This window comes from Gluconobacter roseus NBRC 3990, assembly GCF_006538885.1.
GTDB lineage: Bacteria > Pseudomonadota > Alphaproteobacteria > Acetobacterales > Acetobacteraceae > Gluconobacter > Gluconobacter roseus.
Map to the genome: position 1 here is coordinate 1 of NZ_BJLY01000005.1, position 54,703 is coordinate 54,703.

Genomic DNA, 54,703 nt, shown 5'->3' on the forward strand with positions numbered 1-54,703 from the left:
ATAGCCATCATAACTCAATCACAATCGACTGCTGACGCAGATGGTCCCGCGTCATTTCAGTCGTTTACGCGCGTCTCGATCCTCGAAAGAGGGCCGGGCGATTGCGCGTGTCTTCATAGAGAATGCGGACTGATCTGGCCTTGTGGGATGTGACCGGGCCGCACGAACTTTCGTACTGGATTGGCGGTATCCGACTTGTCCGGAGAATTTATAACAGGATGGGTACGGACATTTAAGAAACGGGCTATTGTCAGCGCACAGCGAGCCATTCGGGCAGGGGAGAAAGGCTGGCGCATGTCAGTCGTCCGCCTGTCAGGGCTGTGGGGGCGCCGGTAATGGTCGGGGCGGAGAGCGGTAGTTTTCGCAGGGTGCGTACGGCCAGAAATCCGAAACATTCCGCTTCAAGATCATCGCCATTCCAGCCCAGTTTTTCAACGGAAAGGACCGGGGCAGGCAGGGCGTATTTCAGCTGTTCCATGAGTACCGGGTTGCGTCGGCCACCTCCACACACATACCAGGCCGCGGGCTGGCATGGCAGTGGTGTCCGCCGGATGGCTTCGACCGTGAATGCGACTAGCGTGGCTGCTCCGTCCTCTGGTGAGAGTGTCTTTACGGCGTTCATGGCGCGGTGAAAGGTCAGGCGGTCCAGTGACTTTGGCGCCGGGCGGGAAAAATAGGGATCTGCGAGCAGAGGCTCTAGAATGTCTGTGTGGACCATGCCCGAACGTGCCAGCGCGCCGTCAATATCGCAGGCGGTCCCTGTATGAAGAAATGCCCAGTCATCCAGAAGGGCGTTGCCGGGGCCGGTATCACAGGCATGAATGTCTCCGCCCGCATCCACCAGGGTCACATTTGCAACGCCTCCGATATTCAGGATGGCAACGGACCCCTCATGCCCGTGAAGCAGTGCGGCATGATACCAGGGGGCCAAAGGGGCTCCTTCTCCGCCGGCGGCGACGTCCGCGCTACGAAAATCATGGATGACCGGAAGGCCGGTTTCGCGGGACAGCAGGGCAGCGTCACCGATCTGCCAGGTCAGCTGTCGTTCCGGTGCGTGCAGGATGGTCTGTCCATGAAACCCGATCAGATCGATCGTGTCCGTCTGGCGCCGCAGGAGTTCGACGGCTTCGATGTGGCGCAGGGTGATGTCCCGCTCGATAGCGCGCAATTCCGGATCATCCGGGCTTGTCGTTGCTGCACGGGAGAGAAGGTCGCGGGCACGGTTCCGCAGTTCCGGAGAATATTCCAGGCTCAGTCCGGGGCCATGCGAGACGATTTTCTCGCCATCCGTGCGGACAAGGGCTGCGTCCACGCCATCCAGCGAGGTGCCACTCATCAGCCCTATGGCAGTCAGGCATCGCATCAGTCGTGCTCCTCGGATGTCTGCAGCTCCACGACGAAATCATAGAGATCGGCGCGGTAGCAGGAAAATGTGACCTCGAGGACGCGTCCGTCCGGAAGGAAAGAACGCCGCTCGATCTCGAGAATGGCCGTGGGGTGGCTGATATGGAGCAGTTCGGCTTCGTGCAGCGTGGCCATTCGCGCCCGGATCCGCTGAAGCGCCCGCACCGGCAGCAGTCCGTGGGCTTTCAGGGCCGCGTAAAACGATTCCCTGACCAGTTCCGGCGATGCCAGATCCCGACGTGAGATGACGGCTGTCTCGATGGCCATTGGCTCACCGTCGGCGGTCCGGATCCGCTTCAGGCGCAGGACCGGGGCTGCCGGAGCAATGCCCAGCGCCATGGCTTCATCCGGGCTGGCGCCTGCCGCGCGTTTGTCCAGCCAGATTGACGACGGTTCATAGCCACGGGCGCGCATGTCGTCGGAAAATCCCATCAGGACCGAGAGCGGCTGCTGGATCCTGCGGGATACGAATGTTCCTGCACCGGGGCGTTGTGTTAACAACCCGGCCGTCACCAGCTGTTCAAGGGATTTGCGAACGGTCACACGCGATACGCCTGTCAGCTCGGCCAGTTCGCGCTCTGGCGGGACGGTGTCGCCACCGCGGAGCGTTCCGCTGTTGATCAGTTCGCGCAGGCGTTCAGCCAGTTGCAGGTACAGGGGTTTGCGATCCGTCTGGTCGGGCTTCAGGGCAGCAAAAATGTCTTCCGTGTGCTTCACGTCCATAAAAGCCTTAGCCCCGATCTGTCTGCGCTGCCATGACGGCGCGCAGGTCGCCTGCGTGTTGCGCCAGTGCGGTTTCTGCCTCTTCCGCCGTCAGGCCGGCACGGATGAGAATGGCGCGCTTGACGTTCTGATGGCTGGCCTGCAGTGCGGCCTCGATTTCTTCAGAGGTTCCACCGGCCAGATCATGCACCATGCGGGCTGCCCGCTTTTCAAGCTTGGCGTTAACGACACGCATATCCACCATCTGTCCGCGATAGCCGTGTCCGAGTTGGATCATCAACGTCGTGGACAGCATGTTCAGGACGGCTTTCTGGGCTGTTCCGGCCTTGAGCCGCGTGGAGCCTGCAATGACTTCGGGGCCTGTCACGATGGCTATTCCCAGTTCTGCTTCCCTGAGCAGACGGCCATCTTTATTGCAGCTGATTCCGACGGTCAGTGCGCCGGTGTTACGCGCGGCTGCGATGGCAGCGCAGGTATAGGGGGTTGCGCCACTGGCTGCGATGCCGAACACGACATCGTCTGGACCGGGATTGTGGGACAGGATTTCCGTGCATGCGGTCTCTTCGCGGTCTTCGGCACCTTCCACGGCTTCAAACAGGGCTGTTGTGCCGCCTGGCAGCATCAGGACAAGGCGTTCGGAGGGCCAGCCGAAGGTTGGGGTGAGTTCCACGCCGTCCTGAAGGCCCACGCGGCCTGATGTGCCGGCACCGACATAGAACAGCCTTCCGCCTGCGCGTAGGCGCGGCAGTGCGGCCGTGATGACGTCATTCATCTGGGGGATTGCTGCGCGGGCGACGGCTGTGGCCGTCATCTGAGCTTCAGCCAGAGCGTCCAGCACCGAGATTGCCAGCCACAGGTCGATGTCACCGTAACGCGGGTCCTGCTGTTCGGTCCCTGTCGGTGCTGTCGAAGATGTCTGGATCGTGTTCGTGGCGGTCATTGGCCTCAGTTCTTTCGGGTGTCGTGAGCCGACTGGAATTCCTGTCGGGCCGACCCGGTGAAAAGCATGGAAAAGCGGGCGGTCATCAGCATTCCGGCTATGCCGAGGGGGACGAGCCAGGGAAAAGCCACATGATAGCCTGTGTATTGCAGGAACTTCATGGTTGCTGCCATGCCCGCCAGTGACGTCAGGAAACCCGCCAGGGCATCGCGTGCACGGGCGGCGGGATAGAGCATGCCGAAGAGAAAGACTCCGAGGGTTGGGCCATAGGACCATCCTGCGATCGTCAGGCCCAGAATAACTGCGGACTGCTCTCCCTGGGTGAACCAGAGTGCAACCAGAACCAGCGCGATACTCCACAGCAATGTCATGAGACGGGGGGCAAACAGGGGGCTTTCCCTGAACCCGAAGAAGCGCCCCCACTGTTTCAGGAAACGTTCCGGGAGGGGGCCGAAATCTGTCAGGGATGCACCGGCCATGGCGTTGAGGGTGGAGGACAGGGAACCCATCGTGGCGCTCAGGACGCCTGCGAGCAACAGGCCGCCAAGTCCGGCTGGCAGGCCTGAGACGATGTAGTTTGGAAACAGCTCGTCGGGTGAGTGCAGTCCAAGAGCGGTCAGGGAGGTGCCTTGATGCGTTATCCAGAGCTGCACGCCGACGAGGGACAGCAGGCCGAACAGGAACGCCACGACGAATGCGCTTCCCACAAGGGCGTACCGGGCATCACGAAGATTTCTGGCCGCCAGCAGTCGCTGCACCATGAGCTGGTCCGAACCATGGGAGGCGACCGAAAGGATAGCGCCCCCGACCAGTGCCGCGAGAGGTGTAAAGGGATCGGAGAGCAGTGTTCTGACATGCAGGGTGTGGAACGGTGACATCTTTCCGGCAGTCCAGGCCAAGGTCCACCCATCGGATGGAAGGTCGTGCATCAGCAGGAAGGCGCAGGCGGCGGCACCGAAAAGATAAATGCAGAGCTGTATGGTGTCAGACCAGACAACGGCTTTCAGGCCGCCCAGAACCGTATAAGCCAGCGTAAAAGCGATAATGAGGGTCAGGACGAGCAAATGGTTCAGGAAAATTCCATTGTGTTCCAGCATCCATGTCAGAGGCAGTAACCCCGCGGACAGGCGAACGCCTTCGGCCAGAAGCCGTGTGACAAGGAAGGCGCCGGATGCCGCGCATTGTAGTCCCGGGCCGAAACGCTCGCCCAGATATTGGTAGGCGCTTCTGATCTGGCCCTGTGCGTAAAGTGGCAGAAACCAGATGGCCACGATCAGCCGGCCTATCAGATATCCTCCGGCCAGGCCGAGAAACACCATGCCTGATGTATAGCCAATGCCCGGGATGCTGATGAATGTCAGGGTCGAGGTTTCTGTTGCCACGAGTGAAAGGCAGATCGCCCACCAGGGAAGGTCATGTGAGGCAGAAAGAAAATCGCCGGGCGTTTTTCCGCGCCGCGACACCATGATCGCCACGAGGGGAAGCAACAGGAAATATGCGCAGATTACGGCTATGTCGGTAAAGCGCATGAAGCATGTCCCCTTGTTCGTTTCGATATAGGAGAGTTATGATACCAGATCAATACCAGGTTCATGGCGTTTCCTGAGAAAGAGCTGGCTCATCACGGTTAGCCTGAAATTCGAGGCGCACAAGGTCTTCAGGCTTTTCGATTTTGCGATTCGGCTTCGAAATGGGTTGAATGAGGTTTGATTCCGGTATTAGATTGGCATTAATGGTGGTGCCTTTCCGTACATCACATGAACGGCTGGCCTTCCTTCGGGCGTGGTCTACGTGATGGCCGGATGTTCGTGTCTGAATTCAATTATTCTCTGTGTCAGGAGTTATGATGTCGCATCTTGAAGGCCGGCTTGTTCTGCGTGACCGCATTGTTTCCGGTCGGGTCAGTTTCGACAGTCATATACGTGATATTGCGCCGCTGTCCGAAACCACGGACCGTTACATTCTGCCGGGTTTCATTGACGGACATGTTCATGGGGGTGGGGGAGCCGACACGATGGATGGTGTGGCGGCCATCGAAACGCTGTCACGCTTTCATCTTGCTCATGGTACGACAACGATCCTGCCCACCACGATTACCGCACCCTGGCCGGAGGTCATGGATGCCTTGCGTGCCGTGGCGGAAGTTTGTGACCGAGGTGTGCAGGCTGGGCCGCGCATTCATGGTGCGCATCTGGAAGGGCCGTTTGTCAGCCCGCACAAGCTTGGTGCGCAGCCGCCATTCAATATCGAACCGACCACCGATCGTGTGGCGGAAGCCATTGCGACGGGATGTGTGCGTGTCGTGACGATTGCGCCGGAGCTGGAACACGCGCCGACGGCCATGAAAGCTTTTGCATATGCGGGTGTCAGGGTCAGTCTTGGACATACCACGACGGATTACGATGGAGCCGAACGGGCGATCTGTCTTGTCTGTGCTGCCGGGGGCACCATAGGCGCGACCCATCTGTTCAATGCCATGTTGCCCATCGAGGGTCGGCGTCCGGGGCCTGTTACGGCACTGATGTGTAGTGATGTGGCTTATGGCGAGATGATCTTCGACACCCATCATGTCCATCCTGCCAGCTTCCGGCTGGCGGAGCGCATGATGGGCAACCGGCTGCTGTTCGTGACGGATGCCATGCGCGGCACCGGTGAAGCGGATGGACCCAGTCAGCTGGGCGGGCAGGATGTGGTGATCCGTGATGGCGTGGTCCGTCTGCCTGACGGTACGCTTGCGGGAAGTGTGCTCACGCTGGATCAGGCGTTGCGCAATGCCGTGCAGGCCGGGATGTCCCTGCCGAAGGCTGCGCGTCTGGTCAGTACGAATGCAGCCGCCTATCTCGGCCTGCATGACCGAGGTGCCATTGCGCCGGATATGCTGGCAGATTTTACGGTTTTGGACGACAGCCTTCAGGTCATTGAAGTCTGGGTCAATGGCGAACGCCGGGCATGAATGTCCGGACTGGAATGATAAAGCCCATGAACATCATCGTCACCGATCATCCTGATCAGGCCTTCCAGCGTACGGCCGGGATCATTGCGGATGAGATCCGCAGCTCTTCGACGCCGGTTCTGGGGCTTGCGACGGGTCGGACGATGGAAAGCATCTATCGTCTTCTGGTGCAGCAGTATGAAGCGGGAATGCTGGATTTCTCCGGTGCCACGTCTTTCAATCTGGACGAATATGTCGGGCTTTCTGCGGCAGATCCGAACTCATACAGCCATTATATGCGGGAGCATCTGTTCGCGCATGTGAATATGCCTGATGGGAAGGCGCATGTTCCTGATGGCGTCGCGGCGGATCTGGATGCGGAATGTGCGCGTTACGAAGCGATTATCAGGGCTTCGGGCGGGATCGGCCTGCAGCTTCTGGGTATTGGGGAGACCGGTCATATCGGTTTTAACGAACCGCCCTCCGCTTTCGATAGCCGGACGCGGGTGGTGCATCTGGATGAAGTTACGCGTCGGCAGAACAGCGGCATGTTCGGTAACGATCCGGAGCGGGTTCCGGAACGCGCCCTGACAATGGGCGTCGGAACGATCCTTGAAGCCCGGCATCTTCTGCTGGTGGCTGTCGGGGATGGGAAGGCGGCCATCATCAATGACGCCCTGAATGGTCCGATCAGTGAAGACGTAAGCGCCACGGCCATCCGGTTTCATGACAATGTCACCGTCATTCTGGACAGGGCCGCTGCCAGCATCTGGGCGCAGAACAGGTCCTGATCTCTATCGGTCGCTTTGTGTGGAGAGGGCCTCGGTGAGTTCGAATGCGTTCCGTGTGGCGGCGCCGAAGGTTGTATTGTCGTAGATGGTCCAGACTTCAGCGCCCTGATCCCTAAGAGTGGCCACGGTTTCTGCCTGTTCTGCGATGGCTTCTTTTTCGTAGGGGGATTCGTAGATGCGTGGCGAGCCATGAAGCCGGAAATATGCCAGACCCTGCCATCCTCCAGGATGAGCTACGGCAGGGACGGGTTTGGCTGGATCGGCTGCGACCCGTGAGACCTGTTGCCTCTGCAGCATCTGATCGATCTCGGGGTTGAACCAGCTGGCATGTCTGGGTTCAAGCACGACCGGTCCCGCAAGAAGGCGTTTCAGTTCCTCGAGAAAGGCTTCAGCGGTCTCGCCGGGGTAAGCGAAACCCGGTGGAAGCTGGACCAGGACAGGGCCGCGTTTATTGCCCAGGCCACTCGTTTCATCGACGAATTTTTCGACAAGGTCCTGGCAGTCGATCAGGCGGCGTTCATGCGTGATTGCCTTGGTCAGTTTGACGGAAAAGCGGAATGAGGGCGGGACACTTGCTGCCCAGCGTTCATAGGTCGTGCGGCGATGTGGCCTGTAGAAACTGCTGTTGATCTCGACGCAGGACAGGCGTGTTCCGTAGCGCTCCAGATGTGTGCCGTCCGGGGGAAACTGCCCGGCCATTGCAGAAGGAATTGACCAGCCGGCAACGCCGATGCGGAGGGACATGAGCGGTTTCCTTGGATCCGGGCCATGGTGATGGAGCACTGTACGCCCTTGGTCTGTGAGAGAAAAGGAGTGCTGCTGTCTCTCACTGTGATGGGATCTGCTCTTGCCTGCTGGTGTGTTCCCGGTGTCGGGAAGGCTAAGAACAACTTACGGTAGGATAGAAAAAAACATACATTCCGTTATCGTTCCGAAGTTCGTTAGATTTTTCCGCAAGGTGATCGGCTGAGTGCGGGAGGTCACCGGGAAATATTCAGAACGCTCTGATGTCCGGGTTGAGCAACGGGCATGTGGTGGACGAACGGGAAGAAGATCAGCCGATGAAGACAGTCTCCATTCCTCTGGGTGTCATGCTGCTCACATGTGCTGCGAGCCAGCTTGTCTGTATGCAGGCCTATGCGGCTGACGCGGCATCGGATCGCAGGACTGCTCCGGCTTCCAAGGCGCCGGGTAGGCATATTTCTTCCGGCAAGAAGGTGACTTCGCTCCCCAAGGAAGACGAAACCGTCATCGTGACCGGAACGCGTGATCCGCATCAGACCGTCCGCAAGAGTGCCAGCCCGATCCAGGTTGTCACTTCTGCCGAAATTTCCCGCACGGGCCAGTCCGATCTCCGTGATGCCCTGACGCAGCTCACGCCGTCCCTGACGCGTGCTCCGCTTCTGATCGGCAATGCCAACATGGTGGATGTTCTGCGTCTGCGGGGGCTGTCTCCCAATCACACCCTGATCCTCGTCGATGGAAAACGCCGTCACGCGACTTCGGTGCTGTCCAATAATTCCGGGCCGCAGCAGGGATCGAACGGTGTTGATATCGACATGATCCCGATCTCTGCGATCGATCATGTGGAAATCCTTCAGGACGGCGCCGCTGCCCTCTACGGCTCCGATGCCGTCGCAGGCGTCATCAACATCATTCTCAAACATCGCAAGTCCGGCATCACGATGCAGGCTACCAATGGCGGACGTTACGCTGGGGACGGTTTCCAGTCCGGAGAGTCCATCAACGCGGGCTTCGATCTGATGGGACGCGGCTTTTTCGATCTGAGCGCGGAATACAAATACCAGGATCATACCATCCGCAATTCGGCCGACAGCCGGAACGGCAAGTATGACTTCAAGGACGAGGGCGATCCGCGTCAGCAGCGCGGCACCATCTCCTACAACATGCAGTATGACTTCCTGCCCGATCTGTCCCTGTATTCGTTCTCGACTTACGGCCATCGCTATGGCGAGAGCTATCAGGATGCGCGTGTCGCGTCTTCGGACTGGCCCATGTATCCCAACGGGTTCAGCCCGAAGGAAAGCGTTTCGGAAGACGATTACAGCGTCACTCTCGGTCTGAAGGGTGAGAAGTTCGGCTGGAACTGGGATCTCAGCACGACTTATGGCAGCGACCATACGTCGATGGATCTCTTCAACACCGTCAATCCATCGCTCTATGCGGCAACGGGGGCTTCTCCGACGAGCTTCCATGAAATGGCGTTCACCAATACCCAGTGGACGAATGATTTCGGCATCCATCGCAGCTTCCACACGCCGATCTTCGCAGGCCCGATCAATCTCGCAATGGGCGCGCAGTACCGCTATGACGAGTTTGACATCATGTCCGGTGACGCCAACTCGTATTACGGCACCGGCCCACAGGGTCTGCACGGTCTGAGCCCGCAGAACGCCAGTGAAAGCAACCGTGATGTCACGGCCGGTTATGTCGAACTCTCCATGCGGCCGCTGAAGAACTGGCAGGTCGATTTCGCCGGGCGCTACGAATATTACACGGATGCCGGGGACACGAAGACCGGCAAGGTCTCCACGCGCTACGATTTCAATAAGTATTTCGCCCTGCGCGGGACGATTTCGAACGGCTTCAGTGCACCGTCCCTGCTTCAGGAACACTGGTCCAACCTGTCCGTCGCGCCGACCTACGCAACGGGTTATCTGCCGGTCAATTCCGCCGGCGCTCGCCTGATCGGGGCCAAGCCGCTCCATCCGGAACACACGATGAGCTACAGCGCGGGCTTCACGCTGGACCCGCTGCCGCGCCTGCATATCAGTGTCGATGCGTATCAGATCACCATCAAGAACCGCATCCTGGCGGCAGGCGTCTATAACGGTGCGAATGCGATCGAAGCCCTCCGTCTCGACGGCTTCACCGTGCCGTCCACGCTTCAGTCCAACGCCGTCACCGCCTCCTATTACGCCAACGCGGCCGACACGCGGACGCGGGGCCTGGACGTGACCGCCCGATACGAAACCCGCTTCCGCGACTGGGGCAAGATCGACTGGGACGTGGCCCTGAACCTCAACGAGACGGATCTGACCCATACGGGCAAGGACGGGAACGGCAACAGTCTGCTGAACTCCCAGCAGGCCGCTTACATCACGAGCTATACGCCCAAGAACAAGCTGATCTTTGGCGGCACCTGGCAGTACAAGAAGCTCGGCGTGTCGGTCCATGAAGTCCGCTACGGCCACGCGACCTCGTCCCTGACCTATTATGAAGGCCCGCTGGCCTATTCGAATACCGACTTCATGCGCTACGTGAACAAGGCCCGTTTCGAGACCAATCTGGCCGTGTCCTATCAGGTCCTGCCGCAGCTTGGGCTGACGCTCGGCGGGAACAATGTCGGCAACGCGAAGCAGCGCCGCATTCCCAAGGAGTTCCGCTACCTTGGTGCGTTCCAGTATGACTATCAGATTGAACAGCTCGGCTATAACGGTGGATACTACTACCTGCAGGCCAATCTGAACTTCTAGGAAACGCGCTTCATGAGGGTGCCAGATACGGGAGAAAGCTCCTGACAGGGAAGGGTATCCGTCATCGTTCCGGAATGCTGCGCCTGATCGGTCCTCTGGTTGGGGCTAACGGTCTGGCGTGGCTTCTGGCGTTTCTGCTGTTCCACGGAAATGCGCTTCTTCTGGGCGCTGCGGCCCTTTCATATGGACTGGGTCTGCGTCACGCTCTGGATGCGGACCATATTGCCGTCATTGACAACGTCACCCGCGCTGCCCTGCGCGAGAACCGGCAGGCCCGCGCGGCAGGACTGTTCTTCTCGATGGGTCACTCCACGATCGTCTGTCTGGCCACACTCGTGATCGTTCTCGCCGGACAGCATTACCGCACGCAGATTGATGCGTTTGCGGTGCAGGGTGGCCTGTTTGGAACGTGGATCTCCGTCCTGTTCCTGCTCGTCATCGCCACCCTCAACGCCACGACCCTGCATGATCTGTGGCGCAGACGGCGCGGCGCAGAAACCACTCACCCTGAAATGCCACCCCGGGGCCTCGCCCGGCTGCTCATCCCGGTCCTGCGTCAGGTCTCGGTCAGCTGGCATCTCTATCCGGTCGGGTTTCTCTTCGGCCTGGGCTTCGATACCGCTTCGGAAATCAGCCTTCTGGGCATCTCCATCGTCCAGAACCAGCACGGCCTGCCGATCTGGCAGATCATGATGTTCCCGCTGCTCTTCACCGCCGGAATGGCCCTGCTGGACACGGCCGACAGCATCCTGATGCACGGCCTCTACCAAAGGGCAGGGCGCAGGATGAACTGGAATCTGGCCCTGACCACCATCTCCGTTATGCTGGCGCTCGTGATTGCAGGGATCGAACTGGTGAACCTTCTTGCGGACCATCTGCCGGGACTGGAAACGCTCACATCTCTCGCCAGCCTGCTGTCCGATCATTTTGAGCTGATCGGCGCCGCCGTCTTCTGCGCGTCCGTCCTCGGATGGTTCCTGCTGCGTTCCGGCCGGGAGGAGCCTGCATGAGCACGGCAGTTCTGCAACGCGCCAGAGGCTGGTTCGGTCTGACGGCAAAACTCCGTGACGGGCAGACCGTCCGTGGCGATCTGGAGCAGGGCGGGTGCTGCCGTCTATTGTTCCCACGCGTGGATGGCGCGTCGCTGGAAGCCGTCACCGTCAATATTTCCGGTGGCATCGCGGGCGGAGACCGGATTGAAGGCCGCATCGCCTGCGCTCCGGACACGGAACTGCTGGTCACATCGCAGGCCGCAGAACGCATCTACCGCGCCCGCGCCAGCGATATCCCGCCCGAAATCCTCACCTCCTGTCACATCGCGGCCGGAGCCCGGCTGGACTGGCTGCCTCACGGCACAATCTTTTTCGATGGCAGCCAGCTCCGGCGGCACATGACGGTCGAGATGGAGGCATCATCCAGCTTCCTTTTCCTTGAAAGCCGGATGTTCGGCCGCACCGGCTCGGGCGAAATCCTGCAAACACTGGCCCTGCGGGACCGGCTGACAGTCCGGCGGGACGGGCGTCTGATTCTGGAAGACCTCGTACGGCTGGAGAGCGACGACATGTCCGCTCTGATGGCCCGCAAAGCCGTGAGTTCGGACCAGTTCGCAGTCGTCACGTTGGTATTGGTTTCGCCCGTCGCAGAAGTGCGTCTTGAGGCGGTGCGCGACGTGCTGGACGCCATCGCGCCGCATGAGTTTGCAGCATCGGCGTGGAATGGCATGCTGGTCATCCGCGGGGTGGCATCGGGCTGCTGGTCGCTGGAAAAGCCGATCAGACAGATCCTGCCGGTCCTGCGGGACGGGCGCCCCATGCCGGCCACATGGCGGTCATGACACAGAGTTCGGAACGGAGCAGGACATGAAACTTACCCCCCGTGAAAAGGACAAGCTGCTGGTGGCGATGGCGGCAAACGTCGCACGCCGCCGGCTGGAACGCGGTGTCGTGCTCAATTATCCGGAAGCCGTGGCCCTCATCACTGATCACGTCGTCGAAGGCGCGCGGGACGGCAAAAGCGTGGCCGAACTCATGGCCAGTGGCGGCCGTGTTCTGACGCGCGACCAGGTCATGCAGGGCGTGGCCGAAATGATTCATGACGTGCAGGTGGAAGCGACTTTCCCCGATGGCACAAAGCTGGTGACCGTTCATGACCCGATACGCTGAATCCCTCGCCGCCGGGGCCATTCCCGGCGAAATCCTGCCCGCCGAAGGCGAGATCGCGCTTAACGAAGGCCAGCCGCGCCGGACGCTTCTGGTGACGAATACCGGTGACCGGCCGGTGCAGGTCGGCAGCCACTATCATTTTGCCGAGGTAAATCCGGCCCTGAAATTCGATCGTGCGCAGGCCAGAGGCTGGCGTCTCGATGTGGCGTCAGGCGGGGCCATCCGTTTTGAACCCGGGCAGGATCGCGAAGTCACGCTCGTGCCTCTGCGTGGCCTGCGGCGCGTCGTGGGCTTCCGGGGCGATGTCATGGGGAGTGTGGATCAGTGATGCGTCTTTCCAGACATGACTATGCCGGACAGTTCGGCCCCACGGTCGGCGATCGCCTGCGCCTCGCCGATACAGCCCTTCTGGTCGAAATCGAGCGCGACTACACGACCTATGGCGAGGAAGTCCGCTTCGGCGGCGGCAAGACCATCCGTGACGGCATGGGCCAGTCGCAGGTCACGCGGGCCGAAGGAGCGGCAGATACCGTCATCACCAATGCGGTAATCATCGATCACTGGGGGATCGTGAAGGCCGATGTTGCGCTCCGGGACGGGCGGATCGCGGCCATCGGCAAGGCAGGCAATCCCGACATCCAGCCGGGCGTGGACATCATCATCGGCCCGGGCACGGAAATCATCGCGGGGGAGGGCAAGATCCTGACCGCCGGCGGGATCGACAGCCACATCCATTTCATCTGCCCGCAGCAGATCGAGGAAGCGCTGGCATCGGGTATCACGACCATGCTTGGCGGCGGCACCGGCCCCGCCACCGGCACGGCCGCCACGACCTGCACACCCGGCCCCTGGCATCTGGCGCGGATGCTCCAGGCGGCGGAAGCCTTCCCGGTCAATCTGGCGTTCGCGGGCAAGGGCAATGCCTCCCGCCCGGACGGACTGGAGGAAATGGTACGCGCCGGGGCCTGCTGCCTCAAACTGCATGAAGACTGGGGCTCAACCCCCGCCGCCATCGACTGCTGCCTGAGCGTTGCAGACCGCATGGACGTGCAGGTCATGATCCATACCGATACGCTGAACGAAAGCGGCTTCGTCGAGGATACGATCGCCGCCTTTCAGGGCCGCACGATCCACGCCTTCCACACGGAAGGCGCGGGCGGGGGCCATGCGCCGGACATCATTCGCGTGGCAGGCCTGCCCAACGTCCTGCCATCCTCGACCAACCCCACGCGCCCGTTCACCGTCAACACGCTGGACGAACATCTGGACATGCTGATGGTCTGCCATCACCTGGACCAGCGCGTGCCGGAAGACATCGCCTTCGCCGAAAGCCGCATCCGCCGCGAGACGATCGCCGCCGAGGACATTTTCCATGATATGGGCGTGCTTTCGATGATGTCGTCGGACAGTCAGGCCATGGGCCGTGTCGGCGAAGTCCCGCTGCGCACATGGCAGACGGCCCATAAAATGAAAATCCAGCGCGGCTCTCTGGCCGGGGATGGGGCTGCGGATAATGCCCGGGTAAAGCGCTATATCGCCAAATACACCATCAATCCCGCCATCTCACATGGTCTGTCCCATGAAGTCGGATCGGTCAAGGTCGGCAAGCTGGCGGATCTGGTCCTGTGGGACCCCGCTTTCTTTGGCGTCAAACCCGATCTGGTCATCAAGGGCGGCGCCATCGTCTATGCGATGATGGGCGATCCCAACGCCTCGATCCCCACGCCACAGCCCGTGCATGGCCGCATGATGTTTGGCGGCTATGGCGGCGCGCTGACCCATACCAGCCTGACCTTCGTGTCACAGGCCGCGCTGGAAGACGATATCGGCAAAAAGCTGGGTCTGCGTCGGCCGCTCTCGGCCGTTTCGAACGTGCGTGGCGGGATCGGCAAGCGCAGCATGATCCATAACGACGCCATGCCCCATATCGAAGTCGATCCTGAAACCTATGAAGTGCGGGCTGATGGCGTGCTCCTGACCTGCGAGCCCGCCGATGTCCTGCCCATGGCCCAGAGGTATTTCCTGTTCTGATGACCCAAATCCTGGATATCCTTCCCGTCGGAAGCTGGCCCGAAGCCGAGGCCAGCGGTACCTTCGCCGCCGATTATGAAGGGCGGCACCGTCGCCGGATGATGCTCACCCTGCAAAACGGTGAGAAAATCCGGCTGGAGCTGGAACATGCCCGCCTGCTTCAGGCCGGGGAAGGGCTGCGTCTGGAGGACGGGCGCATCATCCGCGTGGAAGCCCTGCCCGAAGAGCTGATGGAAGTCACCGCCCACAGCCTCCTGCAACTGCTTCAGCTCGCCTGGCATCTGGGCAACCGGCACCTGCCCGCCGCCATTTCGGAACACGCCATTCTCGTGCGCCGTGATCACGTCATTGCCGACATGATCCATGGTCTGGGCGGGCATGTGCGCATGGTGGAAGCGCCGTTCGACCCGGAAAGCGGAGCCTATGCCTCCCGTGCGGGCAACCACGAGCCGCACCACCACGGCGACGTGCACCATCACCACACGCATGACTGAAACCCCGCTCCCGGAAGCAGGAGCCGCCTTCCTGCGCCTCCTGTCTTGGGTGTCGCCCGCCTTTCCAACAGGCGGATATGCCTACAGCCACGGTCTGGAATGGGCGGTGGAAAGCGGGGACGTCATGGATGTCGCAACGCTTTGCGACTGGATCGGCTGCCTGCTGGAGCACGGCGCGCCGGGCAGCGACCTGATTATCCTTCAGGAAGCCTGGAGCGCCGCGCACGACATGCCCCGTCTGCGCGACCTGGCGGAATTTGCCTGCGCCTGCGCCTCATCGCGGGAGCGGTACGACGAAACAGTCTATCAGGGCGAAGCCTTCCTCAAGGCCGCGTCCGTCTGGCCCGTCACGCCTGATCCGTCCGAACTGCGCGGCACACGCTGGCCTCTTCCGGTCACGCAGGGGCTGGTGTTCCGTCGCGGCGGTCTGGCGCTGGAACAGGCGCTGCTCTCGGGTGGATACGCCACCATCGCAGCCCTCGTCTCCGCAGCCGTGCGCCTCGTGCCACTGGGACAGACGGACGGCCTGCACGCGCTGGCCAAGCTGGAACCACGTCTCTCACGCGCCGTGAGTGTTACGGAACACCGGACGCTGGACGATGTCGGGGGCGCGTGCTTCCGCTCGGACCTCGCGGCCATGCATCACGAAACCCAGACAACGAGGTTGTTCAGAACATGACAAAAGCAAAGCACGGCCCGCTGCGAGTCGGCATCGGCGGACCGGTGGGGACGGGCAAGACAGCCCTGATGGATGCGCTGTGCCGGACGTTCCGCGACGAGTACAACATCGCCGCCATCACGAACGACATCTACACGCGCGAAGACGCCGAGTTCCTGACCCGCGCGGGGTCCCTCCCGCCGGAACGGATCAAGGGGATCGAAACGGGCGGCTGCCCCCACACGGCCATCCGCGAAGACGCCAGCATCAATCTGGCGGGCATCGCGGAACTGACGGAGCGCTTCGAGGGGCTGGATCTGGTTCTCGTGGAGAGCGGCGGCGACAATCTGGCCGCGACCTTCAGTCCCGAACTGGCCGACCTGACGATCTATGTGATCGACGTCTCGGCCGGCGACAAGATCCCCCGCAAGGGTGGTCCGGGCATTACCCGAAGCGACCTGCTGGTCATCAACAAGATCGATCTTGCGCCTTATGTCGGTGCCGATCTGGGCGTGATGGACCGCGACAGCAAAAAGATGCGCGGCACACGGCCCTTCGTTTTCGCCAATATCCGCGCGGGTGAGGGCGTCCCCGCCATTGCCCGCTTCATCATCGAACAGGGCGGGCTCTAAGAACCTGTTCCGGCTGCCCCTGCGAGAAGGGCAGCCGGAGTGGCGTTTCAGGCTTTGTCAGCGCCCTTGGAGCGCTGAAGCATCCCGAACAGATCGCGCGGATCATCCGGATCGGCGAGCATGTCCAGCTTCTCGTACAGGCCGGTTGCGTCCAGCTTGTTGCGCACATAGCGCAGGGCCGAGAAGTCCTCGATCGCAAAGCCCACGGAATCAAACAGCGTGATCTGGCTGTCACTGGCGCGGCCCTTCGCTTCGCCGTTGATGACCTGCCACAGCTCCGTCACCGGATAGTCTTCGGGAAGCTGCTGGATCTCGCCTTCGATGCGCGTCTGCGGCGGATATTCCGCAAAGATGGAGGACCGCAGCAGGATGTCGCGCTGAAGCTCCGTCTTGCCCGGGCAGTCCCCGCCCACTGCGTTGATGTGAATCCCCGCGCCAACCATGTTGTCGGACAGGATCGTCGCGCACTGCTTGTCAGCTGTGACGGTCGTGATGATGTCCGCCCCGTCCACGGCCTCTTCACTGCTGTCGCAGATCGTGATGTCGAAGCCCTGTCCGCTTAGATTGCGGGCGCATTTCTCCGAAGCCGTCCGGTCCAGATCATACAGGCGCAGGGCGCGGATCCCGACGATCTCGCGGAACGCCATCGCCTGGAACTCGGACTGCGCACCGTTGCCGATGATCGCCATCGTCTTCGAATTTGCCGGTGCCAGATATTTCGCGGCCATGGCCGACGTCGCCGCCGTGCGAAGAGCCGTCAGCAGCGTCATTTCGGACAGAAGCGTCGGATAACCCGAAGCGACATCCGCCAGCATGCCGAACGCCGTAACCGTCTGGAGGCCTTCCTTCGTGTTCTTGGGATGGCCGTTGACGTATTTGAACCCATACAGGCTGCTGTCGCTCGTCGGCATCAGTTCGATGACGCCTTCAGCCGAATGCGCGGCCACCCGCGGCGTCTTGTCGAATTCCGGCCAGCGCTTGAAATCGGCCTCAAGATACTCCGCAAGCTCGCGCAGGAAGGTCTCGATCCCGATGGTGTGGACCAGCGCCATCATGTTCTCGACCGAGACGAACGGCACGAAGGCGAGATGGGACGGGGCGGGGGCGAAGGAAGTCATCTCAGTAGGTCCTTGTCTTGCGTTCGAGAACACGGCGGCCAAAGAGGCTGGCGGCCAGATCGGTCATGAGCAGGGCGGTCTTGGCGCGGACGTCGAGGAACGGGTTGAGTTCCGCCAGATCCAGCGACGTCACGAGCCCGCTGTCATGCAGCATCTCCATGATGAGATGCGCCTCACGGAAGGTCGCACCGCCATTGACGGTGGTGCCGACCGCCGGTGCGATGTCCGGGTCGAGGAAATCCACGTCCAGGCTGACATGCAGGCGGCCATTGGCAGCGCGGACGCGGTCCAGAAAGCTGGTCAGCGGGCCGACAATGCCCTGCTCGTCAATGGCGCGCATGTCGAAGACGGTGATGCCGATTTCCGCGACATGGCGCTTCTCGGCCTGATCGACGGATCGGATGCCCATCATGCACATGTTGCGTGGATCGACGGGCGCGGCAGGCGGCGGAAAGCCCTCGAAGCCGGACTGGCCCGTGAAATAGGCGACAGGTGTGCCGTGCAGATTGCCGCTGGTGGTCGTGTGCAGTGTGTGCAGGTCAGTATGGGCATCCAGCCACAGGACAAACTGGGGCTGCCCCAGATCCTGCGTGTGGCGAGCGATGCCGGAGACCGTGCCGGCGGACATGGAGTGATCGCCACCCAGGAAAATCGGGAAATCGCAGGCTTTCGCCATCTCGTAAGCCCGCTCACCGACGCTTTTCGTCCAGGCGATGATCGCGTCCAGATTGCGTACGGCAGGGTTGGAGTGGCTCACATCCGGCATCGCGGCGGGCACGGCGTCTCCCACATCCTCAACCTGCCATCCGAGCTCCTGCAGGATTTCGGGCAGTCCCGCGATGCGAAAGGCCGTCGGGCCCATGATGCAGCCTCTTTCGGAGGTTCCGCTCTGGGTGGGGACTCCCAGAATCTGGCACGTCTTCATCTCAACTCCTTTCCGATACTCTGCGCCGGGGCTTCAGCCCTGACGCGAAAAATGGCTGACAAACCTGTCGAAGCGCTCATCCATACCGCCTTTGAACAGGTCCTGCGGGGTACCCTGGACGCGGACGGTTCCTTTTTCCAGAAACACGACCCGGCTTGAGACATCCCGCGCGAACGCCATTTCATGCGTGACAATCAGCATGGTCCTGCCCTCGGCCGCCAGATCCTGCATGACTTTGAGCACTTCCCCGACCAGTTCCGGGTCCAGCGCGGAGGTCGGCTCGTCGAACAGCAGGACGCGCGGGCGCATGACGATGGCGCGGGCAATCGCGACCCGCTGCTGCTGCCCGCCGGAGAGCTGGGACGGATAGTAATCCGCCCGGTTCAGCAGACCGACACGGTCCAGAGCCTTTTCGGCTTCCTCACGCACCTCGTGGCGGTTGCGTCCCTGAACATGGACCGGGCCTTCCATGACGTTCTGTAACACCGTCCGGTGGCTCCACAGGCAGAAATTCTGGAACACCATGCCGACCTGCGAGCGCAGGCGGTTGACCTGCCGCGCATCCGCAATCTGCCGCTCTGCGCCTTTCATGCGGAAACGGACATCCTCGCCCAGCACGTTGAGCGTGCCGCCCGAAGGAACTTCCAGAAGGTTCAGACAGCGCAGGAATGTGGATTTTCCCGAGCCGGAAGCGCCCAGGATCGAAATCACCTCGCCTTCATGTGCGTCCAGATCAACGCCGCGCAGGACGTGCAGGGCACCATAGCGTTTCGTCAGGCCGGTGGCGCTGATGACGGGGGAGGCGGACAGGGCCCCTGTGGCGGACTGGATCGGTTCCATGGAAACTCCGGAAAAGACGGGGGCGTCTGGGTCAGACCCGGCGACAGGGTGTGAGGCGGCGTTCAAGGAGATGGACCCCCGTGGCAATCACGAAGGTCAGGGCAAGATAGATCAGACCCGCAACCGTGAAGATTTCTTCCGAACGATAGGTCTTCGAGACCAGCCTGTAAGCCAGACCCGTAACATCCATCAGCGTGATCACACTGGCGAGCGACGTCGCCTTCAGCAGCAGGATGGCCTCGTTGCCGTAATTGGCCAGCCCGTATTGCAGAGCCTGCGGCCAGATGATCCGCCGGCGCAGCAGCAGCCCGGACATGCCCATCGCGCGCGCCGCCTCGATCTCCCGCGGGGGAACCGCCGCGACGGCGCCACGGATGATTTCCGCACCATAGGCCGAGGTATTGAGCGAGAGCGCAAGAATGGCGCACCAGTAGGCCTGCTGCAAAAACGGCCAGGCAAAGGACGCGCGCAGAAAATCGATCTGCCCGAAGCCGTAATAGACGATGAAAATCTGTACCAGCAGCGGCGTGCCCTGAAAGAGCATCACATAAAGCGCAGCCAGCCAGCGCGCCGGAGCAAACCGGCTCCCGGCTAGGGCAGCGATCCCGACCGCCAGCGCAAACCCCGCGCAGAGCGACGTCGCTGCCAGCCGGAGGGTCAACGGCACGCCTGTGAGAAGCGTCTTCGCCGTTGCGAAAAGAAAAGGCCAGTCCATTCTATCGCCCCCAGCAGCGTGCAAGACGTTTCTCGACAGTCCGGATGCCCAGCGCCGTGATCTGCCCCATGACAAGATAAAGCAGCGCGGCCACACCGTAGAATAGCAGCGGCTGCCGTGTCGCGCCGGACGCGATCGTGGACTGCCGCAGAAGCTCGACAAGCCCGATGATGGACAAAAGCGCCGTTTCCTTCAGCACGGACTGCCAGATATTGCCCAGCGCAGGCAGCGCAAACCGCAGGGTCTGCGGCGCTATGACCCGCCACAGCAGGACAAAGCTGGACATGCCGCAGGCCTTGCCCGCTTCGATCTGCCCGCGTTCGAGGCGCAGATAAGCACTGCGATAGGCCTCGGTCTGATAGGCCCCCGAAACCAGCCCGATGGCCACGACACCGATGATGAACGACGGAAGGGAGAAGAACCCCGGAAACCCCGCCAGATGCATCAGTCGCGTCAGGGCGAGAGAGCCCCCGAAATAGAAAAGATAGACGACGAGGATCTCCGGAATCCCGCGGAAAACCGTCGTGTAAAAAGTGCCAATTCCCCGCAGGCTCCGGGACGATGCCAGCTTGAGCGCCGCCCCTGCCGCTCCAAGCAGGCTGCCCAGCGCAAAGCTGCACACCGCCGCCACGAGCGTCAGCCCGGCCGCCAGCAGCAGGAGCTTCCCCCAGCCTTCCGGACCAAACCCGATGAGCGTGAAGGCCGGTGTGCTCACGCGGCGTCTCCCGCGTTAAAGCGCCTGCCGCTGAACGGCGCGAGCAACGGATCGACCGTCCCGCTGACCAGAGAGCGCCCCACAACATCGCCCACCGCCGGCGAAAGCTGGAACCCATGCCCGCAGAACCCGAAGACATGCCACAGATCCGGCGTGCCGTCGCCCGGACCGATCACGGGAATTCCGTCCGGCGTCGCGCCTTCAAGCCCTGTCCATGTCCGCAGGACCGGCACATGCGCCAGGGCCGGAAACGCCTCAAGCGTGGCGGCCGCGCCCTCGGGCATCCGGTCCATGACGGTAAAGGATGTGTCATGATCCGCGCAGGGCTTTCCAAGAATGCCCCCGCCGATCACCAGCGATCCGACAGCGCTCTGCTTGAAGGACAGCGGACGGTCGATCCCGATGACCACGGGTTCAAGGAATGGCTGCGTCCGCGCCGTGACTATCATGGAAGGGGCCACGACCTTCAGCGGTAGCGTCTGCCCCGCCATGGCCGCCACCTCCGCCCCCCAAGCGCCAGCACAGTTGACCAGCACGCCCGCCTCATACTGCCCCGACGATGCCGTAATCGACCATCCGCCGCCCGGCAAACGCTCCAGCCCCAGAACACGGCAGTTCTCGACGATCTTTGCGCCCGCCGCCATAGCGGCCTGCCTGAAAGCCCGCGTCGACGCGGCCGGATTGGCATGTCCGTCCCCACGCGAAACAAGCCCGCCCAGAGCCTGATCCGTCAGACCGGGCAGCATCTTCCGGACTTCCGTGGCGGAGAGAAGCTCTTCCGCCCCCAGTCCCCGCCGTTCCATCTCCTGCACGCGGCCAAGCGTCCAGGACATCTCCGCCTCATCGAGGGCCACCGCGATCTGCCCGACGCCGAGCCGAACCTCACAGCTTTCCGCAGCCTTCGCACCGATAAGCCGGTCGAGATGGCGCCAGTGCTCCATCGCCAGTTCGGACAGCGGATATTCCCGCCAGTCCCGCATCAGCGTCCGCAGGCCCCCGGCATTGACGCTCGAGGCATGGCGTCCGGCGACATTCTTGTCGAGCAGCGTGACATTCCAGCCCGCACGCGCCAGGAACAGGGCGATCGAACAGCCCTGAAGTCCGGCACCGATAATCAGAGCGGTTTCATTCTGCCGGGGCATCGACCGTATCCTCTGATGCATTTTCGGGCTTGTCTTCAAGTGTCAGCCGGATGGTGGCGCGGGGGTCAAGACCTGACAGCGCCGCCACCGCCCCGAGCGGGATCGGCCGGATCGGCGGCCGTCCCCGGAATGTCGGCGGGCAATCCGCAGCACGCGTCTCATCCTGAAGCAGCCGTGCCGCCGTCACCATGCAGCTCCGGCCCTGACACGGCCCCATGCCGCAGCGTGTTTCGCCGCGCAGCGCATCCATGTTCCGAAAGCCCGAGCGGATCTTCGCCCGCAGATCCCCGGCCGTCAGCTCCTCGCAGCGGCAGACGATCGTGTCATCATCCGGCAGTGCCTGTGCCAGACCGGGCGGAAACGCCGCATCCAGAAAAGGACGCACGGACAGCGCCTTGCCAACCGCCCGCAGAGCCTCTGCTGACGGCCCCGCACCGTGATCCAGCGCCGCCAGAATGGCCTGCGCGGCCACTCTGCCATGTGCCATGGCGGCATCCGCGCCCCCGATCTTCCGGGCATCACCCGTAATACGCAGCACGCACGGCTCTGCGGACATTTCCGGCGGAAGGGTAGAGGCGCCCAGCCCATCCGGCGTCGTCGCCGGACGCCAGCTCGCATTGGGCCCGTCCCATTGCAGACGCAGCCCGGCCGCATTGGGGATATCGATGGCGGGCACGATCCCGTCATGGACGATCAGCAGATCACAGGGCAGCGTCCGCCGTTTTCCACCGACCGTAAAGCTCACACTCTCAACGCTCTGCGCTCCATGCGCGGCCAGGTTCTCAAGCCCCGTCACGGATTTCACACCCGCCAGCTTCAGACGTCCCAGCCAGCCAAGCCCCTTTACAAGCGGTATAAGCCCGTCCGGACGCAGATGCCGTGCAGCCCGCACATTATCGGAAAGCCGGTCGGTCCGGCCCACCAGCGCCGGTTTGACGCCAAGCTGGTGCAACTGGTTGGCCAGCAGCAGCAGCAGCGGACCCGTCCCCGCAAGAACGATATTGCCTCTTGGCTTCAGGTGCCCGGCCTTGAGCAGCGTCTGCACCGCACCCGCCGTCATGACGCCGGGCAGCGTCCAGCCCGGGAACGGCACGGGCCGCTCCATCGCCCCATGCGCGAGCAGAACCTGCCGCCCCCGCACATATCCGGCGTTCATGCCCTGCAGCCAGCCCACGGTTCCATCAGGCCGGACTTCCCACACGGTGGTCTGCGGCCGGTAATCAATACTGGAACAGGCCTTGAAACGTTGGATCAGATCCGCACCTGCCCGATAGGCAGGCCCCAGCGCGGCCAGAAGGCTCTGGCCTGCGAGGCTCGTGTCGCACAGATTGGCTTCAAGGTTCCGGAAAATCTGGCCGCCGGGCGTGGGCTGCATATCCAGTACGATGACGGAGCGGCCTGCCTCCGCCAGCTCGACCGCAGCGGTCATTCCGGCAGGGCCGCAGCCTATGATGATGACGTCGGCATCAGGAAGAGGGGCGTTGATGGTCATGGGGCTGACGGCTCCAGGGCGGGAGGCGCACCGGCTTGTCGGCGCACTTTCATGCCGTCGCGCACGGGTGTCAGGCAGGCCTGTCGGTTGCCGATGCCGTCGATTTCGACGAGGCATTCGAAGCAGTGGCCGATCATGCAGTAGGGCAGACGGGGTGCGCCGGAGACCGGCATCAGGCGGTTATAGGATACCCCGGCGCGCAGCAGGCAGACCGCGACGGTATCGCCGGCGCTGGCTGTAATCGGCTGGCCGTCCAGAAACAGGGTCACCGCATCGGTGATGGGGGCGAGGGCTGAAAACATCTTGGATCCCGGTTGAGGGGAGGGGCTGTGCCCGGCTGCTTCAGACGCGGATGCAGTGGACAGGGAGAAGCAGGTGGCAGGATCATTCATGGATCGAGATGTCCGTGCCGAACCATTTTTCTGACAGGGCCTGATTGGTGCCGTCACGATTGACGGATGTCAGGGCTGCGTCAAAGGCATTGCGCAGCGCATCATCATCCGGGCGGAACGCGATATTGGTCGTGTTCGACCCCAGCACCCCGCCCGAGAATGTCGGGCCGGTCATGACGAGCGCCCCTTTGGGGGCCGCCTCCATCATGGTCCCGAAGGTGGTGACATTGGCGATGGCAATATCGATGCGCCCGGCAATCAGCTCCAGTCCAAGCTGGTCGAGGGAAGGGTATTCCATGATTTTCAGGCCCTGAAGATAGGCATCGGCAAACCCCGCCGCCGTCGAGCCCGTTTGCACCCCGATGACCTTCCCGGCCAGGGCAGTCTTCAGCTCGGCAAGGGCCGCCTGCGCTTCCTGTGGCCCGCGCGTCAGATCAAAGGGCACACCCGTATGGGCCAGACGGGTCAGGGAGCCTGTGCCGGATGTCAGGAAGCCGTTCGGGGCGCGTGTATAGGGGTGTGAGAACGAGACGACCTTGCTGCGTTCTTCCGTGACGCCCATGGAGGCGATGATGGCGTCGTACTGTCCTACGCGAAGCCCAGGAATTAGGCCGTTCCAGTCCTGTGTGACGACCTTGCAGGTTGCGTGCATCCGCTGGCAGAGAACCTTCACGAGATCCATTTCATAGCCGGCATAGGACCCGTCCGGTTTCGCAAAGGCCCAGGGCGGATAGGTGCCTTCCGTGCCAATCGTGATGTGGCGGGGAAGATCGTCTGCGGTGGCAAGGGGCGGAGAGGCCAGAAGCAGGAACGGAAGGAGCAGACATGTCGCACGAACAGACATCCATGGAGTTCCCGCTGAGACGTTTGCAAAAAAGGCTCACTCACCGCTTTATGGGGTTGAATGCGATATCGGAATATATTTCTTCTTGGCAGAAAGCATAAGCTGAGCTTACGCTTGAGGAATGCAGCCTCATCGTATTCCGTCCCTGAACTGGCTTCGCGTCTTCGATGCCGCGGCACGGCATCAGAGTTTTGCGTCTGCTGGACGCGAGCTGAACATGTCCGCCGCCGCTGTCAGCCAGCAGATCCTTGCGCTGGAGACCTATCTCAAGAAGCCCCTTTTCCTGCGCAGTGCCAACAAGGTCAGGCTGACTCAGGAAGGCAATGAGTTTCTTCCTACCGTTCAGGTTTCCCTCCGGGCCATCGAGGCGAAATCTGCTGCATTGTTTCCCAGACGGGATGTAGAGCGCGTCTCTCTTGTCGCCAGCCAGTTGATGGCAATGAGTTGGCTGCCGCGGCGCCTGTGCGAGTTTGAAAAAAACCATCCTTCCGTGCGGGTGGACGTCATTATTGAAGACTCCCAGAGGCACCGGGAGCCGGATCTTGCCATCCGTTTTGATTATGCCATGTCGACACGGGAGCATCCGGGGTGGCTGATGGGGATCAGCCATGTTGTTGTGGGTCAGCCGCAGGATGTGGAGCGGATCACTTCGGCAAATGATGTCGTCGGTTTCAAGCTGCTTGACGTCAGGTCCCATGCGGTCGGGTGGAACACGTTGCTGGCCCGCTATCCCGGTCTTTCCGACGAGCCTTCCCTGATGGTGGAATCGGTGGACATGACCCCGCTGGCGCTCATGATGGTCAAGGAAAGTTCGGCTCTGGCTCTTGTTCCTTGGCCTGCGTCCCAGAATCTGGTGGAAGCGCTGGGGCTGAGTGTCTGCACTGTTCTTCCCGCCATTTCAGGATTGGGAAATTACTATATCGAGCAGTTTTCCGGTCATGGCGTGAGGCCGGTCATCAGAACGCTGTTCGAAGCGCTGCGTCAGTCCAGCCGGGATTCCTGACAAACGGGCATAGGACGATCCCGTGTAACAGTGGCCGCTTGTGCTGATGATCCGTGTCATTCAACAAGGCGGAATGACTGATTTTTCTGCCGGATCCCGTGCGTATCTCATACGTATTCTGGCGTCTCCTGTATGGGGAGCTTCTGCTCTTCTGGTTGCGTCGCTCACGGGGCTTGTTCTGGCGAATTCACCATGGGCGTCAGCTTATGCTGGTCTGACGACATTTCCTTTGCGGCTTTCCTGGCTTGGAGCGGACGGTCCGGGGACAGTTGGTGCATGGGTGTCGAACGGGCTGATGAGCCTGTTCTTTTTGGTAGTTATTCTTGAGATCAGGAAAGAGATTGTCTCCGGGCATCTCTCGTCACTTCGCCGTATCGCCCTTCCGCTCATCGGGGCGCTGGGTGGGATGATCGTGCCTGCCCTGACATATTTGCTGGTAACATACGGGCATCCGGAAGCGGTTCGGGGCTGGGCTGTTCCGGTTGCAACGGATGCTGCGTTCACGCTGCCGATCATTCTTGCCCTTGGCAGGCATGTGTCTCCGGGAGCCCGAGTCTGGTTGATGGCACTGGCTATTTTCGATGATGTTCTGGGGATTGTGGTGATTGCCCTGTTCTACGGGCACGCCCTGTATTGGCCGGCGATGGGGGCCGTCATGATCCTTACAGGAGCGCTGATCGGGGCGAACAGGGCCGGGATCGTGAGCCTGTGGAGTTATGGGAGCGGGGGCGTTCTGCTGTGGATTGCGCTGCTGTATTCCGGTCTGCATCCGACACTTGCCGGGGTTGTGACCGGGCTGTGTCTGCCTGCGGATGTGTCTGGACGAAATGTGGGAGACGCATCTCCGCTTGAGCGGGTGGCGGCTGGGCTGGGGCCTTTTGTGACCTGGGGTGTTCTGCCGCTGTTTGGGTTCATGAATGTGGGCGTGTCGCTGACGGGTTTCCGTCAGGAAATGATGCTGAAGGCTGTTCCGCTGGGGATCATGGCAGGGCTTGTGATCGGCAAGCCGCTGGGCGTTTTTGGTGCGACATGTATCGCGACAAAGCTGAAAATTGCCGATTTGCCGGTCGCAACATCCATGAGGATGGTTTTTGGTCTGTCGCTGCTTTGCGGGATCGGATTTACGATCAGTCTGTTTATTGCCGGGCTGGCTTTTTCTGCGCCGGACCTCGCATCTTCCGCCAGGCTGGGCATCTTTGCCAGCTCTGTCTTTTCTGCGCTGATTGGCTGGCTGTGGCTGCGGTTTTCCATGAACTATGCGTCATTCGGGTCCACGACAGGGTGAGTTGAGGCAACACTTGTCGGCTTCGGCGGTTGATCATGGCAGAGGTGCTGACCCCTGAAAGCGCCAGAACTCTTTTGGAGTACTGTTTCATGCCTGATCATATTCTTCCGCAATCACAGGATCACCAGCCCGGCCTAGAAGGACTGATGAAGCCCAAGGCTATTCATATCCGGCCTGATTATCGCGGAAGCGGTAAGCTTGTGGGAAAGAAGGCCCTGATCAGTGGGGGCGATAGCGGGATCGGGCGTGCTGCGGCTATCCATTTCGCCCGTGAAGGTGCGGATGTGGCGATCCTCTATCTGGAAGAGCATGAGGATGCACAGGAGACCGTTCGTCTTATTGAGAAGGAAGGGCGCAAGGGGCTGGCTATTGCCGGTGACGTCTCTTCCAGTCAGGTTTGCAATGATGCCGTAGCACGCACGGTGGATGAGCTGGGCGGTCTCGATATTCTCGTCAACAATGCTGGTGTGCAGATCGTCGAGGAAGACATCGAAGCCATCTCTGATGAGGAATGGCAGAGCCACATGGACACCAATATCAACGGCTATTTCTATCTTGTCCGGGCGGCACTGACGCATCTGAAGAAAGGCAGCGCCATCGTCAATACGTCTTCCATCAATGCATTTGCGGGGAACAAGGCGCTTCTGGCCTATTCCACGACCAAGGCGGCAGAGATGGGCATGACGCGCGCACTGGCGCTTCAGCTGGTGTCAAAGGGCATCCGGGTGAATGCCGTGGCGCCGGGGCCGGTCTGGACACCGCTTCAGCCGGCGAGCTGGGGTGTGGTTGATCCGCAGTCCGTAGCCGATCTGGGCAAGGATACGCCGATGGGACGCTGTGGTGATCCGGCCGAGCTGGGTCCGGCCTATGTTTATCTGGCGAGCGAGGATGCGTCCTTCGTGACGGGACAGACGCTGCATGTGAATGGCGGCATGATTATCAACGGCTGAGGATGTTTTTTTGCGCCTCTTCCGGACGGTTCACCGGAAGAGGCGTATAGATCAGTTTCCGGGTGTAATGGGCAGGCTGCGGTGGCGCTGGCCTGTGGCATGGAAGATGGCATTGGCGATGGCGGCGGCTGTTCCGCACATCCCAATTTCGCCTACGCCCTTGACCCCGAGCGGGCTGACTTCCCGGTCTTTTTCCTCGACGAAGAGGACGTCCATGTCCGGAATGTCGGCATGGGCCGGGATGTGATACTCAGCGAAATTGTGGTTCATGAAGCGGCCGACGCGTTCGTCCATCAGGGACTCTTCGTGAAGTGCCATGCCTGTGGCCATCACCATGGCGCCCCGGACCTGACTGGCTGCGGTCTTGGGGTTCATGATGCGACCAGCTGCGACAGCATTGACCAGCCGTGTCACGCGGACGATGCCGAGTTCTTCATCCACGCGGACCTCGCAGAAGACCGCGCTGTGGGTGAAGCGGGCTTTTCTCATCTGGCTGATGGTGCCGCGCAGGCCTGGCTTTGCGGTTTCTTCGACTTCAAGCCTGTCCTGACCTGTCAGGGACAGGGCTTCGGAGAGGGACAGTCTGAGATTTTCGTCTGCGTCCTTATCCTGAAGAAATCCGTCCTGTAGCACTGTGGTATTGTTCGACAGTCCTGCCGTCAGCCAGGCGGAAATGTTTCCGCTTTTGCCCAATGTCTTGAACAGCTTTTCGCGCAGGCTTTGGCAGGCGAGCCAGACGGCGGCGCCTGCGGAGGCGGCTGTCCATGAGCCGCCTTCCGTCGGGCATTCGGGAAGGGTTGAATCGCCCAGTTCGATATCGATCATTTCGATGGGGATGCCGAAGGCTTCCGAGGCGGTCTGGGCCAGAATTGTGTAGGTTCCGGTCCCGATGTCCGAGGCGGCGGTTGCGATATGCAGGCGTCCGTCTGCTATCAGGGTGGCGCGGGCTGAGGTGGGGGAGAACATTGCGTCCCAGATGCCTGTCGCCATGCCCCAGCCGATCAGCTCTTTGCCGTCACGCATGCTTTTCGGGGCAATCGGGCGGTTGTACCAGCCGAAACGTTCTGCGCCCTCATGCATGGCCTCTTTCAGCGCCTTGCTGGTCAAGGGCATGTCATGCATGGCGTCAATGTCGGAATAGTTGTGCAGGCGAAAGGCCAGCGGGTCCATGTTGCAGGCATAGGCCATTTCATCGACGGCCATTTCAAAGAGATTGACGCCCGTGGCGGCACCGGGAGCACGCATGTCGCTGGAAGTATAGGTGTCACGCGGGGCGACTTTGTAATCGGCCGTGGCGTTAGGGCATTTGTAGTTGATCAGGCCCCAGATCACGAGATTTTCCATGTTGTGCTCAAAGCGCGACGTGTCCGTTACGCCATCGACGATCATGGACTGCAACGTGCCGTCCGGCTGGGCGCCGAGGGCGATGTTCATGACGGCTTCCGGACGGAAAACATGGGTGAACATCTGCTGGCGTGTCAGAGTGATCCGGACCGAGCGCTTGAGCATTTTTGCGCCCAGTGCTGCGAGAAAGACGTTGTGCTGGGCACGCAGGCCGGAGCCGAACGCCCCGCCGACATAGGGATTGCGTACGCGGACCTGATCTTTTGAAAGGGACAGGGCGCTTGTCAGATAGGCCTGTACAGCCTGCGGACCCTGTGTCTTGTCCCAGACCGTGAAGGTTCCGTCATCCTCGGCGATGACGGTGGTTGCGTGCATCTCCATAGGGTTGTGATGCTCGGGGGCCAAATGATAGCGCCCTTCGATTTTGATCGGGCTGAGGGCATAGGCCTCGGCGGCGTTTCCGCGTGATTTGGGCGGCACGTAATTGCTGCGGGTTTTGCTTGGCATGTATTTCTGGTGCAGGGATGCTTCGAAATCCGCGTTATGCGGCCAGCGTTCGTAATCCACTTCAAGAAGCATGGCGGCTTCACGGGCGGCTTCGAATGTCTCTGCAAGGACGACGGCAACGGGTTGGCCGTTGAAGCTGATTTCCGCGTCATGGAGTGGTCTGTAGGGAGAGCCGGGAACGCCCAGACCATCCATGTAGGATTTTTCAAAAAGCGCGCTGTGGGGGCGGTTGAGATGCGTCATGATCTCCACCACGCCCGGCACCGCGCGGGCGGCCTCGTCCCGGATTGTCTCGATCCGGCCACGGGCGATGGGGCTGTTGACGATGAAGCCGTATAGCATGCCTGCAGGATGGGGCTCGGCGGCGTATCGGGCCTGTCCTGTCACTTTGGCGAGGCCGTCGATCCGGGAGACGGGCTGTCCGATTTTTGCTGAATGGAGGGTCATACCCGGTTTCTTTCAGAAAATGGTCTTTTGCGTCTGGGACTGGGGCGTGCCTGCGGCGGCTTGCGACAGGGCGCGGATGATTACGCGGGGGGCCAGCTTCAGCTTTGCGGCGTTGTCGCGGTCAGTGACGGCACCTTGCAGCAGGCATTCGGCAGCGTCGCGGAACAGGGAAGGGGACGGCGTTTTTCCCTCAAGGAGGGCTTCGGCCTCTGGGACGCACCAGGGTTTCGTGCCAACGCCGCCCATGGCGATGCAGGCCTTTCCGATCGTGTTGTTTTCCATCTGCAGACCTGCTGCGACGGATACAATCGCGAAGGCGAAAGACAGGCGGTCGCGGATCTTGAGGTAGGTGTGATGGGAGCCGAAGCTGAGCGGCGGCAGGTCGATGGATGTGACGATTTCACCGGTACGCAGGATGTTGTCCTGCCAGGGTGTGTCTTCCGGGAGGCGGTGATAGTCGCGCAGGGGGACGGAGCGCTCGCCTTCGGGGCCTGTGAGGTGCACTGTCGCATTCAGGGCTGCGAGGGCCACGCACATATCGGATGGGAATGTCGCGATACAGGCATCGCTGGTCCCGAGGATGGCCATGATCCGGTTGCGTCCGCCTTTTGCGGAACACCCCGTACCGGGGGAGCGCTTGTTGCAGGCCATGTCCGGATCATAAAAATAGTGACAACGGGTGCGTTGGTTCAGGTTCCCACCATTGGTGGCCCTGTTGCGAATCTGGGGGCTGGCACCGGCGAGGATGGCGGAGGCCAGAAGGGGATAGCGCTCGGTGACGAGGGGATGGGCCGCCGTGTCGGCATTGGTGGCGAGGGCACCGAGGCGCAGGCCCCCATCAGGGCGTTCCTCGATCTGGCTCATGGACAGGGCACTGAGATCGACGACATGTTCGGGCCGTTCGACGTCCGATTTCATCAGATCAATGAGATTGGTGCCGCCGGCGAGATAGCGTGTGTGGTCCGGAGTGTGGCAGGCGGTGTCGAGCGTGTCGGGGCGGGAATAGGAGAACTGTCTCATGCGGCTTCTCCCGCCCGGTCCTGCTGTTGCTGGGCAATGACCTGTTCGATGGCATCAAGAATGCCGTTATAGGCGCCACACCGACAGAGATTGCCGCTCATGAATTCGCGGATTTCCTCGCGGGTATGAACGTGTCCTTCTTCCATAAGCGCTACCGCTGACATGATCTGGCCCGGTGTGCAGTATCCGCATTGAAAGGCGTCCTGGTCGAGAAAGGCCTGTTGCATGGGATGCATCTGTCCGTCCCGGCTCAGGCCCTCGATCGTCGTAACCTCGGCATCGGGGATCGAGACGGCCAGAATCAGGCAGCTTTTGACACGCTTGCCATTGACGAGAACGGTACAGGCGCCGCACTGCCCGTGATCGCATCCCTTCTTCGTTCCGGTGAGGTCCAGACGTTCCCGGAGCAGGTCTAGCAGGGTCACGCTGGGGGGAATATCGATGGTGCAGGGCTCTCCATTGATCCGGAGGCGACAGGGGCTGGTGACGGACACATCAGTCATTGGAAATTCGCTCCGTTCAGCGTCATTTTTGCAGGTATGTCGAAGTGTAAGAGCAGTGGTGGCGGCAAGTTTCATGCTGCTCCCGATAATTCGGGGACACGGAAGAATTGTCAGGCTGAAGAACCGGGCGGCGACTGGGGGTGGGGGCTGAAAAAGCATTTTTCTTTCAGCAGCTTCGTAACGTGACCGGGATCTGGCCGTTTAATATCGAAGCGGCCGGGTTTCAGTACCTGCGCGGCGTGTCAGAAAATCTTGATGGGAACCAGTGTGACGGAAAACAGAGCGCAGACCCGACACCGGAAGGATGATCTTTCCCTCGACGGACTGAGCTTTCTTCTTGCGGATGTTCAGGACAATCTCGGGAACTTCCTGACCGCTTTCCTGACGATACAGAACTGGCCTTCCAGCCGGATCGGGGCCGCCATTGCTGCGGGTGGGCTGGGGGCCGTTCTGGCGCGTTTCATAGGGGGATGGGCGCTGGATATCATTGCCCGTCGCCGCCTGATGCTGGCCCTGTGCTGTGTTGTGACGTTCGTGTCCGTTGCGATGATGGCCTGGGTGCCGCTGTTCTATCCCATTGTTGTGGCGCATTTTATTGCAGGCGGGGCTGGGGCGCTGTTCACGCCCATTCTGGCCGCTATCAGTCATCATACGGCAGGGGCCAGGGGTTATATCGAACGGATGGGCCGTAATGAGTCCTTCAACCATCTGGGGAATGCGTCTTCCGGTTTTCTGATGAGTCTTCTCGGGCGCATAATGGGGCCGGTGGCGCCGTTATGGGGCGTGGGAGGACTTGCGGCGGTCAGTCTTCTGCTGGTTGGTGGGTTTTCGTCGCAGGCTGATGAACCTTCGGGCCAATCGCGGGAAGCGGGTTCTGTGCGTGAGACGCTGCATGCCGTTGTGAGTCTGCTGTCTGAGCCGCGACTGGCCGTTTTTCTGGTGACGTATCTGCTGTTCAATGTGGCCAATGGTGCGGTTGTTCCGCTCATGATTGAGCGTTACGCCTTTTACCATCTGGGTAATCCGGCAGATGTGACGGCCATCTGCATTGTCGTGGCGCAGATAACCATGGCGCCTGTTGCGTTCATCGTGGGTAGGAAGGCACCGCAATGGCCTCGCAAGCCGCTTTTCGTTCTTGCGCTCGCTTTGCAGCCTGTTCGTGACGGGTTGGTTATTCTGAGTGCGGGCTGGCCGACGCTGGCGCTTGTGCAGATTCTGGACGGGTTGTCCTCGGGCATCATTCTGGTGCTGTTTTACGCCATTCTCTCCGATATTGCTTCGGGAAGCGGGCGGCGCAATCTGCTGATCGGCCTGGGGCTGGCGCTCGGGACCATCGGGGCGCTTCTGTCCAATCTTGCGGGCGGTGCGCTGGCATCGGCTTATGGCTTCAGCACGACCTTCACGATCCTTGGCCTGACGGGGGCGGCTGTGGCCTGTCTGTTTGCCTGGGGGATGCCGGAAACCCATCCCAACGGTTCTGATCCAGCCTGATTTGATGCGTTCCGGGTTGCCTGCCCTCGAAAGAGTGACTGGGGGACGGAGTTTGACTGCGCATCCCTGACTGCTTGCCAGACGTTGCGTGTGCTGGCTGGCGCGGAAGGATGCTCGGGCATGTTGAATTCAGGTCGGGAGATCTCCTGCGAAGGCCTTGCCGTGTTTCAGGACAGGCTCCAACGCCTGTTTATGGAGTGGAAGGCCAGGCCGTTCAAATCTTCGGAAGATGTCTTTCCTGAGGACCTGCTCGCTTCTCTAAGGAAAATCGGTGCACTGGATGCGTTGCTTCCTTTCGAAGACGGGGGGCTTGGTGTGGCCAGTTCTCCGGAAGGACGTGGCGCGCTCCTGACCCTGCTGCGACGGACCGGGTATCTCAGCCTTTCTCTTGGCCGGTGCTTTGAGGGGCATGTGAATGTCATTCGCCTTGTTGCGCTGTATGGCAGTGCAGATCAGCGCAGGAGGTTGGCCCGGACGCTTAAAAGCGGCGTTCTGGCGGGGATATGGGTGACGGATGGCGATCCCCCTGTGACGATCCAGAAGGAAAGCAGCGGCTACAGGCTGTCCGGTATCAAGGGGTTTTCCAGTGGTGTCAGTCAGGTTGGACTGGCGCTGATCACGGCGACGACCGTGGATGATACGTCAGTCATGGTTCTTGCTCCGACGACCGATCCCAGTCGCAGGCGACCCGGTCCGGGAAAGCTGACAGGGATGCAGGCGAGCGGGACCGGTGCTTATGATTTCACTGATCTGCATGTTTCAGCCGGGGATGTTCTCGGATCGGCAGGAGATTATCTGCGACAACCCGAGTTTTCTGCCGGAGCCTGGCGCGGATCGGCTGTTGCTCTCGGGGCCATGGATCGGCTGGTTGATCTGTTGAGGCAGGAGCTTGTGGCGCGGGGGCGGGCGGATAATCCGCATCAGCTGTGTCGCATTGGAGAGGCGCTGATCCTGCAGAAAACGGCGGCGCTCTGGACCGGTCAGGCCGCTCAGGCGGCGTATGGGGGGGCGGAGGTGAGTCCGGAAGAGATCACGGCGACCGTCAATCTTGCGCGACTGGCGGTTGAACGGGCTGCTCTGGAGTTGATTACGCTTGTGCAGAGGGGGCTGGGACTTTCTTCCTTCGTAAAAGGAAGGGCTGTCGAACAGGTCATGCGGGATCTGGCGACCTATCTGAGGCAGCCGGCGCCGGATGAAGCACTGACTGACGCGGCGGGCTGGTTTGTCAGCCATGACTGGCCGGAGGATGTCGTCGCATGAAAATCGAAGAGATGCTGCGGTATTTTTCCAGTTTTCCCTTCGCGTCTCTGGATGAGATTGCGCCCGGCACATCTCTTGTACTCTCACCGCATCCGGATGATGAAAGTCTGGGATGTGGGGGCTTTATTGCCAGCGCTGTCAGCGAAGGACGGCCGCCGGTGGTGGTGATTGTTTCCGATGGCTCAGCGTCTCATCCCGGGTCCGTGTCCTGGCCACCGCAGCGGCTGGCGCAGTGTCGGCAGGAGGAGAGCCGGGATGCTGTGTCTGTGCTGGGTCTGCCTTCCGACCGGTTGCTGTTTCTAGGGTTTCGGGACACGGCGGTGCCAAGCGAAGGCAAGATGCTGGACGGTGCCTTGCAGCAGTTGGCCGGGATTGTCCGGCGTTATGACTGCAGCACGGTTCTTGTTCCCTGGCGGTATGATCCGCACTGCGATCACGAAGCTGTCTGGGTCATGGGGCAGAAACTGAAAGCTCTTCTGCCGGATCTCAGGATACTGGCTTATCCGGTCTGGGGCCTGACACTTCCGCCTGATATGGAAATTGATGAGCCGGTCCCGACGGGATGGCGTCTTGATGTGCGGGATTTTCTCGACAGGAAGCGGGACGCTGTTGACGCGCATCGGAGCCAGAGAGGTCTGGTTGTGGAGGACGATCCGGAAGGTTTTGTCCTGCCGGAGCATCTTCTGGGAAAAATCATCCAGCCTTATGAAATCTTTATCGCATCATGAGCCGGGAGACATGGAAGCCGGAGGTCTTCGAGCGCCTGTTTCAGGGTGGTTCTGATCCATGGGGTTTGGAAAGCAGTCCCTATGAACAGCAGAAACTGGCGAGGGTGCTGGAGTGTCTTCCAGACCGTCCCGTTTCATTTGCTGTCGAACTTGGGTGTGCGATTGGTGTCGGTACGCTGGCGTTGGCGCTGCGCTGCGGGCGGGTTCTGGCTGTTGATGCCTCGGAAAATGCCCTGTCCATCGCGCGGCAGCGATGCGAAGCGCAGGAGCATGTGACGTTTCTCAAGGCATTTCTGCCAGCAGATTATCCTGTTTTCGAAGCGTCTGGATGTGATCTCGTTTTGATTTCAGAAATCCTGTATTTCCTGACAGCGGAGGATATCCAGCGCCTCGCCATCATGGTGGCGGAAAGCCTCGTGCCTGCAGGGCATATCCTGCTCGTCAACTGGACGGGAGAGACGGATACGCCCTGTACTGGTGACGAGGCGGCTGAGCATTTCATCCAAACCTGCCATGGGGCAGGCTGGCGGTCTGATCTGTCAGAGCGTGGAGAGGGATATCGGATTGACCGGTTGTGCCGCTCTGAAGCTCCTTTGAAAACCGGGATTTCAGCTGACGAAGGACGTTGAGGACACGCTGGGCGCGTTCATGATGTCTGGGAAGGTCCTGACGACGGATATGGACGAGCGGCAGCTCCGGGTAGGGCTGCATGGGAAATGCGTACTGGTCTGCATTCCAGTAGGCATGTTCCCTGCGAAGACGCAGCAGGCGTCTTGAGACCGGCTCGAAAGCATCGTCGATATATTCATCCTGCGCGATCAGGCGTCGGGCGAGTGTTTCCGCCATGCCGCCCTGTGCCCGTCCCTGAAGGCGGGCCGAAACATAAACCCTGACCTCCAGGTCATGCCGAACCGGGATCCCGTGGCGTCGCAGGGCTTTGTAGAACTCGCGGTCTTCTCCTGAGGAAATGTGCGGGATGCCGCCGACCCTGCGCCAGGCTTCATGCGTAACAGCAATGCTTGCGCCCGAATGTTCCTGATGCCGGGGCCAGGGGTCATGTGCTTCCGGACGGAGCATCAGTCCGATCTGTTCAAGAAGCGCGCCATAGGCTCTTTCCGCCTGTTCGTCCTCATGCAGATGAGGCGGGATCTTCCGGTATTCTTCAGGCATCAGCAGAACCCGGCCAAAGACGGCTTCGACGGGATATTGCGTGAAGGCCGCCAGAATGTTTTCGGTCCAGTCAGGGGCGACTTCGCTGTCGGCATCTGTAGTAAACAGGATGGCATCGGGTGCTGCGGTTTTGGCGGTGTGCGCCATGGCGTCCCGTCGTGCCAGCCCGGCACTTGCCTGCGCCGGGTCGTAAGAGACCGTGACGGTTTCCAGTTCGAATGGAAGTCTACCGGTCAGGGAGAGTGCCCGGTTGCGGGTGTCATCCGTCGTGTTGTTGATCCACAGGACAACTCTGTCCAGCGCATCTTTCTGGGCGGCAAGTGCAAGAAGGCATGGGATGATGTGCTCTTCTTCGTTGCATACGGGGATTGCGACAACTCTCTGCCGTTTCCAGACCATGGAATGTCCATGGATGGATGCGAGGCCCGGTCTTGCGGGGAAAAGGGACCGGTTGGCAAAAAGGGATACGCTCCCGTTTTCACGAGGGAATTCCGCTGCAACGGGGATGTCTGCTTTTCCATTCATCATCGTCGGATACCCGTCTTCAGTGACCCATCGGGGCCTGTCCCCGGTTGGCCGGCTTTTCCCGTGAGGGGGTCTCGCCGGGCAGGTCATTCTCGGGTGGTTCGTCAATGATCGGGCTTTTGTCGGGATAAGGGTCGAAATGTTCCCGCTCATCGGGAGAGCCGGGAGTTTTTGTCGGGTTTTTGAGAAGGGCACTATGTGAGAAAGGCATTGTCGCCTCCATGAATGAGACGACTCAATGGCTGGAAGCAGCGAGAGTTCAGATCACTTAAAAAAGACGAATTTATTCCTGCGCACTGGTAATAAATCTGGCTTTTAAAAATATGAGGTTCTGGAAATATTTAGAATCTACCGGCATGACAATTTTCGCAGAAGATCACTGCCGGATGTGCGGGAAGTTGTCCGAACCGTCATGAGGGTTTGGGTGTTCCCAGTTTTCCATTCAGGAACTGGGCTTCTCCATTGCCGAAGGACCAGTCGGCGTCAGTGTTTTCGACATAGTTCACCATGACGTCGCTGGGCGCGATACCGCATTTTTCGGACAGGGTGCTGGTGAGCAGACGGAAGAAGGTGGTCTTTTCCTCAACTGTGCGCGGGCGCGTCGTGATTGAGATGATCATCACATCATCGGTGCGGGGAATGCCCAGTCCCGTATCCTCGATCCGTACCCGGCTTTTCCTGTGTTCATGGACGATCTGATAGCGGTCACTGGGCGGGACATGAAATGCGTCGAGAACGGCCTGATGGGCTGCGTCGAGAAGTGTGGCCAGTTCTGCTTCAGAACGGCCTTCCAGCATGTCAAAACGAATGAGGGGCATGGGATATCTCCGGTCGTCAGGGGATGGAAACCGGGATTGAGCATGATGGCTGTCCTGCCTTTTCAGGAAGTAAATTAATTCTGACCGTCACTGGCGTGGCGGTTGCGGCCGGAGTGGAGTTCCCTGTCGTCCGGTCACCGGCAGTGTCAGAGAGAATAGGACTCTCCTTTGCCTGTGGTGTTCGATATTCTTTTCTTTTTTTGGGAGGGTTTGGAAACATGGCCATCAAAGATCCAGTGGTGATCGAGCACCTGAATACGCAGCTCACGAATGAGCTGACGGCGATCAACCAGTATTTCCTTCATGCCCGGACGCTGAGGCACTGGGGTGTCACGCATCTGGGGAAGAAGGAATATGACGAGTCCATCGAAGAGATGCGTCATGCAGACTGGCTGATCGAGCGCATCCTGTTTCTGGGCGGTCTGCCGAACGTCCAGCGTCTGAACCCGATCCTGATCGGGCAGACCGTTCAGGAAATTCTGGAATGCGATCTGAAGCTTGAAGAGAAGGCCATTCAGGATCTGCGGGACGGTATCGCTTACTGTGAGAGCGTTCGGGATTATGTCTCGCGCGATCTTCTGCTGAAAATCCTCGTCAATGAAGAAGAGCATGAGGACTTCATTGACCGTCAGTTCGATCTGATCAGGCAGGTCGGGATTGAGCGCTACATCCAGAAGAACTCTGCTGCGGCGCCCGAGCAGGAATAAGGCCGTATGGCTTCAGGCAACCCGGCATTGTCCGGGTTGTTTTTTATGCGGCGTTGAGCTGTGCCTGTTCAGCCTGGGTTTTCTGCAGGGCCGAGCGCAGAAGACAGACGATGCCGGGCACACAGTTGCCGCACTTGGCCTTGCATTTCCGGGCTGAATAGATTTCCGCCGGTCGGGATGCACCGTTGTGAATTGCGATTTCAATGTCCCGGTGGGACAGCGCGTTGCATGAACAGACGATCATGGAAAAGCAGGCTTTCGTTCACGGAGACCGATGACTCGAGCCTAATCCAAATGCAAATGGTTCGCAAACGCATTTTTGCATCTCAGGGTGCGTCCTGACTGATCCAGCGCTGGACGACGGGGCGGATTGCGAAATTGCTCTGGATGCGGACGACGCCGGGCAGGCGGGAGAGCTCTTCCTTGTGGATGCGTTCGTAGTCGGCCAGATCGCGGGCGGCGACGTGGAGGAGGTAATCGGCCTCTCCTGTCATGAGATAGCATTCACGGACATCGGGACATTCACGGATGCGGGCCTCGAAGCGGCGGAGGGTCTCGTCGGTCAGGCGTTCGAGGGTGATCTGGACGATGACCGTTGTCAGTTTATGGGCTGAGCGCTCGTCGATAACGGCGCGGTAGCCACGGATGACGCCCTGTTCTTCCAGCAGGCGGACCCGCCGCAGACAGGCGGACGGGGACAGGCCGACGCGCTGTGCGAGTTCGGCATTACTGAGGCGTCCGTCATGCTGGAGGATGCGCAGAATGGATTCGGTGATGCGGTCGAAGATCATGTTGGAATTATCGGTCTATTTTCGCAGATTCGACCATGATTTTTTTGTTAATCGAAAGATTCTGTGATTATCCGGCAGGATATTCTAACGGGGAAGGGGATAGTCTCGATTTTCATGATGAGCGCATGTCCTGATCCTCTGTGGCCTTCTTCTCGTGCCGGAGCCCGCCTTACGGTGGATCTCGACGCGATTGCTTCCAACTACCGATATCTTCAGAACCGCGTGGGCGCTGCGTCCTGTGCGGTTGTCGTCAAGGCAGATGCCTATGGATTGGGCATTGCGCACGTGGCTCCGGTGCTTGAGCGCGCCGGGGCAAAGGATTTTTTTGTCGCGCATGTTGATGAAGGCATCAGGCTGCGTTCGGTGGTTTCAAAAGATGCGCGGATTACGGTGTTGCATGGACCGCGGCCGAATGCGGCCGGAGCATGCGCGCATTATGGGTTGCGGCCGGTTCTGAACAGTCTTGAGCAGATTGCGGTCTGGCGTGACGCTGCGAAGCAGGCAGGTGCTCCGCTGGAAGCGGCCCTTCAGGTCGATAGCGGGATGTCCCGGTTTGGTCTTTCGCAGGCGGATCTTGAGGCTTTGCGTGAAGATGAGGGACTTGTGGACGGACTGGATGTCAGTCTGGTCATGAGCCATCTGGCCTGTGCCGATACGCCGGATCATCCTGCCAATCCGTCTCAGAAAGCCCGGCTGCTCGAGATGTCTGCGCGGCTGCCGGCTGCGCCGCTGAGCCTGTCGGCGTCTTCGGGGATTTTTCTGGGCCCGGACTATCATCTGGACATGGTGCGGCCGGGAGCTGCGCTTTATGGGCTTGCTCCGAACCAGAACGGGCCCAATCCGCTGTCGCCGGTCGTCCAGCTGCAGGCTCATATCCTGCAGATCCGCGATCTTCTGCCGGGTGAGGGGGTCGGGTACGGGCTGACCTACCGGCCGACGATGCCGCGTCGGATCGCGACTGTGGCTGTGGGCTATGCGGATGGATTTTCCCGGCATGGAGCCGGGCAGGGCTGTGCGTGGTTTGAGGATTTCTGTCTGCCGCTTCTCGGGCGTGTTTCGATGGATTCCCTGATTGTGGATATTTCAGATGTGCCGGATGGAAAACTTGGTCCCGACATGATGGTCGATCTGATCGGCCCCAGACGTAGCGTGGATGATGTTGCGGCAGCGGCCGGGACGATCGGATATGAGGTTCTGACGTCGCTGGGGCATCGTTTTCATCGGGAATATGCTGGAAATGGGGAGACGTCCTGAAAGGGCGATTGACATTCCGGCATGGAAAACAAGATAGACGAACTGAAATCGGACTATGTCATGATGGCACAGTCTTTCGCAGCAAATCGGAATTCTCATGTATCTCCGTCGTGACAGAGCTTTGACCGCCATATCCATCATGCTGGATGTCGCCTTTCATGCGGGCCGGTCTGGGGTGGTGAGTGGTGCGGATATTGCCAGACGGGGTGACATGCTCCGCCGGGGGATCGAGCCGGTGCTGCAGGCGCTGTCCCGTGCCGGGTTGCTGTCGAGTGTGCGCGGCCCGAAAGGGGGATATCGTCTGGGTCGGCCGCCGCGGACTATTACGCTGAACGAGATCGTCCGCACTGTGACGGAAGATCCGGAAATGCCGGAAGAAGGCACGAATCTTCTGCGGACCAAGGTTCTGGAGCCATTCTGGCAGTCGGTGGATCAGGACGTTTCTGAAAAGATGGCGTCGGTTACGCTGGAGCATCTGCTTCAGAATGCGGAAGAGGCCGGGATGCAGCGTCCAAGCCGTGCCCCGATCTCCTTCTCTATATAACCAGTAAAAAAAGTATTTTGTAAAAACCACGAAATGGGTTTTACAGGACTGGATATCTTACCATGATGGATCAATGTTTGAGCCGATGTGGTAAGCCCCATGTCCTCGGTATTTTCCCGTCTCTTTTGTCGGAAGAGGGGATTGAGGACGGATTCATGATGGGTCCAGCCGCAGGGTGAGATCGGGATTCATCAGGAAGGTGAGCGCTGATGAAACGTCCTGTCCGACTTGAACCTGGCCAGAAGCTGGTTCTGACCGCCAACCGTCTTCTGGATGGTCGTACCGTCTGGTGGTGTGCGGACGGAAGCTGGGATCTTCACATTGGACGCGCGGCTCTTCTGGATGCGGATGAGACGGAAGCGGTGCTGGCGCGTGTGGCCGGGGAAGCCCAGCGTGATGGTGTTGTAGGCGTTTACGATACGGCGGTGCAGGCTGTTATGCCGCCGGAGCCCGTCACCGTACGCGAAAAGATTCGGGCTCATGGTCCGACCGTTCATCCCGAATTTGCAGTGGAGAGCCAGCAGTGAGTGCTCCTGTCGGCCATTATCAGTATGACCGGATTGACCGGGATTTTCTTCAGGCGCGGATTGCCGAATTTGAGAGGCAGGTGAACCGTCGTCTGGACGGGACGCTGAGCGAGGATGAGTTCAAGCCGCTGCGGCTGATGAACGGGCTCTATCTGCAGCTTCATGCCTATATGCTGCGGGTTGCCATTCCCTATGGGATTCTGGACAGCCGGCAGCTGCGCAAGCTGGGTGAGATTGCCCGGCGGTATGATCGCGATTACGGGCATTTCACGACGCGGCAGAACATCCAGTTTAACTGGATCCGGCTTGAGGATACGCCTGCCATTCTGCGTGAGCTGGCTGAGGTGGACATGCATGCCATTCAGACCAGCGGGAACTGCATCCGCAATGTGACGGCGGATGAGTATGCGGGGGCTGCAGCGGATGAACTGGTGGATCCGCGGGTTCATGCGGAAATCCTGCGTCAGTGGTCCACACTGCATCCCGAGTTCACGTTCCTGCCCCGCAAGTTCAAGATTGCGATTTCGGGCAGTCCGAATGACCGGGTAGCGGCGCGCTTCCATGATATCGGGATTCTGGCCCGTCCGGGTGAGGATGGGGCGCCGGTGTTCCGGATTTTCGTGGGGGGTGGTCTGGGGCGGACCCCGGTCATCGGTCAGGAACTGTTTGACAGTGTGCGGGAAGAGCATCTTCTGGCGACGCTCGAGGCCATTCTGCGTGTCTATAATGCGCATGGACGGCGGGACAATATTTATAAGGCGCGGATCAAGATCCTGGTGCAGGCGATTGGCGTTGAGGCCTATCGCGAGGCTGTCGAAGCGGAGCTCTCCCAGATGGATCTGGAGCGGTATCGGCTGACGCCGGAGGCGGTTGCGGCGATCCGGTCGCGGTTTGCCGTGCCGCAGCTTGAGGCTCCGGCCGATGCGGATGCGGTTCTGGCGCAGCAGCGGCGGGATGATCCGCTTTTTGACCGTTGGGTGCGGAGCAATACGCATGTCCATCGGGATCCGGGGCATATCATTGCGACCATTTCTCTAAAACCGGCGGGGGGGATTCCGGGGGATGCGACCTCGGCGCAGATTGCGCGGCTGGCGGATCTGGCAGATGCGTATTCGTTTGGCGAGATTCGGATCACGCATCTGCAAAATGTTGTTCTGGGGCATGTGCGCAAGGACCGGCTGCGGGATCTGTGGCTGGGGCTGGCAGAAGTCGGGTTGGCGGAAGCGAATATCGGTCTGATCGGCGATATCGTGGCGTGCCCGGGTTTGGATTATTGTGCACTGGCGAATGCGCGGTCCATTCCGATTGCGCAGAAGCTGGGGGCCCGGTTTGCGGATACGGCGCTTCAGGCGGAAATCGGGGCGCTCCGAATCAACATTTCGGGCTGCATCAATGCCTGCGGGCATCACCATGCCGGGCATATCGGGCTTCTGGGTGTGGACAAGCGCGGGGAAGAATTCTTCCAGTTGACGGTTGGTGGCCGGGCCGAGAATGGTGCGGCGATCGGGACGATTCTGGGGGCGGCTCTGCCGGAAGACGAGACCGTGGATGCGATTGCGCGGCTTGTGGACTGCTATCTCGGGCGCCGGGAGAGCGGAGAGACGTTCCTCGATACGCTGACACGTCTGGGGCATGAGCCTTTCAGGGAGGCGGCATATGAAGCTGTTTGAACTCGGCGAGCGGACCGCACAGGTTCATGATGTGCTGGTGACGGTTGCAGAACTGGCGGAGCGGGATGATGCGCGGGCAGTTCTGCTGGAGAGTGCGGATGATCCGACGCTTCTGAAGCCTTATCTGAACCGGCTGGAGCTTGTGGTGCTGCGGTTCCCGATTTTCCGGGATGGGCGTGGGTTCACGCAGGCCCGGGAGTTGCAGGAATATCTGCGCTTTTCCGGCGAGATCCGGGCCGAGGGGCATATCCTGCCGGACCAGGCGGCGTTTCTGCGCCGCTGCGGGGTGGACAGTGTCGTTCTGCCGAAGGACGGCAATGGTGACCCGGCTCTGTGGGAAAAGCAGCTGCGGCAGTTTCCGGTCGCGTATCAGCGTTCGGTTCTGCCGGAGCGGTCTGTGGGGCCGGGGCTTCGGGTGGAAGAGGCGTCCTAGCGGGCGCCGAACCAGCCGCGGCGCCAGAACCAGAAGAGCGGCAGGATGACCGAAAGCGCCATCAGGGTCAGGCCGTAAGGATAGCCGTATTTCCATGAGAGTTCGGGCATGTCGTGGAAATTCATGCCGTAGATGCCGGCGATCAGGGTCGGCAGGATGCCGATCGCGCTGACCACGGTCAGGACTTTCATGCCGTCATTCTGTTCGATGCTGATGAAGCCGAGTGTGGCGTCGAGCAGGAACTGGACCTTGTTGACGGTCTGGGCATCGAAGTCGTTGAGGGAGGCGATGTCGCGACCTGCGACCTTGATGCGGGTTTTCAGGGCCTGCGGGTCTTTTTCCGTCCTGTCGCCGATATAGATTAGGATACGGTCAAGGCCGAGCAGACTGTCACGGGTCATGGAGGCGAGGTCGCCCGCATGGCCGAGGCGACGCAGGGTTTCACGCAGCATCTCGCCGGCGCGGGCGGGATCGCGGGGGTGGTCAGCCCTGAATACGCGTCTGGAAATGGCATCGAGGGCGCGACCGAGGCCTTCCAGAATATCGGCCAGGCGGTTGATGACTTCCTCGATGATCTCGACGAGGAGTTCGTTGGCGGATGGATCGCCCTTGGCAGGGTCGCGCTCCGCCTGTCGGCGGCCGACGATGTCGAAGCCGTAGTAGTCGGCATAGCGGACGGTGACGAGGCGATGGTCCGTCAGCACAAAGCCGATCGGCAGGGAGAAGGCCGTGTCTTCCTCCCGCCGGACGAGGGGTGTGGAGAGGTAAAGGACGCCATCTTCTTCATGATGCCGGGATGAACTTTCGATTTCTTCGAGTTCGTCCCGGCGGGGAACATGGGTTCCGAGGGCTTTTTCCGCACGGGCGATTTCGTCCGGGGTCGGGTTGATGAGGTCGAGCCAGACCGCTTTGGAAATATCGACGTCCGGTCCGGTTTCCCGGGCCGGAGCACCAGCGGGGCGCACCAGGAACATCAGGCAGGTCCTCGGGGAAAATGAAATGGCGGTGAGGCTCTCTCATGTCCTGCCTGCTTTAGGATCGCAAGGCCCAGACCGCGTAATTGTTTCAGAATACGTCGGAAATCAGCGTGGTGGATGGACGGCGGAGGCTGCCCTTGGTATCGCTTTGGGGCCCTGAAGTGGAACCGAGTGCGGTATGACGAACACATCTTCCCCCCTGTCATCTCCTTTGGCCAATTCCCTCCGTTCCGGTCCGGATGACCGGGGGCGGTTCGGGATTTTTGGTGGCCGCTTCGTGGCGGAAACGCTGATGCCGCTGCTGCTTGAGCTGGATGAGGCCTATCGCGCCGCGCAGGCTGATCCGGAATTCCGCAAGGAGCTGGACTATTACCTGAAGGATTATGTCGGTCGTCCGAGCCCGCTGTGGTTTGCGCAGCATCTGACGGAGGAGCTTGGCGGGGCGAAGGTCTACTTCAAGCGTGAAGAGCTGAACCATACCGGCTCGCACAAGCTCAACAACGTCATGGGCCAGATTCTTGTCGCCCGGCGGATGGGCAAGACGCGGATTGTGGCTGAGACCGGTGCGGGGCAGCACGGTGTGGCGACAGCGACGGTCTGTGCACTCTTCGGGCTGAAATGCACCATTTACATGGGTGCGACGGACGTTGAGCGGCAGAAGCCCAATGTGTTCCGCATGCATCTGCTGGGCGCGGAAGTGAAGCCTGTGACCGCCGGGGCGGGGACGCTCAAGGATGCGATGAACGAGGCCATGCGTGACTGGGTGGCCAATGTCGCCGACACGTATTTCCTTGTTGGCACTGTGGCCGGGCCGCATCCGTATCCGGAGATGGTGCGTGATTTCCAGTCCGTTATCGGGGTGGAGGTCAAGGAACAGATCATGCAGGCCGAGGGGCGTCTGCCGGATGTGATCGTGGCGGCCATTGGTGGCGGCTCGAATGCGATGGGGATTTTCCATCAGTTTCTTGATGATGTGGATGTGAAGCTGATCGGTGTTGAAGCCGCAGGGCATGGGCTGGATTCCGGGAAGACGGCAGCATCCATTTCCCGTGGCCGGCCGGGTGTGTTGCATGGCAACCGGACGTATCTGCTTCAGGACAGGCACGGTCAGATCGAGGAAGCGCATTCGATCAGCGCGGGACTGGATTATCCGGGGATCGGGCCGGAGCATTCCTGGCTGAATGATATTGGCCGGGCCGAATATGTCGGTGTGACGGATGAGGAGGCGCTTGAGGCGTTCCAGGTCTGCACGCGGACGGAGGGTATTATCCCGGCGCTCGAATGTGCGCATGGGCTGGCGCATGTCATGAAGATCGCGCCCACGATGGCGAAGGACCAGATCATTGTCCTGAATGTCTCCGGGCGTGGAGACAAGGACATCTTTACTGTGGCGCATCATCTGGGAGTGAAGCTGTGAGCCGTATCCAGACACGTTTTGCGGCCCTGAAGAAGGAAGGGCGCGGCGCGCTGATCCCGTATCTTCAGGCCTGCGACCCGGATTATGATACTTCGCTGGAGTTGTTGCGGGCGATGCCGGCGGCGGGGGCGGACCTGATTGAAGTCGGCGTGCCGTTTTCCGATCCGTCTGCGGATGGGCCGACGATTCAGGCGGCAGCACTTCGTGGCCTCAAGGCCGGGGCGACGCTAGGGCGTGTGCTGGAGATGGTCCGGGCGTTCCGCGAGACGGATAATGAAACACCGATCGTGCTGATGGGGTATCTGAACCCGATCGACAGTTATGGTCCGGCCGAGTTCTGCTTTGAGGCGGCTCAGGCAGGTGTGGACGGGATCATCGTCGTCGACATGCCGACCGAAGAAGCGGATCTGCTGGATGCGCATGCGCGGGAAGCGGGTCTCGATATCATATCGCTGGTGGCGCCGACGACGTCGAATTCCCGTCTGTTCCACGTCCTGCGGGAGGCGAGCGGGTTTGTCTATTATGTGAGCATTACCGGGATTACCGGGACGAACAGTGCGAGTGCGGCGGATCTGGAGAAGGCGCTGCCGCGGATCCGGGAAGTCACCGATCTTCCAGTCGCTGTCGGTTTTGGGATTTCCACGCCGGAGCAGGCGCGGACAGCGTCGCGGATCGGGGATGCGGCTGTTGTGGCTTCGGCTTTGATCAAGACCATGGCTGGCACGCTTGATGATGGTCGGGCGACGGAGCGGACCGTTCCGGCTGTTCTGAAGCAGCTTGAAGGTCTGGCGGCGGCCGTTCGGGCCTGATTTGTGATGTTCCGGCAGGTTGGTACCTGCCGGAACAGGATACTCAGACGCTGTCGTTGCGCAGGGACAGTCCGAAGAGGACGGTGGCGACGCCGGCCATCAGCAGTTCCACGGCAATGAACATGCCGATCAGCCACAGGCCGGACCAGGGCAGCGTCATGTAGAGCATGATGCCGATGAGCAGCGTGACGAGTCCACTAATGGCTAGGGCGAGCCAGCTTCTGTTGTTGCGGTGGCCGCCGGCCCAGAAGGTGCGGGCGAGGCCTGCGAAGATCAGGCAGCCTGCGAGGATGGCGGTCAGGAAAATGGAGCCCGTGGCGGGTTCTTCGATCAGGAGGATGCCACCAAGAATGTAGAGGCCGCCGATCAGTCCGGAGAGCCACTGGTTCGGGACGGGCAGGCCGCGATGGGCGAAGCTCTGCATGACCTGGGCGACGCCACCGATGATCATCAGAACGCCGAGGATAACCATGCTGGTCAGGGTGGTGGTGATGGCATCCAGGGCTGCCAGGATGCCGAGAATGATCAAGAAAGCTCCGAAACCGATGAACCAGCCGGGCTTGAGGCCCTGTGGGCTGGGGAAGCGGATGGTGTTGAAACTGTCGGACATGGTCTTCTCCGTTCAGGGGCGTGGTCTGTTAGGCTGCCTCTTTTTCGGGAGGTCTGCCGGATACGGGACACAACGCCCGCTGGGATGGGTCGTGCTGGTAAAGATGCCATGTTTTATGGATCAGGCGGGAGCGTTAAGAAGGGGACTGATGCGCGGGCTGGCATATTTGGCCTTCCGGCGTTAAAACGCGGCAGAGAATATGGCCCTTTGCCGGGCTTTCACCCCACTCCGTCCTTTGTCCTGAAGGCGGGCAGAAAGTAACGAGACGACATGAGCTGGATGACCGACTACGTCCGACCCAAGCTGCGTGGCCTGCTTCAGCGGGACGTGCCGGACAATCTGTGGACCAACTGCGAATCCTGCGGGCAAATGATGCTCACCAAGGAGCTGGAGCGGTCCGAGAAGGTCTGTCCGCATTGCGGGCATCACATGCGGGCGACGGCGAAGGAGCGTCTGGGCTGGACGTTCGATGGGGGGGAATACACCACCATCGAGCTGCCGAAGATGCCGGTCGATCCGCTGGGGTTCAAGGATTCCAAGCGTTATACGGACCGCCTGAAGGATGCGCGGAACAAGTCGCATCTCGATGAGGCACTGGTCGTTGCTCATGGCCTGATCAAGGGGCAGAAGACTGTTGTGGCCGTCATGGCGCCCGAGTTCCTGCTGGGGACGATGGGCGCTGCGCTGGGCGAGGCTTTTGTGGCCGCCTGCCGTCTGGCGGTTCTGCAGAAGGCGCCGCTGGTGGTCTATACGGCTTCGGGTGGGGCGCGGATGCAGGAAGGTGTTGTCAGCCTGATGCAGATGCCGCGGACGACGATCGGTGTGCAGATGCTTCAGGAAGCGGGTCTGCCTTATGTTGTTGTGTTTACGAATCCGACGACGGGTGGTGTTTCGGCGTCTTTTGCGATGCTGGGCGATGTGCATATCGCCGAGCCCAATGCGCTGATCGCATTCGCAGGGCCGCGCGTCATTCAGGATACCGTTCGCGAGAAGCTGCCGGAAGGCTTCCAGCGGTCGGAGTATCTGCGTGAGCATGGCATGGTCGATATCGTGGCCAAGCGCTCCGAGCTTCCGGAACTTCTGGGGCGGATTCTGGGCATCATGATGCGCCAGAAAACCGTTTCCGACGCAGCGGCCTGATGACTGCGGAGCGTGGGGCGCCGGTTCGGTTGTCCGGCGAATATCAGGGCCGGCCGGGTGCCGTTCTTGCACGGTTGCAGGAGCTGTATCCGGCGCTGATTGATCTTTCGCTGGGGCGGCTTGAGGCGCTTCTGGCGAAGCTGGGCAATCCCGAGCGTCATCTGCCGCCGGTCATTCACGTGGCCGGGACGAACGGCAAGGGCAGCACCTGCGCCAATCTGCGGGCGATTGCTGAAGCTGGTGGTCTGCGCGTTCATGTCATGAGCAGCCCGCATCTGGTGAGCGTGACCGAGCGCTTCCGTCTGGCGGGGCGGCTTGTGGACGAGGATGTTCTGGTGGCCGCGCTCGAAAAGGTCGAGCAGGTCAATGCCGGCGCTCCGATTACGGTTTTCGAAGTTCTGACGGCGGCGGGGTTCCTGCTGTTCTCGCAGGTTCCGGCCGATCTGGTGGTGCTGGAAGTCGGGCTTGGGGGACGGCTGGATGCGACCAATGTCGTGCCGAAGCCTGCGGCCTGTGTGATTACGCCGGTCAGTCTGGATCATGAGGCGTTTCTGGGCAGTACGGTTGCGGCCATTGCCGGGGAGAAGGCCGGGATCATCAAGGAGGGTGTGCCGGTTGTTTCGGCGGCCCAGGTACCGGAGGCGCTGGATGTCATTCGTAGCCGGGCTGCAGAGCTGAATGCGCCGCTTCGGGTGATCGGGCAGGATGTTGTTTTCACCGAGCGTGCGGATGGTCTGGAGTATCGGGATGCGGATGGTGCGCTTTCTCTGCCGCTACCGGCTCTGAAAGGGCGACATCAGGCCGGGAATGCGGCGCTGGCGGTTGCGGCCCTCCGGGTTTCGGGTGTGGCGCTGCCGCTCTCGGCTTATCAGGGCATTGCCCGGACCTTCTGGCCTGCGCGGTTGCAGAAGCTGGATGGAACACTTGCGCAGATGCTGCCTGCGGGGTGGGAGCTTTATCTGGATGGTGGTCATAATCCGGATGCCGGGCAGGTTCTGGGGACGGTTCTGGATGACTGGAAGGACCGGCCTGTCCATGTGATTGCTGGCGTAAAGCAGACCAAGGATGCTTCGGGGTTTCTGAAGCCGATTGTCGAGCGTGCGGCTTCGGTTCAGGCGGTGGCGGAGCCGGGGCAGCATCTGGCGATGCCGGTCGAAGAGATCATTGCGGCTTCGGGGGGGCGGGCGATTGCTGGCCCGACTGTCAGAGAGGCGCTGGGGCGTCTGGTTGCGGAAGGCGGAGCGCCTGCGCGGGTGCTGATCTGCGGAAGCCTGTATCTGGCGGGCGTGGTTCTGGCAGAGGATGGCTGGATCGCTAGGTAATCCGTTTCTGGCTATGGGATGGGATGGTAGAAGGACCGTGTGAACATGATCGAATCGCATTCCTCTCCAGCCGTATCTGATGGTTCCTCGAACGATGGAGATCTGGGTGTCCTGCTGAGGCGGAGCCCGCCTTCCAGCACGGCCGCCGAGCAGGCGCTTCTGGGCGCCATCCTGACCAACAACAAGGCCTATGAGCGGGTTTCGGACTTTCTGGAACCGGCGCATTTTTCCGACCCGGTTAACGGGCGGATCTATGAAGCTGTTGCCCGGCGCATTGAGCGGGGGCAGCTGGCTGATCCCGTGACCATGCGGGCGGAGTTCGAGCATACCGGTGTTCTGGATGCTGCGGGCGGTCCGGCTTATCTGGCCAAGCTGCTGACGGCGATGGTGGGTATCGTCAACGCGGGCGATTACGGTCGGGTCATTCATGATGCCTGGGTTCGCCGCCAGCTGATCGATATTGGTGAGACGGTCGTCAACAATGCCTTTGGTGCGCGGCCCGATCTGGACGGTTCCGATCAGATTGCGGCGTCCGAGGAAGCATTGTTCAAGCTTGCGACGGAGCGTGGTCAGGAAGGCGGGTTTGTCTCGTTTACCAAGGCGCTGACGGAAGCGGTCAGTGTTGCGACCAAGGCCTATCAGCGGACTGGGGACGTTGTGGGTCTGACGTCCGGGCTGCGGGATTTCGACAAGCGGACCGGTGGGCTTCATCCATCTGATCTGATTATTCTCGCGGGGCGACCTGCGATGGGCAAGACGGCGCTGGCGACCAAAATCGCGTTCTCGGCGGCACGGGCGATTCTACGGGATGCCGAGGATAGCGGAGAGAAGCCCAAAGGGTCCGTTGCGATTTTCTCGCTGGAAATGTCATCCGAGCAGCTGGCGACTCGTATCCTGTCGGGTGAAGCCGAGGTGTCGGGTGAGAAGATCCGTCGCGGTGATATCGGGCAGAAGGAATTTGACCGGTTTGTCCGGGTTGCCCGCGAACTCCAGAGACTGCCTCTTTATATTGACGATACGCCGGCGATTTCCCTGTCTGCCATGCGGACGCGCTGCCGTCGTCTGGCCCGGACGCAGGGGCTGAGTCTGGTTGTGGTGGATTACCTGCAGCTGATGCGGCCCGCTATCGGGACAAAACCCGACAGTCGTGTTCTGGAAATCTCGATGATCACGCAGGGGCTCAAGGCGATTGCGAAAGAGCTTTCCGTGCCAGTGATCGCCCTGTCGCAGCTTTCACGTCAGGTCGAATCGCGTGAGGACAAGCGGCCTATGCTGTCGGATCTGCGCGAATCGGGTTCGATCGAGCAGGATGCAGATGCGGTCATGTTTGTTTATCGCGACGAATATTACCTGCAGCAGCGTCAGCCCAAGGACAGCGCTTACGACAGCAATGACAAATTCCAGGTTGCGACAGAAGAGTGGCAGCGGAAGATGGCTCTCGTGCACAACAAGGCCGAACTGATTCTTGAGAAGCAGCGGCATGGCCCTACCGGGATGATTCAGCTGTACTTCGAAGGAGAATACACCCGCTTCGGGGATCTGGACGTCATCCACGAGTAACTTTCCCGCAGGGGTGAGTACTTTGAATGGGGGAATGGCTCTGAAAATCTTTGAGCTTCTCCCAAAGGAGGGCGTTTCGGCTGGAAAAATATCTAGCCGGACGCTTTGACGCCAAAAAAACGGCATGATTTTTTCAAAAGAATTTTTGCGGTGACAGAAACAGAATGTTGCAATTTTTCAAATCAATACTTGAGAAGTACGGATTAATGCTGAGTCCGATGTTTGAAAAAAGCTGTAATATGAAACTCTTCAGAGTGCTTTCTCTGTAAAACTTGCGAGAAAAAATGCGCTCGCAACGTCCGATTGTGGCTGCAATGCGGAAAATTGGCAGCAGCCAAAACCTGTATTAATGGCTCAAAGCCACATTTGTTCCTTGACCCCATGGCACAGTGCCATTAATTTATCGTTAATCGGTGGTTGCCATGGGGGCAATTGACGGGGAAGGAAGGGAGCTGGTCCATGAATTCAGACGATCTGATGACCGGTGACGCTTCCGATTTGTTCATTCCATCGATGAAGCGAATTGATCGTGTCGTATCGAATGGGGGGCGCCTGAATGCGTACGGAAACCAGTGAAACGGCCACTAATGGATCTCCTCATCTGGTCTCTTGGGCGGATCAGGTGTGTCGGAAGGCGTGCTTCTGTCCGTGCTCGGAGCCATGTCTTGTCGCTGGAGCACCAACTCTGGGTGCAGGGCAGCCAGCCGCAGGGCCAGTTCTTCGTCGGTACGACCGTTCAGGACGCCTTTCAGAAGAAAATCTGTCGACACGCGCAGGCGGTTCGAGAGCGCTGCGATGAGAAAGACGCTGGGCGCACGGTCTCCACGTTCGATCTTGTTGAGTGTCGAGGCATCAACGCCAAGCAGGCGGGCGCACTCGCTCTGGTTGGGCATGACGAGTTCACGAGCCCAGGAAATGCGAGTTCCGATGGCTCGTTGGAGTGCAGTCAGAGAGTCCGGGCGCTTGTGTTTGGCCATGAGGCCTTTTTAGCAATGGCTTTATGCCAAATCCAGAAGAAGTTTTTTTTATCACATGCTGTGGCATTTTGCCAAAATTGGTAACAGTTCTGTACTGATAAAGGATGTTGAGATGAAGCAGGTCAAGTCAGGTTCCGTACCCCGTCGGGTCTCCGCAAGCGCTCTCGCTGCCATGCTTGCTTCCGATGGCTGGGTACCTGAGCGGGAGGGGGCTCGCAAGAAGCGGGGGCGTCCTTCCAAAAAAGCATCTGGAGCATTCTCTTCGCGAGCACGGATGGTGACTGACAGGGAGACGGCTGAGGCGCTTCCGGCCGGGCATCCTGTGAGCTGGAATGCGCTGTGGGGTGCGGATCTGGTGCCGGTCTTTCCGGGGCTTCAGCCGATAGGCGGTCGTGACGCCGGGATGGAGATCAACTGATGCTGAATATGGTGCAGGACGTGTCTGTGGTGGGAATGTGTGGCATGCCGAACGTTGTAGTGAAGCCGACTACGGAGCGGTACCGGCATTCGGAAATCCGTGAAGTTGCAAACACGTTCCGGGTCGTGAATGCGGTGCAGTCCATGTATGATGCCGGCGATATCGGGGATGATGAACTGGCGGCGGCGGATCGGTGGTATCGGGAATATGTCTTCGCATCGCTTGGTGTGATGGAAAATCCGCCATCTGATGGTCGTATCCGTGAGCGTGGGGATATTCATACCTGGATGATGGGGCGCGGGCAGTGCTCTGCGCGGCTTACGCAGATTCGGGACATGCTTGGACTGTGCGCTCATGTCCGTCTTGAGATGCTTCTGGCGCGCGAGATGTCGTTCTCGGCAATGGCGCGTCATCTTTATCCGGCTCTGTCGGAAGGGCGCGCCCGGATGAAGGTTTCGGCTCAGTGCGCCCTGCTTCTGGAGCAGCTCGCGCATGTGTATGAGACGATGTCCAGAAACAAGAACAGGAAAAAATCTCGTTAACGATAAATTATCGCTTGCTATTTGAACGCGGTTTTATTATAATAAATGCATACTGAAGAATTAAATCTTAAAGAAAAAAGCCGCCCTTCCAGAAGAAGGGCGGCTTTTATTTTGGAAGTTTCCTGAATTATGGAAAAAAATGAAATTTCTTCTGGCAGTGTCGTTTTGTCTGGCCGTCAAACATTTGTGGTTCTTCAGGAAAATTCCGGTTCATTTTTAGGTTGTCCTCTTGTGTATGAAGGGGAGCCCGTGCATCGGGCGGATGTTGTTCTGGAATGGCATGAACTGGTGGATGCGGGGCTTTCCCGGCTGGATGTCAGGTGTCGGTCCATTCCCTGTCAGCGATCGGTTCTGTCGGCTCGGGTGCTCGGTCGTGTTGCACCGGAAATCGTGTCTCGTCTGGCTGTACGGGCGGAACGGGAACAGACCCAGCGGAACGGAGAAATCCCGACACGTAAGGATGCAAACAACAGGAAGCGTTTCCGGCAGGCCCCGGTCCGGGCGGTCTGGCTGGACGGTGGCATGATGATGAGCCGCAGGGAGGCTTCGCTGAGAGCCGGGTGAGGGTTGGTTCTCGGGTCGATCCGGGAGAAAAGGTTGAAGCAGATGGATGAAGACGTATCTGGTAAATGTTCTTTGCGACGGGAACAGTCATGGGAACGGAAAAAGAGATTTCTCGAACATCTGTCTGTCAGTGGAAATATTTCGGAAGCCGGGCGTGTCGCCGAGGTCCGGCGCAGTACGTTATATCTCTGGAAAGATACGGATAAGGAATTTTCTGCGCGTTGGGAGGAGGCTCTCGAAGAGGCTGTGGATGCCCTGGAAGCGGAAGCGCGTCGACGCGCCGTGGAAGGATATGACGAGCCTATTACCTATGCGGGGCGAGTTGTCTGCGATCCGGATACGGGTAATCCGATTGTTCGCAAACGGTATAGCGACGGATTGATGGCGTTTCTGCTTCGTGCGCATCGCCCATCCCGTTTCAGGGCGGGTATGGAGTCCGAGGGACGTTCGGGGACGATTTCGATCAATATCAGTAGTGATGACAGCGCCCTTTAGGCTGAATGATTCGCAGCGTGAGGCGGTGCGGCTGCTTGGTGGGCCGGCAAGACATATTCTTCTGAGGGGCGGCTCGCGGTCGGGAAAGACCTTTGTTCTGGTTCGGGCCGTTGTGATACGGGCGCTGAAGGCTCCGGACAGTCGGCATGGCATTTTTCGCCATCGGCTGACGGCGCTGAAGGCGTCGGTTTTGCGGGACACGTTTCCGAAGGTCATGCGGATGTGTTTTCCGCAGGTCGGGTGGAAGCTGGACCGGCAGGACTGTGTTGTGACGTTCCCGAATGGATCGACGATCTTTTTCGGGGGGCTGGATGACGAGCAGCGGACCGAGAAGATCCTCGGTCTGGAGTTTGCGACGGTTTATCTGAACGAAGCCAGCCAGATCAGTTATGGCGCGCGGAACATGCTTCTAACGCGTCTGGCGCAGAAAACCGGTCTGGCGGTGAAG

The 54,703-nt window shown here is 60.3% G+C and carries 58 protein-coding genes and 1 pseudogene (1 of these 59 cut by a window edge); 34 read left to right on the plus strand and 25 right to left on the minus strand.

The genetic code is table 11. The annotated features are described in order from the left end of the window. Nucleotides 1-250: 250 nt before the first annotated feature. From GRO01_RS11880 to GRO01_RS11895, 4 genes are read right to left on the minus strand one after another with little or no spacing between them, the layout of a single operon-like run. Entirely contained in the window at nt 251-1,363 is a 1,113-nt protein-coding gene (locus GRO01_RS11880; protein WP_141307045.1) for an anhydro-N-acetylmuramic acid kinase, read from the minus strand. Then, on the minus strand, nt 1,363-2,127 hold the full coding sequence (locus GRO01_RS11885; RefSeq protein ID WP_083541191.1) for a GntR family transcriptional regulator: 765 nt from the start codon (nt 2,125-2,127) through the stop codon (nt 1,363-1,365). Before GRO01_RS11885 ends, GRO01_RS11880 begins: the two co-directional genes overlap by 1 nt. A 7-nt stretch (nt 2,128-2,134) precedes the next feature. Beyond that, nucleotides 2,135-3,067, minus strand: a complete 933-nt coding sequence (locus GRO01_RS11890) for an N-acetylmuramic acid 6-phosphate etherase (protein ID WP_062507183.1) — start codon at nt 3,065-3,067, stop codon at nt 2,135-2,137. 5 nt (nt 3,068-3,072) lie between these two features. After that, on the minus strand, nt 3,073-4,596 hold the full coding sequence (locus GRO01_RS11895) for a sodium:solute symporter (RefSeq protein ID WP_062507185.1): 1,524 nt from the start codon (nt 4,594-4,596) through the stop codon (nt 3,073-3,075). A gap of 317 nt (nt 4,597-4,913) precedes the next feature. Between GRO01_RS11895 and nagA the strand changes: the two genes are divergently transcribed. Both nagA and nagB read left to right on the plus strand, forming a co-directional pair. Then, nucleotides 4,914-6,020 carry an N-acetylglucosamine-6-phosphate deacetylase gene (gene nagA, locus GRO01_RS11900; RefSeq protein ID WP_174787457.1) on the plus strand — a complete coding sequence of 369 codons (1,107 nt, stop codon included), beginning with the start codon at nt 4,914-4,916 and terminating at the stop codon, nt 6,018-6,020. Between the two features lie 26 nt (nt 6,021-6,046). Beyond that, nucleotides 6,047-6,790, plus strand: coding sequence for a glucosamine-6-phosphate deaminase (gene nagB / locus GRO01_RS11905; protein WP_062507189.1), 744 nt, complete (start codon nt 6,047-6,049; stop codon nt 6,788-6,790). A gap of 3 nt (nt 6,791-6,793) precedes the next feature. Here nagB and GRO01_RS11910 read toward each other — a convergent pair whose 3' ends face one another. Beyond that, on the minus strand, nt 6,794-7,534 hold the full coding sequence (locus GRO01_RS11910) for a DUF72 domain-containing protein (protein ID WP_062507191.1): 741 nt from the start codon (nt 7,532-7,534) through the stop codon (nt 6,794-6,796). Nucleotides 7,535-7,797: 263 nt separating this feature from the next. Between GRO01_RS11910 and GRO01_RS11915 the strand changes: the two genes are divergently transcribed. The 9 genes from GRO01_RS11915 (at nt 7,798) to ureG (ending at nt 16,264) form a co-directional block, all read left to right on the plus strand. Then, a complete protein-coding gene (locus tag GRO01_RS11915; RefSeq protein WP_244926381.1) occupies nt 7,798-10,287 on the plus strand; it encodes a TonB-dependent receptor plug domain-containing protein in 2,490 nt (829 codons plus the stop codon). A 74-nt stretch (nt 10,288-10,361) separates the two neighbouring features. Next, the gene (locus GRO01_RS11920; RefSeq protein ID WP_062507195.1) at nt 10,362-11,297 is read left to right on the plus strand and encodes a HoxN/HupN/NixA family nickel/cobalt transporter; all 936 of its coding nucleotides are present in this window, start codon (nt 10,362-10,364) and stop codon (nt 11,295-11,297) included. Next, entirely contained in the window at nt 11,294-12,121 is an 828-nt protein-coding gene (locus tag GRO01_RS11925; protein WP_062507197.1) for an urease accessory protein UreD, read from the plus strand. The genes GRO01_RS11920 and GRO01_RS11925 overlap by 4 nt, the downstream gene beginning before the upstream one ends. 25 nt (nt 12,122-12,146) lie before the next feature. Continuing rightward, on the plus strand, nt 12,147-12,449 hold the full coding sequence (locus GRO01_RS11930; RefSeq protein ID WP_041111843.1) for an urease subunit gamma: 303 nt from the start codon (nt 12,147-12,149) through the stop codon (nt 12,447-12,449). Continuing rightward, complete coding sequence (locus tag GRO01_RS11935) at nt 12,433-12,777, plus strand: urease subunit beta (protein WP_062507200.1); 345 nt, start codon at nt 12,433-12,435, stop codon at nt 12,775-12,777. Before GRO01_RS11930 ends, GRO01_RS11935 begins: the two co-directional genes overlap by 17 nt. After that, nucleotides 12,774-14,480, plus strand: coding sequence for an urease subunit alpha (gene ureC, locus GRO01_RS11940; protein WP_062507202.1), 1,707 nt, complete (start codon nt 12,774-12,776; stop codon nt 14,478-14,480). Before GRO01_RS11935 ends, ureC begins: the two co-directional genes overlap by 4 nt. Then, a complete protein-coding gene (locus tag GRO01_RS11945) occupies nt 14,480-14,974 on the plus strand; it encodes an urease accessory protein UreE (protein WP_062507204.1) in 495 nt (164 codons plus the stop codon). Before ureC ends, GRO01_RS11945 begins: the two co-directional genes overlap by 1 nt. Further along, entirely contained in the window at nt 14,967-15,653 is a 687-nt protein-coding gene (locus GRO01_RS11950; protein ID WP_062507206.1) for an urease accessory protein UreF, read from the plus strand. Before GRO01_RS11945 ends, GRO01_RS11950 begins: the two co-directional genes overlap by 8 nt. After that, nucleotides 15,650-16,264, plus strand: coding sequence for an urease accessory protein UreG (ureG, locus tag GRO01_RS11955; protein ID WP_062507209.1), 615 nt, complete (start codon nt 15,650-15,652; stop codon nt 16,262-16,264). Before GRO01_RS11950 ends, ureG begins: the two co-directional genes overlap by 4 nt. 47 nt (nt 16,265-16,311) lie before the next feature. On the opposite strand, the gene GRO01_RS11960 is transcribed toward ureG, so the two are convergent. Genes GRO01_RS11960 through GRO01_RS12000 form a run of 9 tightly spaced genes read right to left on the minus strand, consistent with a single transcriptional unit; the run spans nt 16,312 to nt 24,447 of the window. Beyond that, the gene (locus GRO01_RS11960) at nt 16,312-17,382 is read right to left on the minus strand and encodes an ornithine cyclodeaminase (protein WP_062507211.1); all 1,071 of its coding nucleotides are present in this window, start codon (nt 17,380-17,382) and stop codon (nt 16,312-16,314) included. A gap of 1 nt (nt 17,383) precedes the next feature. After that, complete coding sequence (rocF, locus tag GRO01_RS11965; protein ID WP_062507213.1) at nt 17,384-18,307, minus strand: arginase; 924 nt, start codon at nt 18,305-18,307, stop codon at nt 17,384-17,386. A gap of 33 nt (nt 18,308-18,340) precedes the next feature. Next, nucleotides 18,341-19,147, minus strand: coding sequence for an ABC transporter ATP-binding protein (locus GRO01_RS11970; protein ID WP_062507215.1), 807 nt, complete (start codon nt 19,145-19,147; stop codon nt 18,341-18,343). 31 nt (nt 19,148-19,178) lie between these two features. After that, nucleotides 19,179-19,862 (minus strand): ABC transporter permease, encoded by a 684-nt coding sequence (locus GRO01_RS11975; RefSeq protein WP_062507217.1) that lies wholly within the window; start codon nt 19,860-19,862, stop codon nt 19,179-19,181. A gap of 1 nt (nt 19,863) precedes the next feature. Continuing rightward, nucleotides 19,864-20,577, minus strand: coding sequence for an ABC transporter permease (locus GRO01_RS11980; protein ID WP_062507219.1), 714 nt, complete (start codon nt 20,575-20,577; stop codon nt 19,864-19,866). Further along, on the minus strand, nt 20,574-21,719 hold the full coding sequence (locus tag GRO01_RS11985; protein ID WP_062507220.1) for an NAD(P)/FAD-dependent oxidoreductase: 1,146 nt from the start codon (nt 21,717-21,719) through the stop codon (nt 20,574-20,576). The genes GRO01_RS11980 and GRO01_RS11985 overlap by 4 nt, the downstream gene beginning before the upstream one ends. Next, complete coding sequence (locus GRO01_RS11990) at nt 21,703-23,211, minus strand: FAD/NAD(P)-dependent oxidoreductase (RefSeq protein WP_062507222.1); 1,509 nt, start codon at nt 23,209-23,211, stop codon at nt 21,703-21,705. The genes GRO01_RS11985 and GRO01_RS11990 overlap by 17 nt, the downstream gene beginning before the upstream one ends. Further along, complete coding sequence (locus tag GRO01_RS11995) at nt 23,208-23,603, minus strand: (2Fe-2S)-binding protein (protein ID WP_231490022.1); 396 nt, start codon at nt 23,601-23,603, stop codon at nt 23,208-23,210. The genes GRO01_RS11990 and GRO01_RS11995 overlap by 4 nt, the downstream gene beginning before the upstream one ends. Beyond that, complete coding sequence (locus GRO01_RS12000; protein WP_062507224.1) at nt 23,596-24,447, minus strand: transporter substrate-binding domain-containing protein; 852 nt, start codon at nt 24,445-24,447, stop codon at nt 23,596-23,598. The genes GRO01_RS11995 and GRO01_RS12000 overlap by 8 nt, the downstream gene beginning before the upstream one ends. A 121-nt stretch (nt 24,448-24,568) precedes the next feature. Between GRO01_RS12000 and GRO01_RS12005 the strand changes: the two genes are divergently transcribed. The 3 genes from GRO01_RS12005 (at nt 24,569) to GRO01_RS12015 (ending at nt 27,685) form a co-directional block, all read left to right on the plus strand. Further along, entirely contained in the window at nt 24,569-25,450 is an 882-nt protein-coding gene (locus tag GRO01_RS12005; protein WP_062507226.1) for a LysR family transcriptional regulator, read from the plus strand. A 73-nt stretch (nt 25,451-25,523) separates the two neighbouring features. Beyond that, entirely contained in the window at nt 25,524-26,735 is a 1,212-nt protein-coding gene (nhaA, locus tag GRO01_RS12010; RefSeq protein ID WP_062507228.1) for a Na+/H+ antiporter NhaA, read from the plus strand. A gap of 89 nt (nt 26,736-26,824) precedes the next feature. Then, nucleotides 26,825-27,685, plus strand: a complete 861-nt coding sequence (locus GRO01_RS12015) for an SDR family oxidoreductase (protein ID WP_062507230.1) — start codon at nt 26,825-26,827, stop codon at nt 27,683-27,685. A 51-nt stretch (nt 27,686-27,736) separates the two neighbouring features. Here the strand turns inward: GRO01_RS12015 and GRO01_RS12020 are convergent, their stop codons facing one another. Genes GRO01_RS12020 through GRO01_RS12030 form a run of 3 tightly spaced genes read right to left on the minus strand, consistent with a single transcriptional unit; the run spans nt 27,737 to nt 31,506 of the window. Beyond that, complete coding sequence (locus GRO01_RS12020; RefSeq protein WP_062507232.1) at nt 27,737-29,983, minus strand: xanthine dehydrogenase family protein molybdopterin-binding subunit; 2,247 nt, start codon at nt 29,981-29,983, stop codon at nt 27,737-27,739. Between the two features lie 12 nt (nt 29,984-29,995). Next, nucleotides 29,996-31,003 (minus strand): FAD binding domain-containing protein, encoded by a 1,008-nt coding sequence (locus tag GRO01_RS12025; protein ID WP_062507234.1) that lies wholly within the window; start codon nt 31,001-31,003, stop codon nt 29,996-29,998. After that, on the minus strand, nt 31,000-31,506 hold the full coding sequence (locus GRO01_RS12030; protein ID WP_062507235.1) for a (2Fe-2S)-binding protein: 507 nt from the start codon (nt 31,504-31,506) through the stop codon (nt 31,000-31,002). Before GRO01_RS12030 ends, GRO01_RS12025 begins: the two co-directional genes overlap by 4 nt. A gap of 267 nt (nt 31,507-31,773) precedes the next feature. Between GRO01_RS12030 and GRO01_RS12035 the strand changes: the two genes are divergently transcribed. From GRO01_RS12035 to GRO01_RS12050, 4 genes and pseudogenes are all read left to right on the plus strand, one after another. After that, nucleotides 31,774-32,997: an MFS transporter gene (locus GRO01_RS12035; protein WP_062507317.1), complete on the plus strand. Its 1,224-nt coding sequence runs from the start codon at nt 31,774-31,776 to the stop codon at nt 32,995-32,997. Nucleotides 32,998-33,117: 120 nt separating this feature from the next. Beyond that, complete coding sequence (locus GRO01_RS12040) at nt 33,118-34,257, plus strand: acyl-CoA dehydrogenase family protein (RefSeq protein ID WP_062507237.1); 1,140 nt, start codon at nt 33,118-33,120, stop codon at nt 34,255-34,257. Beyond that, nucleotides 34,254-34,985 carry a PIG-L deacetylase family protein gene (locus GRO01_RS12045; protein ID WP_083541195.1) on the plus strand — a complete coding sequence of 244 codons (732 nt, stop codon included), beginning with the start codon at nt 34,254-34,256 and terminating at the stop codon, nt 34,983-34,985. The genes GRO01_RS12040 and GRO01_RS12045 overlap by 4 nt, the downstream gene beginning before the upstream one ends. After that, nucleotides 34,982-35,449 (plus strand): annotated as a pseudogene (locus GRO01_RS12050) (class I SAM-dependent DNA methyltransferase); the annotation flags it as partial. The gene GRO01_RS12045 and the pseudogene GRO01_RS12050, both read left to right, overlap by 4 nt. 34 nt (nt 35,450-35,483) lie before the next feature. On the opposite strand, the gene GRO01_RS12055 reads toward GRO01_RS12050, so the two are convergent. The 3 genes from GRO01_RS12055 to GRO01_RS12065 all read right to left on the minus strand — a co-directional run bounded on the left by GRO01_RS12055 (nt 35,484) and on the right by GRO01_RS12065 (nt 37,498). After that, nucleotides 35,484-36,554 carry a glycosyltransferase gene (locus GRO01_RS12055; RefSeq protein WP_231490024.1) on the minus strand — a complete coding sequence of 357 codons (1,071 nt, stop codon included), beginning with the start codon at nt 36,552-36,554 and terminating at the stop codon, nt 35,484-35,486. A gap of 145 nt (nt 36,555-36,699) precedes the next feature. Continuing rightward, complete coding sequence (locus GRO01_RS12060) at nt 36,700-36,891, minus strand: hypothetical protein (protein WP_062507241.1); 192 nt, start codon at nt 36,889-36,891, stop codon at nt 36,700-36,702. Between the two features lie 199 nt (nt 36,892-37,090). Next, a complete protein-coding gene (locus GRO01_RS12065; RefSeq protein WP_062507243.1) occupies nt 37,091-37,498 on the minus strand; it encodes a tautomerase family protein in 408 nt (135 codons plus the stop codon). 218 nt (nt 37,499-37,716) lie between these two features. Between GRO01_RS12065 and bfr the strand changes: the two genes are divergently transcribed. Next, nucleotides 37,717-38,205, plus strand: a complete 489-nt coding sequence (gene bfr / locus GRO01_RS12070; protein ID WP_062507244.1) for a bacterioferritin — start codon at nt 37,717-37,719, stop codon at nt 38,203-38,205. A 43-nt stretch (nt 38,206-38,248) separates the two neighbouring features. Here the strand turns inward: bfr and GRO01_RS12075 are convergent, their stop codons facing one another. Further along, nucleotides 38,249-38,449 carry a (2Fe-2S)-binding protein gene (locus GRO01_RS12075; RefSeq protein ID WP_062507246.1) on the minus strand — a complete coding sequence of 67 codons (201 nt, stop codon included), beginning with the start codon at nt 38,447-38,449 and terminating at the stop codon, nt 38,249-38,251. A gap of 82 nt (nt 38,450-38,531) precedes the next feature. Further along, entirely contained in the window at nt 38,532-38,996 is a 465-nt protein-coding gene (locus tag GRO01_RS12080; protein ID WP_062507247.1) for an Lrp/AsnC family transcriptional regulator, read from the minus strand. A 114-nt stretch (nt 38,997-39,110) separates the two neighbouring features. On the opposite strand from GRO01_RS12080, the gene alr reads away from it, so the two are divergent. From alr to GRO01_RS12105, 5 genes are all read left to right on the plus strand, one after another. Beyond that, the gene (gene alr / locus GRO01_RS12085; protein ID WP_231490026.1) at nt 39,111-40,250 is read left to right on the plus strand and encodes an alanine racemase; all 1,140 of its coding nucleotides are present in this window, start codon (nt 39,111-39,113) and stop codon (nt 40,248-40,250) included. A 97-nt stretch (nt 40,251-40,347) separates the two neighbouring features. Continuing rightward, nucleotides 40,348-40,794 carry an RrF2 family transcriptional regulator gene (locus tag GRO01_RS12090; protein ID WP_062507249.1) on the plus strand — a complete coding sequence of 149 codons (447 nt, stop codon included), beginning with the start codon at nt 40,348-40,350 and terminating at the stop codon, nt 40,792-40,794. A 209-nt stretch (nt 40,795-41,003) separates the two neighbouring features. Continuing rightward, the gene (locus GRO01_RS12095) at nt 41,004-41,321 is read left to right on the plus strand and encodes a DUF2849 domain-containing protein (protein ID WP_062507251.1); all 318 of its coding nucleotides are present in this window, start codon (nt 41,004-41,006) and stop codon (nt 41,319-41,321) included. Next, complete coding sequence (locus tag GRO01_RS12100; protein WP_062507253.1) at nt 41,318-42,991, plus strand: nitrite/sulfite reductase; 1,674 nt, start codon at nt 41,318-41,320, stop codon at nt 42,989-42,991. Before GRO01_RS12095 ends, GRO01_RS12100 begins: the two co-directional genes overlap by 4 nt. Continuing rightward, nucleotides 42,978-43,424, plus strand: a complete 447-nt coding sequence (locus GRO01_RS12105; RefSeq protein WP_062507255.1) for a DUF934 domain-containing protein — start codon at nt 42,978-42,980, stop codon at nt 43,422-43,424. The genes GRO01_RS12100 and GRO01_RS12105 overlap by 14 nt, the downstream gene beginning before the upstream one ends. Here GRO01_RS12105 and corA read toward each other — a convergent pair. Then, nucleotides 43,421-44,398, minus strand: coding sequence for a magnesium/cobalt transporter CorA (gene corA, locus GRO01_RS12110; RefSeq protein ID WP_062507257.1), 978 nt, complete (start codon nt 44,396-44,398; stop codon nt 43,421-43,423). The two genes, GRO01_RS12105 and corA, sit on opposite strands and share 4 nt — an antisense overlap. A gap of 181 nt (nt 44,399-44,579) precedes the next feature. Between corA and trpB the strand changes: the two genes are divergently transcribed. Beyond that, nucleotides 44,580-45,818, plus strand: a complete 1,239-nt coding sequence (trpB, locus tag GRO01_RS12115; protein WP_062507259.1) for a tryptophan synthase subunit beta — start codon at nt 44,580-44,582, stop codon at nt 45,816-45,818. Then, nucleotides 45,815-46,627: a tryptophan synthase subunit alpha gene (gene trpA, locus GRO01_RS12120; RefSeq protein WP_062507261.1), complete on the plus strand. Its 813-nt coding sequence runs from the start codon at nt 45,815-45,817 to the stop codon at nt 46,625-46,627. The genes trpB and trpA overlap by 4 nt, the downstream gene beginning before the upstream one ends. 43 nt (nt 46,628-46,670) lie before the next feature. Here trpA and GRO01_RS12125 read toward each other — a convergent pair whose 3' ends face one another. Continuing rightward, nucleotides 46,671-47,237, minus strand: a complete 567-nt coding sequence (locus GRO01_RS12125) for an HdeD family acid-resistance protein (protein ID WP_062507263.1) — start codon at nt 47,235-47,237, stop codon at nt 46,671-46,673. 270 nt (nt 47,238-47,507) lie between these two features. On the opposite strand from GRO01_RS12125, the gene accD reads away from it, so the two are divergent. The 3 genes from accD to GRO01_RS12140 are packed head-to-tail and all read left to right on the plus strand — an operon-like array spanning nt 47,508 to nt 51,259. Then, complete coding sequence (gene accD / locus GRO01_RS12130) at nt 47,508-48,377, plus strand: acetyl-CoA carboxylase, carboxyltransferase subunit beta (protein ID WP_062507265.1); 870 nt, start codon at nt 47,508-47,510, stop codon at nt 48,375-48,377. Then, complete coding sequence (locus tag GRO01_RS12135; RefSeq protein ID WP_062507266.1) at nt 48,377-49,699, plus strand: bifunctional folylpolyglutamate synthase/dihydrofolate synthase; 1,323 nt, start codon at nt 48,377-48,379, stop codon at nt 49,697-49,699. The genes accD and GRO01_RS12135 overlap by 1 nt, the downstream gene beginning before the upstream one ends. Before the next feature lie 45 nt (nt 49,700-49,744). Then, a complete protein-coding gene (locus GRO01_RS12140; RefSeq protein ID WP_062507268.1) occupies nt 49,745-51,259 on the plus strand; it encodes a replicative DNA helicase in 1,515 nt (504 codons plus the stop codon). 584 nt (nt 51,260-51,843) lie between these two features. Here GRO01_RS12140 and GRO01_RS12145 read toward each other — a convergent pair. Beyond that, the gene (locus GRO01_RS12145) at nt 51,844-52,236 is read right to left on the minus strand and encodes a helix-turn-helix domain-containing protein (protein WP_062507270.1); all 393 of its coding nucleotides are present in this window, start codon (nt 52,234-52,236) and stop codon (nt 51,844-51,846) included. 112 nt (nt 52,237-52,348) lie between these two features. On the opposite strand from GRO01_RS12145, the gene GRO01_RS12150 reads away from it, so the two are divergent. The 5 genes from GRO01_RS12150 to GRO01_RS12170 form a co-directional block, all read left to right on the plus strand. Further along, the gene (locus tag GRO01_RS12150; protein WP_062507323.1) at nt 52,349-52,654 is read left to right on the plus strand and encodes a hypothetical protein; all 306 of its coding nucleotides are present in this window, start codon (nt 52,349-52,351) and stop codon (nt 52,652-52,654) included. 44 nt (nt 52,655-52,698) lie between these two features. After that, complete coding sequence (locus tag GRO01_RS12155; RefSeq protein ID WP_306414176.1) at nt 52,699-53,196, plus strand: hypothetical protein; 498 nt, start codon at nt 52,699-52,701, stop codon at nt 53,194-53,196. Between the two features lie 249 nt (nt 53,197-53,445). Continuing rightward, nucleotides 53,446-53,760, plus strand: coding sequence for a hypothetical protein (locus tag GRO01_RS12160; protein ID WP_231490030.1), 315 nt, complete (start codon nt 53,446-53,448; stop codon nt 53,758-53,760). A gap of 42 nt (nt 53,761-53,802) precedes the next feature. After that, complete coding sequence (locus GRO01_RS12165) at nt 53,803-54,255, plus strand: hypothetical protein (RefSeq protein WP_062507276.1); 453 nt, start codon at nt 53,803-53,805, stop codon at nt 54,253-54,255. Beyond that, a protein-coding gene (locus GRO01_RS12170) for a phage terminase large subunit (protein ID WP_174787451.1) crosses the window boundary here: on the plus strand, nt 54,239-54,703 show its 5' portion. 849 nt of this gene lie beyond the right edge of the window; only the first 465 of its 1,314 coding nucleotides appear in the window; the start codon lies at nt 54,239-54,241; its stop codon lies beyond the right edge, outside the window. The genes GRO01_RS12165 and GRO01_RS12170 overlap by 17 nt, the downstream gene beginning before the upstream one ends.

Excerpts from the sequence above, each read along its gene's own strand:
- GRO01_RS11880 (WP_141307045.1), bottom strand. The coding sequence starts at position 1,363 with ATGCGATGCCTGACTGCCATAGGGCTGATGAGTGGCACCTCGCTGGAT.
- GRO01_RS11885 (WP_083541191.1), bottom strand. The coding sequence starts at position 2,127 with ATGGACGTGAAGCACACGGAAGACATTTTTGCTGCCCTGAAGCCCGAC.
- GRO01_RS11890 (WP_062507183.1), bottom strand. The coding sequence starts at position 3,067 with ATGACCGCCACGAACACGATCCAGACATCTTCGACAGCACCGACAGGG.
- GRO01_RS11895 (WP_062507185.1), bottom strand. The coding sequence starts at position 4,596 with ATGCGCTTTACCGACATAGCCGTAATCTGCGCATATTTCCTGTTGCTT.
- nagA (WP_174787457.1), top strand. The coding sequence starts at position 4,914 with ATGTCGCATCTTGAAGGCCGGCTTGTTCTGCGTGACCGCATTGTTTCC.
- nagB (WP_062507189.1), top strand. The coding sequence starts at position 6,047 with ATGAACATCATCGTCACCGATCATCCTGATCAGGCCTTCCAGCGTACG.
- GRO01_RS11910 (WP_062507191.1), bottom strand. The coding sequence starts at position 7,534 with ATGTCCCTCCGCATCGGCGTTGCCGGCTGGTCAATTCCTTCTGCAATG.
- GRO01_RS11915 (WP_244926381.1), top strand. The coding sequence starts at position 7,798 with ATGTCCGGGTTGAGCAACGGGCATGTGGTGGACGAACGGGAAGAAGAT.
- GRO01_RS11920 (WP_062507195.1), top strand. The coding sequence starts at position 10,362 with ATGCTGCGCCTGATCGGTCCTCTGGTTGGGGCTAACGGTCTGGCGTGG.
- GRO01_RS11925 (WP_062507197.1), top strand. The coding sequence starts at position 11,294 with ATGAGCACGGCAGTTCTGCAACGCGCCAGAGGCTGGTTCGGTCTGACG.
- GRO01_RS11930 (WP_041111843.1), top strand. The coding sequence starts at position 12,147 with ATGAAACTTACCCCCCGTGAAAAGGACAAGCTGCTGGTGGCGATGGCG.
- GRO01_RS11935 (WP_062507200.1), top strand. The coding sequence starts at position 12,433 with ATGACCCGATACGCTGAATCCCTCGCCGCCGGGGCCATTCCCGGCGAA.
- GRO01_RS11945 (WP_062507204.1), top strand. The coding sequence starts at position 14,480 with ATGACCCAAATCCTGGATATCCTTCCCGTCGGAAGCTGGCCCGAAGCC.
- GRO01_RS11950 (WP_062507206.1), top strand. The coding sequence starts at position 14,967 with ATGACTGAAACCCCGCTCCCGGAAGCAGGAGCCGCCTTCCTGCGCCTC.
- ureG (WP_062507209.1), top strand. The coding sequence starts at position 15,650 with ATGACAAAAGCAAAGCACGGCCCGCTGCGAGTCGGCATCGGCGGACCG.
- GRO01_RS11960 (WP_062507211.1), bottom strand. The coding sequence starts at position 17,382 with ATGACTTCCTTCGCCCCCGCCCCGTCCCATCTCGCCTTCGTGCCGTTC.
- rocF (WP_062507213.1), bottom strand. The coding sequence starts at position 18,307 with ATGAAGACGTGCCAGATTCTGGGAGTCCCCACCCAGAGCGGAACCTCC.
- GRO01_RS11970 (WP_062507215.1), bottom strand. The coding sequence starts at position 19,147 with ATGGAACCGATCCAGTCCGCCACAGGGGCCCTGTCCGCCTCCCCCGTC.
- GRO01_RS11975 (WP_062507217.1), bottom strand. The coding sequence starts at position 19,862 with ATGGACTGGCCTTTTCTTTTCGCAACGGCGAAGACGCTTCTCACAGGC.
- GRO01_RS11985 (WP_062507220.1), bottom strand. The coding sequence starts at position 21,719 with ATGCCCCGGCAGAATGAAACCGCTCTGATTATCGGTGCCGGACTTCAG.
- GRO01_RS11990 (WP_062507222.1), bottom strand. The coding sequence starts at position 23,211 with ATGACCATCAACGCCCCTCTTCCTGATGCCGACGTCATCATCATAGGC.
- GRO01_RS11995 (WP_231490022.1), bottom strand. The coding sequence starts at position 23,603 with ATGAATGATCCTGCCACCTGCTTCTCCCTGTCCACTGCATCCGCGTCT.
- GRO01_RS12000 (WP_062507224.1), bottom strand. The coding sequence starts at position 24,447 with ATGTCTGTTCGTGCGACATGTCTGCTCCTTCCGTTCCTGCTTCTGGCC.
- GRO01_RS12005 (WP_062507226.1), top strand. The coding sequence starts at position 24,569 with ATGCAGCCTCATCGTATTCCGTCCCTGAACTGGCTTCGCGTCTTCGAT.
- nhaA (WP_062507228.1), top strand. The coding sequence starts at position 25,524 with ATGACTGATTTTTCTGCCGGATCCCGTGCGTATCTCATACGTATTCTG.
- GRO01_RS12015 (WP_062507230.1), top strand. The coding sequence starts at position 26,825 with ATGCCTGATCATATTCTTCCGCAATCACAGGATCACCAGCCCGGCCTA.
- GRO01_RS12020 (WP_062507232.1), bottom strand. The coding sequence starts at position 29,983 with ATGACCCTCCATTCAGCAAAAATCGGACAGCCCGTCTCCCGGATCGAC.
- GRO01_RS12025 (WP_062507234.1), bottom strand. The coding sequence starts at position 31,003 with ATGAGACAGTTCTCCTATTCCCGCCCCGACACGCTCGACACCGCCTGC.
- GRO01_RS12030 (WP_062507235.1), bottom strand. The coding sequence starts at position 31,506 with ATGACTGATGTGTCCGTCACCAGCCCCTGTCGCCTCCGGATCAATGGA.
- GRO01_RS12040 (WP_062507237.1), top strand. The coding sequence starts at position 33,118 with ATGTTGAATTCAGGTCGGGAGATCTCCTGCGAAGGCCTTGCCGTGTTT.
- GRO01_RS12045 (WP_083541195.1), top strand. The coding sequence starts at position 34,254 with ATGAAAATCGAAGAGATGCTGCGGTATTTTTCCAGTTTTCCCTTCGCG.
- GRO01_RS12055 (WP_231490024.1), bottom strand. The coding sequence starts at position 36,554 with ATGGTCTGGAAACGGCAGAGAGTTGTCGCAATCCCCGTATGCAACGAA.
- GRO01_RS12060 (WP_062507241.1), bottom strand. The coding sequence starts at position 36,891 with ATGCCTTTCTCACATAGTGCCCTTCTCAAAAACCCGACAAAAACTCCC.
- GRO01_RS12065 (WP_062507243.1), bottom strand. The coding sequence starts at position 37,498 with ATGCCCCTCATTCGTTTTGACATGCTGGAAGGCCGTTCTGAAGCAGAA.
- bfr (WP_062507244.1), top strand. The coding sequence starts at position 37,717 with ATGGCCATCAAAGATCCAGTGGTGATCGAGCACCTGAATACGCAGCTC.
- GRO01_RS12075 (WP_062507246.1), bottom strand. The coding sequence starts at position 38,449 with ATGATCGTCTGTTCATGCAACGCGCTGTCCCACCGGGACATTGAAATC.
- GRO01_RS12080 (WP_062507247.1), bottom strand. The coding sequence starts at position 38,996 with ATGATCTTCGACCGCATCACCGAATCCATTCTGCGCATCCTCCAGCAT.
- alr (WP_231490026.1), top strand. The coding sequence starts at position 39,111 with ATGATGAGCGCATGTCCTGATCCTCTGTGGCCTTCTTCTCGTGCCGGA.
- GRO01_RS12090 (WP_062507249.1), top strand. The coding sequence starts at position 40,348 with ATGTATCTCCGTCGTGACAGAGCTTTGACCGCCATATCCATCATGCTG.
- GRO01_RS12095 (WP_062507251.1), top strand. The coding sequence starts at position 41,004 with ATGAAACGTCCTGTCCGACTTGAACCTGGCCAGAAGCTGGTTCTGACC.
- GRO01_RS12105 (WP_062507255.1), top strand. The coding sequence starts at position 42,978 with ATGAAGCTGTTTGAACTCGGCGAGCGGACCGCACAGGTTCATGATGTG.
- corA (WP_062507257.1), bottom strand. The coding sequence starts at position 44,398 with ATGTTCCTGGTGCGCCCCGCTGGTGCTCCGGCCCGGGAAACCGGACCG.
- trpB (WP_062507259.1), top strand. The coding sequence starts at position 44,580 with ATGACGAACACATCTTCCCCCCTGTCATCTCCTTTGGCCAATTCCCTC.
- GRO01_RS12125 (WP_062507263.1), bottom strand. The coding sequence starts at position 47,237 with ATGTCCGACAGTTTCAACACCATCCGCTTCCCCAGCCCACAGGGCCTC.
- accD (WP_062507265.1), top strand. The coding sequence starts at position 47,508 with ATGAGCTGGATGACCGACTACGTCCGACCCAAGCTGCGTGGCCTGCTT.
- GRO01_RS12135 (WP_062507266.1), top strand. The coding sequence starts at position 48,377 with ATGACTGCGGAGCGTGGGGCGCCGGTTCGGTTGTCCGGCGAATATCAG.
- GRO01_RS12140 (WP_062507268.1), top strand. The coding sequence starts at position 49,745 with ATGATCGAATCGCATTCCTCTCCAGCCGTATCTGATGGTTCCTCGAAC.
- GRO01_RS12145 (WP_062507270.1), bottom strand. The coding sequence starts at position 52,236 with ATGGCCAAACACAAGCGCCCGGACTCTCTGACTGCACTCCAACGAGCC.
- GRO01_RS12150 (WP_062507323.1), top strand. The coding sequence starts at position 52,349 with ATGAAGCAGGTCAAGTCAGGTTCCGTACCCCGTCGGGTCTCCGCAAGC.
- GRO01_RS12155 (WP_306414176.1), top strand. The coding sequence starts at position 52,699 with ATGCCGAACGTTGTAGTGAAGCCGACTACGGAGCGGTACCGGCATTCG.
- GRO01_RS12165 (WP_062507276.1), top strand. The coding sequence starts at position 53,803 with ATGGATGAAGACGTATCTGGTAAATGTTCTTTGCGACGGGAACAGTCA.